Source organism: Micromonospora sp. LOL_015, assembly GCF_048060275.1.
Taxonomy (GTDB): Bacteria; Actinomycetota; Actinomycetes; order Mycobacteriales; family Micromonosporaceae; genus Micromonospora_E.
In genome coordinates this window covers 57,672-114,074 of the sequence record NZ_JBHMIO010000006.1, presented here as the reverse complement: position 1 = coordinate 114,074, position 56,403 = coordinate 57,672, and the positions used below count along the sequence as shown (strand labels likewise).

Annotated in this window: 53 protein-coding genes and 3 pseudogenes (2 of these 56 running past the window's edge); 39 read left to right on the top strand and 17 right to left on the bottom strand. The window is 71.8% G+C overall.

The window, feature by feature from the left end; translation table 11 throughout:
• From pcaF to ACFHWU_RS08485, 3 genes are all read left to right on the top strand, one after another.
• Positions 1-1,030, top strand: partial view of a 3-oxoadipyl-CoA thiolase gene (pcaF, locus tag ACFHWU_RS08495; protein ID WP_416552951.1) — the 3' portion only. The gene continues 176 nt to the left of window position 1, outside the view; only the last 1,030 of its 1,206 coding nucleotides appear in the window; its start codon lies off the left edge, out of view; it ends in the stop codon at positions 1,028-1,030.
• A 194-nt stretch (positions 1,031-1,224) separates the two neighbouring features.
• Complete coding sequence (locus ACFHWU_RS08490) at positions 1,225-2,046, top strand: SAM-dependent methyltransferase (RefSeq protein ID WP_416590234.1); 822 nt, start codon at positions 1,225-1,227, stop codon at positions 2,044-2,046.
• A 2-nt stretch (positions 2,047-2,048) separates the two neighbouring features.
• On the top strand, positions 2,049-4,211 hold the full coding sequence (locus ACFHWU_RS08485) for a putative bifunctional diguanylate cyclase/phosphodiesterase (RefSeq protein WP_416590233.1): 2,163 nt from the start codon (positions 2,049-2,051) through the stop codon (positions 4,209-4,211).
• On the opposite strand, the gene ACFHWU_RS08480 is transcribed toward ACFHWU_RS08485, so the two are convergent.
• Both ACFHWU_RS08480 and ACFHWU_RS08475 read right to left on the bottom strand, forming a co-directional pair.
• Positions 4,162-4,551 carry a DUF309 domain-containing protein gene (locus tag ACFHWU_RS08480; protein WP_416590232.1) on the bottom strand — a complete coding sequence of 130 codons (390 nt, stop codon included), beginning with the start codon at positions 4,549-4,551 and terminating at the stop codon, positions 4,162-4,164. The genes ACFHWU_RS08485 and ACFHWU_RS08480 overlap by 50 nt on opposite strands.
• A gap of 178 nt (positions 4,552-4,729) precedes the next feature.
• Positions 4,730-5,698 (bottom strand): hypothetical protein, encoded by a 969-nt coding sequence (locus ACFHWU_RS08475; protein ID WP_416590231.1) that lies wholly within the window; start codon positions 5,696-5,698, stop codon positions 4,730-4,732.
• A 139-nt stretch (positions 5,699-5,837) separates the two neighbouring features.
• Here ACFHWU_RS08475 and ACFHWU_RS08470 point away from each other — a divergent pair, with 139 nt between their 5' ends.
• A complete protein-coding gene (locus ACFHWU_RS08470; protein WP_416552941.1) occupies positions 5,838-6,020 on the top strand; it encodes a hypothetical protein in 183 nt (60 codons plus the stop codon).
• Positions 6,021-6,273: 253 nt separating this feature from the next.
• Positions 6,274-10,020 (top strand): SpoIIE family protein phosphatase, encoded by a 3,747-nt coding sequence (locus tag ACFHWU_RS08465; RefSeq protein WP_416590230.1) that lies wholly within the window; start codon positions 6,274-6,276, stop codon positions 10,018-10,020.
• Here the strand turns inward: ACFHWU_RS08465 and ACFHWU_RS08460 are convergent.
• Positions 9,977-10,363, bottom strand: coding sequence for an STAS domain-containing protein (locus ACFHWU_RS08460; RefSeq protein WP_416552937.1), 387 nt, complete (start codon positions 10,361-10,363; stop codon positions 9,977-9,979). The genes ACFHWU_RS08465 and ACFHWU_RS08460 overlap by 44 nt on opposite strands.
• Before the next feature lie 128 nt (positions 10,364-10,491).
• Here ACFHWU_RS08460 and map point away from each other — a divergent pair, with 128 nt between their 5' ends.
• Entirely contained in the window at positions 10,492-11,352 is an 861-nt protein-coding gene (gene map / locus ACFHWU_RS08455; RefSeq protein ID WP_416590229.1) for a type I methionyl aminopeptidase, read from the top strand.
• On the opposite strand, the gene ACFHWU_RS08450 is transcribed toward map, so the two are convergent.
• From ACFHWU_RS08450 to ACFHWU_RS08440, 3 genes are all read right to left on the bottom strand, one after another.
• Entirely contained in the window at positions 11,339-11,866 is a 528-nt protein-coding gene (locus ACFHWU_RS08450; protein ID WP_416590228.1) for a PadR family transcriptional regulator, read from the bottom strand. The genes map and ACFHWU_RS08450 overlap by 14 nt on opposite strands.
• Positions 11,867-11,964: 98 nt before the next feature.
• Positions 11,965-12,378 (bottom strand): ferritin-like domain-containing protein, encoded by a 414-nt coding sequence (locus ACFHWU_RS08445; RefSeq protein WP_416552933.1) that lies wholly within the window; start codon positions 12,376-12,378, stop codon positions 11,965-11,967.
• 33 nt (positions 12,379-12,411) lie between these two features.
• Complete coding sequence (locus tag ACFHWU_RS08440; RefSeq protein ID WP_416552931.1) at positions 12,412-13,023, bottom strand: hypothetical protein; 612 nt, start codon at positions 13,021-13,023, stop codon at positions 12,412-12,414.
• A 290-nt stretch (positions 13,024-13,313) separates the two neighbouring features.
• Here ACFHWU_RS08440 and rimP point away from each other — a divergent pair, with 290 nt between their 5' ends.
• The 16 genes and pseudogenes from rimP (at position 13,314) to dapB (ending at position 30,308) form a co-directional block, all read left to right on the top strand.
• On the top strand, positions 13,314-13,961 hold the full coding sequence (gene rimP, locus ACFHWU_RS08435; protein ID WP_416590227.1) for a ribosome maturation factor RimP: 648 nt from the start codon (positions 13,314-13,316) through the stop codon (positions 13,959-13,961).
• Positions 13,958-14,995: a transcription termination factor NusA gene (gene nusA / locus ACFHWU_RS08430; protein ID WP_278167954.1), complete on the top strand. Its 1,038-nt coding sequence runs from the start codon at positions 13,958-13,960 to the stop codon at positions 14,993-14,995. The genes rimP and nusA overlap by 4 nt, the downstream gene beginning before the upstream one ends.
• A gap of 9 nt (positions 14,996-15,004) precedes the next feature.
• Positions 15,005-15,337 (top strand): YlxR family protein, encoded by a 333-nt coding sequence (locus ACFHWU_RS08425; protein WP_416552925.1) that lies wholly within the window; start codon positions 15,005-15,007, stop codon positions 15,335-15,337.
• Positions 15,338-15,430: 93 nt separating this feature from the next.
• Positions 15,431-18,376: a translation initiation factor IF-2 gene (gene infB, locus ACFHWU_RS08420; protein ID WP_416568139.1), complete on the top strand. Its 2,946-nt coding sequence runs from the start codon at positions 15,431-15,433 to the stop codon at positions 18,374-18,376.
• Between the two features lie 128 nt (positions 18,377-18,504).
• Positions 18,505-18,798, top strand: coding sequence for a DUF503 domain-containing protein (locus ACFHWU_RS08415; protein WP_416552921.1), 294 nt, complete (start codon positions 18,505-18,507; stop codon positions 18,796-18,798).
• A 100-nt stretch (positions 18,799-18,898) separates the two neighbouring features.
• Positions 18,899-19,432, top strand: coding sequence for a 30S ribosome-binding factor RbfA (rbfA, locus tag ACFHWU_RS08410; RefSeq protein WP_416552919.1), 534 nt, complete (start codon positions 18,899-18,901; stop codon positions 19,430-19,432).
• The gene (locus ACFHWU_RS08405) at positions 19,429-20,463 is read left to right on the top strand and encodes a DHH family phosphoesterase (protein ID WP_416552917.1); all 1,035 of its coding nucleotides are present in this window, start codon (positions 19,429-19,431) and stop codon (positions 20,461-20,463) included. The genes rbfA and ACFHWU_RS08405 overlap by 4 nt, the downstream gene beginning before the upstream one ends.
• Before the next feature lie 120 nt (positions 20,464-20,583).
• Positions 20,584-20,991 carry a hypothetical protein gene (locus tag ACFHWU_RS08400; protein WP_416552915.1) on the top strand — a complete coding sequence of 136 codons (408 nt, stop codon included), beginning with the start codon at positions 20,584-20,586 and terminating at the stop codon, positions 20,989-20,991.
• Positions 20,988-21,206 carry a DUF6186 family protein gene (locus ACFHWU_RS08395; protein WP_416552913.1) on the top strand — a complete coding sequence of 73 codons (219 nt, stop codon included), beginning with the start codon at positions 20,988-20,990 and terminating at the stop codon, positions 21,204-21,206. The genes ACFHWU_RS08400 and ACFHWU_RS08395 overlap by 4 nt, the downstream gene beginning before the upstream one ends.
• A gap of 420 nt (positions 21,207-21,626) precedes the next feature.
• A pseudogene (locus ACFHWU_RS08390) lies at positions 21,627-23,009 on the top strand (MATE family efflux transporter).
• A 110-nt stretch (positions 23,010-23,119) separates the two neighbouring features.
• Positions 23,120-23,962 carry a tRNA pseudouridine(55) synthase TruB gene (gene truB, locus ACFHWU_RS08385; RefSeq protein WP_416553154.1) on the top strand — a complete coding sequence of 281 codons (843 nt, stop codon included), beginning with the start codon at positions 23,120-23,122 and terminating at the stop codon, positions 23,960-23,962.
• 62 nt (positions 23,963-24,024) lie between these two features.
• A complete protein-coding gene (locus ACFHWU_RS08380) occupies positions 24,025-24,987 on the top strand; it encodes a bifunctional riboflavin kinase/FAD synthetase (RefSeq protein WP_416552909.1) in 963 nt (320 codons plus the stop codon).
• 228 nt (positions 24,988-25,215) lie between these two features.
• Positions 25,216-25,485: a 30S ribosomal protein S15 gene (gene rpsO, locus ACFHWU_RS08375; protein WP_123600601.1), complete on the top strand. Its 270-nt coding sequence runs from the start codon at positions 25,216-25,218 to the stop codon at positions 25,483-25,485.
• Positions 25,486-25,725: 240 nt separating this feature from the next.
• Entirely contained in the window at positions 25,726-28,071 is a 2,346-nt protein-coding gene (locus tag ACFHWU_RS08370; RefSeq protein ID WP_416552906.1) for a polyribonucleotide nucleotidyltransferase, read from the top strand.
• Between the two features lie 11 nt (positions 28,072-28,082).
• Entirely contained in the window at positions 28,083-29,450 is a 1,368-nt protein-coding gene (locus ACFHWU_RS08365; RefSeq protein WP_416590226.1) for a M16 family metallopeptidase, read from the top strand.
• Between the two features lie 93 nt (positions 29,451-29,543).
• The gene (gene dapB, locus ACFHWU_RS08360; protein WP_416553152.1) at positions 29,544-30,308 is read left to right on the top strand and encodes a 4-hydroxy-tetrahydrodipicolinate reductase; all 765 of its coding nucleotides are present in this window, start codon (positions 29,544-29,546) and stop codon (positions 30,306-30,308) included.
• A gap of 51 nt (positions 30,309-30,359) precedes the next feature.
• Here dapB and ACFHWU_RS08355 read toward each other — a convergent pair whose 3' ends face one another.
• Positions 30,360-30,938, bottom strand: a complete 579-nt coding sequence (locus ACFHWU_RS08355) for a GNAT family N-acetyltransferase (protein WP_416590225.1) — start codon at positions 30,936-30,938, stop codon at positions 30,360-30,362.
• 31 nt (positions 30,939-30,969) lie between these two features.
• Between ACFHWU_RS08355 and ACFHWU_RS08350 the strand changes: the two genes are divergently transcribed.
• Positions 30,970-32,214, top strand: a complete 1,245-nt coding sequence (locus tag ACFHWU_RS08350; RefSeq protein WP_416552900.1) for a glycosyltransferase 87 family protein — start codon at positions 30,970-30,972, stop codon at positions 32,212-32,214.
• 63 nt (positions 32,215-32,277) lie between these two features.
• Here ACFHWU_RS08350 and ACFHWU_RS08345 read toward each other — a convergent pair whose 3' ends face one another.
• From ACFHWU_RS08345 to ACFHWU_RS08325, 5 genes are all read right to left on the bottom strand, one after another.
• Positions 32,278-32,925 carry a GNAT family N-acetyltransferase gene (locus ACFHWU_RS08345; protein WP_416590224.1) on the bottom strand — a complete coding sequence of 216 codons (648 nt, stop codon included), beginning with the start codon at positions 32,923-32,925 and terminating at the stop codon, positions 32,278-32,280.
• Entirely contained in the window at positions 32,922-33,686 is a 765-nt protein-coding gene (locus ACFHWU_RS08340; RefSeq protein WP_416590223.1) for a GOLPH3/VPS74 family protein, read from the bottom strand. Before ACFHWU_RS08340 ends, ACFHWU_RS08345 begins: the two co-directional genes overlap by 4 nt.
• On the bottom strand, positions 33,683-34,063 hold the full coding sequence (locus ACFHWU_RS08335) for a hypothetical protein (RefSeq protein ID WP_416590222.1): 381 nt from the start codon (positions 34,061-34,063) through the stop codon (positions 33,683-33,685). Before ACFHWU_RS08335 ends, ACFHWU_RS08340 begins: the two co-directional genes overlap by 4 nt.
• Before the next feature lie 316 nt (positions 34,064-34,379).
• The gene (locus ACFHWU_RS08330) at positions 34,380-34,856 is read right to left on the bottom strand and encodes a GNAT family N-acetyltransferase (RefSeq protein WP_416590221.1); all 477 of its coding nucleotides are present in this window, start codon (positions 34,854-34,856) and stop codon (positions 34,380-34,382) included.
• A gap of 50 nt (positions 34,857-34,906) precedes the next feature.
• Entirely contained in the window at positions 34,907-35,743 is an 837-nt protein-coding gene (locus ACFHWU_RS08325) for a hypothetical protein (protein ID WP_416590220.1), read from the bottom strand.
• Between ACFHWU_RS08325 and ACFHWU_RS08320 the strand changes: the two genes are divergently transcribed.
• The gene (locus ACFHWU_RS08320; protein WP_416590219.1) at positions 35,723-36,145 is read left to right on the top strand and encodes a hypothetical protein; all 423 of its coding nucleotides are present in this window, start codon (positions 35,723-35,725) and stop codon (positions 36,143-36,145) included. The genes ACFHWU_RS08325 and ACFHWU_RS08320 overlap by 21 nt on opposite strands.
• Positions 36,146-36,517: 372 nt before the next feature.
• On the opposite strand, the gene ACFHWU_RS08315 is transcribed toward ACFHWU_RS08320, so the two are convergent.
• Positions 36,518-37,093 carry a GNAT family N-acetyltransferase gene (locus ACFHWU_RS08315; RefSeq protein ID WP_416590218.1) on the bottom strand — a complete coding sequence of 192 codons (576 nt, stop codon included), beginning with the start codon at positions 37,091-37,093 and terminating at the stop codon, positions 36,518-36,520.
• 108 nt (positions 37,094-37,201) lie between these two features.
• On the opposite strand from ACFHWU_RS08315, the gene ACFHWU_RS08310 reads away from it, so the two are divergent.
• Positions 37,202-37,666 carry a MaoC family dehydratase gene (locus ACFHWU_RS08310; protein WP_416590217.1) on the top strand — a complete coding sequence of 155 codons (465 nt, stop codon included), beginning with the start codon at positions 37,202-37,204 and terminating at the stop codon, positions 37,664-37,666.
• Between the two features lie 6 nt (positions 37,667-37,672).
• Here ACFHWU_RS08310 and ACFHWU_RS08305 read toward each other — a convergent pair whose 3' ends face one another.
• On the bottom strand, positions 37,673-37,951 hold the full coding sequence (locus ACFHWU_RS08305; RefSeq protein WP_416552886.1) for a YggT family protein: 279 nt from the start codon (positions 37,949-37,951) through the stop codon (positions 37,673-37,675).
• A gap of 176 nt (positions 37,952-38,127) precedes the next feature.
• On the opposite strand from ACFHWU_RS08305, the gene ACFHWU_RS08300 reads away from it, so the two are divergent.
• The 9 genes from ACFHWU_RS08300 (at position 38,128) to ACFHWU_RS08260 (ending at position 47,088) form a co-directional block, all read left to right on the top strand.
• Positions 38,128-39,363: a winged helix-turn-helix domain-containing protein gene (locus tag ACFHWU_RS08300; RefSeq protein WP_416552884.1), complete on the top strand. Its 1,236-nt coding sequence runs from the start codon at positions 38,128-38,130 to the stop codon at positions 39,361-39,363.
• Positions 39,364-39,453: 90 nt separating this feature from the next.
• Positions 39,454-40,032, top strand: coding sequence for a DUF2752 domain-containing protein (locus ACFHWU_RS08295; RefSeq protein WP_416552882.1), 579 nt, complete (start codon positions 39,454-39,456; stop codon positions 40,030-40,032).
• Between the two features lie 86 nt (positions 40,033-40,118).
• Positions 40,119-40,874, top strand: a complete 756-nt coding sequence (gene thyX, locus ACFHWU_RS08290; protein WP_416552880.1) for an FAD-dependent thymidylate synthase — start codon at positions 40,119-40,121, stop codon at positions 40,872-40,874.
• Between the two features lie 60 nt (positions 40,875-40,934).
• Positions 40,935-41,858: a 4-hydroxy-tetrahydrodipicolinate synthase gene (gene dapA / locus ACFHWU_RS08285; RefSeq protein ID WP_416552878.1), complete on the top strand. Its 924-nt coding sequence runs from the start codon at positions 40,935-40,937 to the stop codon at positions 41,856-41,858.
• Complete coding sequence (locus tag ACFHWU_RS08280; protein WP_416552876.1) at positions 41,855-43,543, top strand: ribonuclease J; 1,689 nt, start codon at positions 41,855-41,857, stop codon at positions 43,541-43,543. The genes dapA and ACFHWU_RS08280 overlap by 4 nt, the downstream gene beginning before the upstream one ends.
• Positions 43,544-43,636: 93 nt before the next feature.
• Positions 43,637-44,554: a helix-turn-helix domain-containing protein gene (locus tag ACFHWU_RS08275; protein ID WP_416552874.1), complete on the top strand. Its 918-nt coding sequence runs from the start codon at positions 43,637-43,639 to the stop codon at positions 44,552-44,554.
• Positions 44,555-44,644: 90 nt separating this feature from the next.
• On the top strand, positions 44,645-44,842 hold the full coding sequence (locus tag ACFHWU_RS08270) for a DUF397 domain-containing protein (protein WP_416552872.1): 198 nt from the start codon (positions 44,645-44,647) through the stop codon (positions 44,840-44,842).
• Between the two features lie 176 nt (positions 44,843-45,018).
• Positions 45,019-46,581: a S1 family peptidase gene (locus ACFHWU_RS08265; protein ID WP_416552870.1), complete on the top strand. Its 1,563-nt coding sequence runs from the start codon at positions 45,019-45,021 to the stop codon at positions 46,579-46,581.
• Positions 46,582-46,713: 132 nt separating this feature from the next.
• Entirely contained in the window at positions 46,714-47,088 is a 375-nt protein-coding gene (locus tag ACFHWU_RS08260) for a DUF2784 domain-containing protein (protein WP_416568149.1), read from the top strand.
• Here the strand turns inward: ACFHWU_RS08260 and ACFHWU_RS08255 are convergent.
• The 3 genes from ACFHWU_RS08255 to ACFHWU_RS08245 are packed head-to-tail and all read right to left on the bottom strand — an operon-like array spanning position 47,045 to position 50,915.
• On the bottom strand, positions 47,045-48,616 hold the full coding sequence (locus ACFHWU_RS08255; protein ID WP_416552866.1) for a YbjN domain-containing protein: 1,572 nt from the start codon (positions 48,614-48,616) through the stop codon (positions 47,045-47,047). The genes ACFHWU_RS08260 and ACFHWU_RS08255 overlap by 44 nt on opposite strands.
• Positions 48,613-50,439, bottom strand: coding sequence for an HSP90 family protein (locus tag ACFHWU_RS08250; protein WP_416590216.1), 1,827 nt, complete (start codon positions 50,437-50,439; stop codon positions 48,613-48,615). Before ACFHWU_RS08250 ends, ACFHWU_RS08255 begins: the two co-directional genes overlap by 4 nt.
• Before the next feature lie 5 nt (positions 50,440-50,444).
• On the bottom strand, positions 50,445-50,915 hold the full coding sequence (locus ACFHWU_RS08245) for a YbjN domain-containing protein (RefSeq protein WP_416552862.1): 471 nt from the start codon (positions 50,913-50,915) through the stop codon (positions 50,445-50,447).
• Positions 50,916-51,150: 235 nt separating this feature from the next.
• Between ACFHWU_RS08245 and ACFHWU_RS08240 the strand changes: the two are divergent.
• From ACFHWU_RS08240 to ACFHWU_RS08220, 5 genes and pseudogenes are all read left to right on the top strand, one after another.
• Positions 51,151-51,879 (top strand): annotated as a pseudogene (locus ACFHWU_RS08240) (DNA translocase FtsK 4TM domain-containing protein); the annotation flags it as partial.
• Between the two features lie 93 nt (positions 51,880-51,972).
• A pseudogene (locus tag ACFHWU_RS08235) lies at positions 51,973-53,667 on the top strand (DNA translocase FtsK); the annotation flags it as partial.
• Positions 53,668-53,734: 67 nt separating this feature from the next.
• Entirely contained in the window at positions 53,735-55,267 is a 1,533-nt protein-coding gene (rimO, locus tag ACFHWU_RS08230; protein WP_416590215.1) for a 30S ribosomal protein S12 methylthiotransferase RimO, read from the top strand.
• Positions 55,268-55,271: 4 nt separating this feature from the next.
• Entirely contained in the window at positions 55,272-55,874 is a 603-nt protein-coding gene (gene pgsA, locus ACFHWU_RS08225) for a CDP-diacylglycerol--glycerol-3-phosphate 3-phosphatidyltransferase (protein WP_416590214.1), read from the top strand.
• A gap of 20 nt (positions 55,875-55,894) precedes the next feature.
• A protein-coding gene (locus tag ACFHWU_RS08220) for a CinA family protein (protein WP_416590287.1) crosses the window boundary here: on the top strand, positions 55,895-56,403 show its 5' portion. 49 nt of this gene lie beyond the right edge of the window; 509 of the gene's 558 nt are visible here — the first part of the coding sequence; the start codon lies at positions 55,895-55,897; its stop codon lies beyond the right edge, outside the window.

Genomic DNA, 56,403 nt, shown 5'->3' with positions numbered 1-56,403 from the left:
GGCCGGCGAGGACAACCGCAACGTGGCCCGGATGGCGGCGCTGCTGGCCGGCCTGCCGACCCGGACCAGCGGCACCACGGTGAACCGGCTCTGCGGTTCCGGGCTGGACGCGGTGGCGATCGCCGCCCGCTCGGTGGTCGCCGGCGAGGCGGACCTGGTCGTCGCCGGCGGGGTGGAGAGCATGAGCCGGGCGCCGTTCGTGCTGCCGAAGGCGGCCACGGCGTACGCGCGCACCGCGGAGATCCACGACACCACCATCGGCTGGCGGCTGGTCAACCCGCTGATGCGGGCCGGCTGGGGCACCGACTCGATGCCGGAGACAGCGGAGAACGTGGCCGCCGAGTACGGCGTGGACCGGGCCGCGCAGGACGCCTTCGCGCTGCGGTCCCAGCAGCGGGCCGCCCAGGCCCAGGCGAGCGGCCGGTTGGCGACCGAGATCGTGCCGATCGAGGTGCCGCAGGGCCGTAAGAGCACGCTGACCGTTTCGGTCGACGAACACCCCCGGCAGACGTCGCTGGAGAAGCTGGCCGCCCTGCCGACGCCGTTCCGCTCCGGCGGCACGGTGACCGCCGGCAACTCCTCCGGGGTCAACGATGGCGCGGTCGCGCTGCTGGTGGCCAGTGACGCGGCCGTCCGGCGGTGCGGTCTCACCCCGCTGGCCCGGGTGGCCGGCGCGGCCACCGCTGGCGTCGAGCCCCGGGTGATGGGCATCGGGCCGGTACCGGCCACCCGCCGGTTGCTCGGTCGACTGGGCGTCGATTTGTCCGAAGTGGACGTCGTGGAGCTCAACGAGGCGTTCGCCGCGCAGGCGGTGGCGGTGCTGCGGGAGCTGGGCCTGCCAACCGAGGCGGAGCACGTCAACCCGAACGGCGGGGCGATCGCCCTCGGGCACCCGCTCGGGGCCAGCGGGGCGCGGCTGGCGCTGACCGCCGCGCTGGAACTCGGGGTCCGCGACGCCGACCGGGCGCTGTGCACGATGTGCATCGGGGTCGGGCAGGGCATTTCGCTACTGCTCGAGTCGGCCAGCTGAGATAGTGCCGGTCTGCCGATCCGGTGGTCGGGTGTCGGGCCGGATTCGGGCAATGTCGTGAACCTGCCAACGGTGCACATTCCACCGTCGTGGCGTTAGCATGGGCCGGCGCCCGGTGCGGCCGGCTGGTGCCCGTGCCGACCCGCCCGTCACGCCAGGGCCGACGCGGACATCGCGAACGAGCTGGAGGCAGGATGGCGGAGCAGGCCAGTGGAGTCCCGGCCGGAGTAGACCTGAGCCGCCCCAGCGCCGCGCGGGTCTACGACTACTTCCTCGGCGGGGCCCACAACTTCGACGTGGACCGTCAACTCGCCGAGCAGATCGCCGCGATGACGCCGCACCTGGCGGAGACCATGCGGGCCGGCCGGGCGTTCCTGCGTCGGGCGGTCCGGACGCTGCTCGCCGACGGCGTCGACCAGTTCCTGGACATCGGCTCAGGAATTCCGACGGTGGGCAACGTTCACGAGGCGGCCCACGCGGTCAACCCGGCGGCCACCGTGGTCTACGTGGACATCGATCCGGTGGCCGTGGCACACAGTCGGAGCATTCTGGCTGAAGTCGGGCGGGCCGTGGTCCTGCAGGCCGATCTGCGTGCACCGGAGGCAATCTGTGCGCAGGCCGCCGCGACCGGCCTGATCGACTTCGCCCGACCGGTCGGCATCCTGCTCGCCGGGGTGGCGCACTTCGTGCCCGACGCCGACGACCCCCAGGGCATCCTTCGGCGGCTGCGGGCGACCGCGGCGGTCGGCAGCTACCTGGTCATCTCCCACGCAACCTACGAGGACCAGCCGCCGGAGGTACTGGCCGCGCAGCGGTTGTCGGCCAGGACCGACACCGAGATCACGTTGCGCTCGCGGGCGGAGGTGACCGCGATGTTCGGTGACTTCACCATCGTCGACCCGGGAGTCGTCCATCTGCCACTGTGGCGGCCGGACCCGGACGCCGAATTGGACGCACACCCGGAGCGGTTCGGTGCCTTCGGCGGCGTTGCCCGCCTGGACGCCGCCGCGGTCTGACCATGGCGACGTCCGAGACGGGCGATGGCGGTGCCGATCCCGAGGGTGTGCGCCGCTTCGCCCGGAACTGGGCGGCGGCCGCCGCCGGGCTCGGCTATCTGCCGCTGAGCTTTGCCGAGAGCGCCGACATCCTGCACGGGCACACGCTGCGGCTGGCCGCGGCGGTGCTGGCCGGGACGTTCGACGGCCAGGCCGGCCGGGATGTCGGGCGCTGGCTGGTGGAGGGCCACCTGACCGAACCGGCCGTGCTGGGCTGGACCGTCCAGGCCCTCGGCGAGGACTTTCTGCCGCTGGTGCTGCCGCAGCTGGCGACGTCGGCACCGGCCCGGGAACGGACCACCCACCTGCAGGGCGCGCTCGCCGAGGGGTACGCTCGGGCGCTGCGCAACCGGACCTTCGCGCAGCAGTCCATCATCCGGCAGGCGGCCTGGTCCGCCCGGGACGCTGCCGAGCAGGCGCTGCGGGACAGCGAGGTCCGGTTCCGGGCGGTATTCACCGGCGCGGCGATCGGCATCGGGCTGGCCGACCTCGACGGGCGGATCATCGATGTCAACCAGGCGTTCGCCGACATGCTCGGCTACACCATCGCGGAACTGCGGGAAATCAACGTCGGGCAGCTGTTCCACCCAGACGACGCGCCCGGCATGTACCAGTTCTACCTTGACCTCATTGAGGGCAAGCACGACCGCGCCCGGGTGGAGAAGCGCTACTACCGCAAGGACGGCGCACCGATCTGGACGGACCTCGCGGTGTCGCTGATCCGGCACGACGACGGCCGACCCCGGTTCACCGTCGCGATGGTCGAGGACATCACCGACCGGTACGAGCTGCAGGAGCGGCTGCGTTTCCAGGCCGAGCACGACCCGCTGACCAGGCTGCCGAACCGGGTGCTCTTCTTCGACCGGCTCGCTGAGGCGATGGCCGACCCGGGCGGGCAGGTCGGCGTGTGCTTCCTGGATCTCGACGGGTTCAAGTCGATCAACGACGGGCTCGGTCACGACGTCGGCGACCAGTTGCTCGCCGTGGTGGCGCGGCGGCTCGCCGACAGCGCTGCCGACTGCGGGCACCTGGTCGCCCGGATGGGCGGCGACGAGTTCGTGATCCTGGTGACCCGCTGCACCGGCACGTCGCAACTGGTCGACGTCGCCCAGGCCGCGCTGGCCGCGCTGGCCGCTCCGATCCAGGTCGACGGGCACCAGTTGACCGTGTCGGCGAGCATCGGGGTCGTCGCCTCGCCCACGGCCGGCACGACCCCCACCGAGGTGATGAAGGCCGCGGACACCACCCTGTACTGGGCCAAGGCCGACGGGCGAGGCCGGTGGGCGGTCTTCGACCCGGTACGGGGTGCGCGCGACGTCACCCGTTCGGCGCTCGCCGCCGCGTTACCGGCAGCGCTGGACAGCGGCGAGTTCGTCGTCGAATACCAGCCGATCACCCGGCTGTCCGACCGGACGGTCTCCGCCGTCGAGGCGCTGATCCGCTGGCAGCATCCGATTCTAGGTCGGCTCGGGCCGGACCGGTTCGTCGCTCTCGCCGAGGAGACCGGGCTGATCGTCCGGCTCGGCCGGTGGGTGCTGGAACAGGCGTGCCGGCAGGCCAGCCGGTGGCGGGCCGAGCACCCACAGGCGCCGATCGTGGTCAGCGTCAACATCTCTGCCCGCCAGGTCAGCGACCCGCAGCTCGTCGGGGAGGTGGCCGGGGTGCTCACCCGGACCGGTCTGCCACCGGAGCTGCTGCAGCTGGAGCTGACCGAGAGTGCGGTGATGGCCACCGGTGGTGAGCCGCTGCCGGCGCTGCGCCGGCTGGCCACGCTCGGTGTCCGGTTGGCCATCGACGACTTCGGCACCGGCTACTCCAACCTCGCCTACCTGCGGCGGATGCCGATCCACGTGCTCAAACTCGCCGGTCCCTTCGTGGAAGGGATGCGGGTCGCCGGTCCGGAGGGCGACCGCGACGAGCGGATCGTCGACGCGCTGGTCCGGCTGGCCCACGCGCTCAACCTGACAGTCACCGCCGAGGCGGTGGAGACCGGTGAACAGGCGGACCGGCTGGTGGCACTCGGCTGCGACCAGGCCCAGGGCTGGCATTTCGGCCGTCCGGTGCCAGCCGGGGAGATCACTGAGCGGCTGTCGCGTGGCCCGGATCGGCCCGTAGCCGGACAGTGAGGTCGACAGCCGCGTCGTGGGCGAGCCGGTCGGCCGTGTCCCGGCCGAACCGCACCAGATCCGGCACGGGTACGCCGTACGGCCGCTGCCCGGCGTACGGCGCGATCCGGTCTGCGGCCCTGGCCAGCAGCCGCGCCGCGCCGGCCAGGTTGCCCCGCCGCGCGTGGGTGAGCCCGACCGCCAACTGCGCCAGCCCGCGCCAGAACTCACGCTCCACCGGCGGTGCCGCCTTCCAGGCCGACTCCAGCACCTCGTGGGCGTGGAACGGCCGGCCAGCGTCGAGCAGCCGCTGCGCCTCGTCGAGCGCGTCGTGCGGCGTGAGTGCCAGGTCGTCGGGCATGGTCGGTACTCCCGACGCGCCCGGCGGCAACGGCCGACCCAGCTCGTCGCGCGGCCGGGAGTTGCGTGGCCGACCCGCTGGGTCACGGTCCCGCTCTGGACGGTGGTCACCTGGCGACAGACGAGCCATCGGTCAACAGTAGTGCGGGCGACCGGGCCGGCAGGTCAGCGGGTGCCGGTCAGCGGGTGTCGGCGACGGGCAGGTCGCCGAATCTGGCGCCGCCTTCGCGTACCAGGTCCGCTGGCAGCCGGCCACCCCAGCGCGGATCGAGGACGACGGCGAGGGACTCCTGGTTGGTCAACGCCGTCGGTAGCGGAGTGCTCCGGGCCGGGCCACTGCGGCATCGGGCCAGATCCAGCCGGATCAGGGTGCCGTCGGTTCGGTGGTACCGCACCGAGCGGCCACCGAGGCAAGTGTCGGAGACATCATCGAAGATCACCGTGCCGCCGTCGGCCAGTGGGTAGCAGATCCGGCCGGCGGCGCAGCTCGCCGCCAGCGCGTCGTCCGGCAACTGGTCGGCCGACACCGAGAACCGGATCAGCAGGGGGCCGTCTCCCCGGTCCAACTGGAGCTGCACGGCCACGCCAGCCGACCCGGCCGGGTTGCCCTTGGCGTACCCGCTGATTCGGCCGGCCGGCAGCAGCCGGGTGAGCAGTTCCAGCGCACCCTCTGCGGTGACCGGTGTGGTGTCGCCGATGGCGGCCGGCGGGATGTCGAGGCCCCACACGGCGACCGGACAGTTGGCCACCTCGGTGGGCGCGGCCGGCAGCGCGGTGACCGTGGCCGTGCCGCCGTTGACGTCACATCCGGACCGGACCGTCGGCTCGCCGGTGGCCGGCGGCACAGGTGCGATGCTCGTCGCCTCGGCCAATTTCGCGTCGGGGGTGACCGATCCGGCCGGTGCCGCCGGCTGACCGACGCCCGGCGCACCGACGTCGGGCGGTCCACCGCCCGGCACCGGCAGCCCGACCCCCACCACCGTCGGGGCCAGCAGTACGGCACCCGTCGCCAGGGCGGCGGCGGTACCGACGCTGGCCGCCCGTCGGTTGCGGCGGCGTCGCCGCCCCAGGCGCACCGACTCGGCGACGAGATCCCCGATCGGTGGGGCCGGCCGCGCGGCCAGCTCCTGTTCCAGCAGTCGCCTCATCTCACCTGCCACGGTGACCGCCCTCTCCGGTTCCGCTGGCTATGTCCGCCGGGCGTCGGTTCGGCGCCCGTACCCGGCATGACGTCCCGGCCAGGCGGTCCGGTGACAGACCGCGCCGGACCGCCTCCAGACATCGGCGGTGCGCACCACGGTGATGTTCTGCGCCTTCGACGGTCCGCCCCTGGTCGTCCGGTTGCACGGCGTCGGCACGGTGGTGCCCGTCGGACCGGCGCTTCGCCGCGCTGGCCGGTGCCTCGGTGACGCGCTTGGTCAACACGGGGTGCGAGCGGTAATCGTCGTCGACGTGCAGCGGGGTCAGTGACTCCTGCGGTACGGCGGACCGCCGAGGACCTCGCCGAGTACCGGGCGACCCGCAACGCGGCCAGCATCGACGATTTGTCCGCCCTCTCCCCACCGCCCAGTCGACCACACGTTACGTTCGTGCGGCGCCGGGGTAGGAGGCGACCCACGCCGCACGACCGGGCCCGCCCCGGCCGGCGGACGTTGCGGGACTCCGCAAATGGACGCGGTGGCGGCGGCCGGGTGACGGGTTCGATGAGCGAGGGTGGCCAGCGATGACAGAGGGTGAGCGGCCGGTCGGCTCCCCGACGGTGCCGGCTCCGCGACCGGCCGTCCCCGCCTTGCTCGCCGCCGCCCTCGACCGGGCCGGCGAGACCAACCGGCTGATCCGGGAGCGTGACTGGAGCCGCAGTCCACTCGGCGCGCTGGACAGTTGGCCGGCCAGTCTGTGCCAGGCGGTTGGCATGATGCTCTCGTCGCAGGCCCAGATCGTGCTCTACTGGGGGCCGCAGCTGCGTGCCTTCTACAACGACGCCTACCTGCCCACCATCGGCGCGAAGCATCCGGCCGCCCTGGGTGAACCCGCCGCCGAGCACTGGTCGGAGCTGTGGGATGTGCTGGAGCCGCTGTTCGCCGGGGTGATCGAGAGCGGGGCTGCCTACCGTGGCACCGACCATCCGTTCCTGCTCGAACGGCACGGCTTCCTCGAGCAGACCTACTTCGACGTCTCCTACGACCCGCTGTGGATCGAGGACGGCAGCGTAGGGGGTGTCTTCTGCATCGTCAGCGAGACCACCGGACGGGTGCTCGGCGAGCGTCGGATTCGTACCTTGGCCGGGCTGGGCAGCCGGTTGTCCGACCTGCAGAGCCAGACCGACCTGCGCCGTGGCGTGCTGGAGGTGCTCGACACCTGCCGCGGCGACATCCCGTTCGCCCTGCTCTACCTCGGATCGGACGCGGACTCCGCACGGCTCGCCGGCTGCACCGGCGTCGCGGCGCAGACCGTCACCGCGCCGACGCAGCCGAGCCCGGTCGACGCCCCGGCCGCGCTGCTGGACGCCTTGCACAGCGGTACCGCGCAGACCGCCCGGGCGGCGGACTTCGTCGCCGTACCACCGGACACGGCGGCGCCAGAGGTGCTCGTCCTGCCGATCAGCGCGGCGACCGAACCGGTCGGTGCCCTCGTCCTCGGCCGCAGCCGGCACCTGCCGTTCACCAGTGACTACCGCGACTTCATGGATCTGCTCACCACCCAGATCTCCAGTGCGGTGACCAGCCAGCGGGCCTATCTGCACGAGCGGGCCCGGGCCGCCGAACTCGCCGTGATCGACCAGGCCAAGACCGACTTCTTCGCCAACGTCAGTCACGAGTTCCGGACCCCGCTGACGTTGCTGCTCGGCCCGATCGAGGACCAACTCGCCGACGTGGACCTGCCGGTGCCACATCGCGAGCGGGCCGAGATGATGCACCGCAATGCCCTGCGCCTGCTCAAGCTGGTCAACACCGTGCTGGACTTCTCCCGGCTGGAATCCGGTCGGGCGCGGGCGGCGCTGCAGCCGGTCGACCTGGCCGACTTGACGAACCGGTTGGCCAGCACGTTCCGGTCGGCTGCCCAGCGGGCCGGGCTGGACCTGGTCGTGCATTGCCCACCGCTGCCCGGGACCGTGCAGGTGGACCCGGATCTGTGGGAGAAAATCGTCCTGAACCTGCTGTCCAACGCGGTGAAGTTCACCTTCGACGGCACCATCACCGTGCGGTTGCGGGCGCTCGACACGTCGGTCGAACTCACCGTCGCCGACACCGGGGTCGGTGTTCCCGCCGCTGACCTGCCGCACCTGTTCGAACGGTTTCACCGGGTGGCCGGCACCCGGGCCCGCAGCCACGAAGGCACCGGGATCGGGTTGGCGCTGGTCCGTGAACTCGTCCAACTGCACGGCGGGACCGTCGCGGTCCGCAGCGAACCCGGTCAGGGCAGTGTCTTCACCGTCGAGATCCCGGTCGGCACCGGGCCGAACCCGCCGGCCGGCCAGGACCCTGAATACCCAACCGGCCAGGACCCTGAATACCCAACCGGCCAGGACCCTGAACACCCGGCCGGGCGCGACGAGGCCGGCGACACCATACAGTTGTACCTGGCCGAGACGCAGCGGTGGAGCGTCGGGCCGGCGCGGGAGGTGATCGAGCAGCCACGGGTCGACCAGCCCGTCGGGCGGATCCTGGTGGCCGACGACAACGCCGACCTGCGGGACCACGTGATCCGGTTGCTGGCGCCGCACTGGCAGGTGGTCGCCGCGGCCGACGGTGCCGCAGCGCTGGCCCTCGCCACCCGTACCCCCTTCGATTTGATCCTGACCGACGTGATGATGCCGGAACTGGACGGTTTCGGCTTGGTCACGGCGTTGCGTGCGGACCGGCGGACCCGGCATGTGCCGATCGTCGTGCTCTCCGCCCGGGCCGGTCCCGAGGCCGCCGTGCAGGGCCTGTCCGCCGGTGCCGACGACTACCTGGTCAAGCCGTTCGCGGCGCAGGAACTCGTCGCCAGGGTGCGGGCCAACGTCGAACTGGGTCAGCTGCGCGGCCGGATCATTTACCAGCTGCGGGCGCTCGCCGACGCAGCCGTCGCGGTCAACACCGCGCAGACCACCAGCGAGGTGCTGCGGGTCGCGGTCGAGCACATCCAGCAGCTGGTCCGGGCTTCGAAGGTGGTCGCCACCGCCCCGGGTGCCCGCTACGAGGCGGACGGTGGCGGCCAGCCCTCCGCCGACCCGGCGACGGTCACCCCGTTCATCGGTGCCGGCGGGGAACGGCTGGGCGAGCTGTCGGTCTGGCCCTTCGCCGGCGCCGACCCGGACCCCGACGAGGCGGCGCTGGCGGAATTCGCCCGGATGGTCGGGCTGCGGCTGGGCAACGCCCGGCTGTACGAGGCGGAACACCGCATCGCCAGCACCCTGCAGCACAGCCTGCTGCCCCAGACGCTGCCCCGGGTGCCCGGCGCGCTGATCGCCAGCCGCTACCTGCCCGGCAACGCCGAGGCAGAGGTCAGCGGCGACTGGTACGACGTGGTGGAGGTCGGCGGTGGCCGGCTGGTTCTGGTGATCGGCGACGTGGTCGGCAAGGGTGTGAACGCGGCGGCCACTATGGGCCAGCTACGCAACGCGCTGCGGGCGTACCTTCTGGAGGGGTTCTCGCCAGGTGACGCCCTCACCCGGCTGAACCGGCTGGTCACGACGATGGGCCGGCGTTCCCTCGCTACCGTGGTCTGCCTGTGGTTCGAACCGTCGAGCGGTGTGCTGCGCTACGCCAGCGCCGGCCATCCGCCACCGGTGGTGGCCGCCGGGGCAACGGTAGGGCTGCTGCACGACCGGGCGCTCGGCCCACCGATCGGGGCGATCCGGGGCAGCCGCTACGACACGTCGACCGACCGGCTCGACGTCGGCAGCCGACTGATCTGCTACACGGACGGGCTGATCGAGGACCGCACCGTGGGCATCGACGGCGGTCTGGACCAGGTCCGGGCCGACGCCAGAGCCGGCGGTGACCACGTCGAGGAGCTCGCCGACCGGCTGCTGCGCCGGGTGGCCCGCCGGCCCCGCCGTGACGACGTCGCGGTGCTGGTGCTGGAGGCGACCGACCTGGACCGCCTCAGGATGCGGCTGCCGGCGCAGGCGCGGGCACTGGCGCTGCTGCGTCGACGGCTGGCGGACTTCTTTGCCGCGCACCGGATCGACGACACCGACCAGTTCGATCTGACCGTGGCGATCTCCGAGGCGGCAGCCAACGCGATCGAGCACCCGGTCACCCCCGCGCAGCCGGACATTTGGCTAGAGGTCGATATCGACGGGGACGACCTGGTCGCAAGCGTGCGGGACAGCGGCGGTTGGCGGGAGACCTCCGACACCGGGTTCCGCGGTCGGGGACTGGCGTTGATCGCCGCCCTGGCCGAACTGCGGATCGACCGGGACGGGCAGGGCAGCGAGGTCACGTTGCGCCGTCGACTGGCTCCCCGACCGGATCCGGACTGACCACCCGGGCCTGGCTGCCGTCCCGGATCGCCTCGGCGGCCAGCCACGGCTGCCCGCCGAGGCCGGAGATGTCCAGGACCCGGCGGACCTGCCGGGACGGCAGCACCGTCAGCGCCTGCGGGTAACGGTCGGTGAGCTGGAGCAGCGCGTGGATGGCCGCCGAATCGAAGAACGAGACCGTACGCAGATCGAGGGTCACCTTGCCGGCGTCCTGGTGGATCGCGGCGTGGTACATGTGCTCGGCGGTGGCCATGTCCACCTCGCCGCTGACCGTGACGGTCAGGTGGTCACCGTCCAGGTCACTGGTGGCGGAGAAGAGCTGCTCCGGACCCTGCTGATCCACGAAAGTAAAGATGGCACAACTGTGCGGCTCCAGCAAGATTCGGTGGTAAACGGTCGGTCGCTCAGCGTGTCCGCGGCGGCTCGGTCGCCGGCCGGTCGGGTCGACACCGACGGCGCTAGGCTGGACGCATGACCTCCGTCCGCGCTCCGCTGACCCCTGGAAAGATCTCCCCGTGGCGGCCGGTGCCGGCGCACATCACCCGGCCGGAGTACGTCGGTCGCAAGCAGCCCGCGCCCTGGCGCGGCTCGCACGTCCAGTCCCCGGACACCATCGAGCGGATGCGGGTGGCGGGTCGGCTCGCCGCCTGGGCCGTGCAGCTCGCCGGTGAGCACTGCAAACCGGGGGTCACCACCGACGAGATCGACGCGGTGGTGCACGACTTCCTCTGTGACAACGGTGCCTACCCGTCGACCCTGGGCTACAAGGGGTTCCCCAAATCCTGCTGCACCAGCCTCAACGAGGTCGTCTGCCACGGCATCCCCGACTCCACGGTGCTGGCCGACGGCGACATCGTCAACGTCGACGTGACCGCCTACATCGGCGGAGTGCACGGCGACACCGATGCGACCTTCTGCGTCGGGGAGGTCTCACAGGAGGCCCAGCTGCTGGTCGAGCGGACCCACGAGGCGATGATGCGGGGCATCCGGGCGGTGGCCCCGGGGCGGCAGATCAACGTGATCGGCCGGGTGATCGAGTCCTACGCCCGGCGGTTCGGCTACGGCGTGGTACGCGACTTCACCGGCCACGGCATCGGCGAGGCGTTCCACAGCGGGCTGTACGTTCCGCACTACGACAGTCCACGACCCACGGACGTGATGGAACCGGGGATGACGTTCACCGTCGAGCCGATGATCACGCTCGGCACGCACGAGTACGACATGTGGCGGGACGGCTGGACGGTGGTCACCAAGGACCGCCGGTGGACCGCCCAGTTCGAGCACACGATCGTGGTCACCGAGGACGGCTTCGAGATCCTTACCCTGCCCTGACCGGACCGGGGCCCAGCAGACTGGTCTCACAGTGGTCGAGCCAGCGGATCTCCGCCTCCGCCCGGAACAGCATCGCGTCGAGCACCAGCCGGCCGACGCGGTCGACGTCGGCCGACCTCGCTCTGGAACGGTTCAGCTCCCGTACCGCGTCCAGGGTTGCCGCCCGTTGCGCCGCGACCACCCCGCGGACGTCCGCCCCTGGCGTGCTCAGCGCAAGGGCAATCTTCACCGTCAGTTCGTCGCGGCCTTGGCCGACGCGGCCGACCGGGCTGCTGAACCAGGTGGTCAGCGCGTCCCGGCCGGCGGCGGTGATGGCGAACGGTCGCTGCCCGGCCGCGTTGCCCGCCAGCGCACGCACCAGCCCGTCGCGTCGCAGCCTGGCGAGCGTGGTGTACACCTGTCCGATGTTGAGCGACCACGCCCCACCGGTGGCCTCCTCGAAGGCTGCCCGGAGCTGGTACCCGTGCATCGGGCCCCGGTCGAGCAGCGCGAGCAGTCCGTGGCGGATCGGCATGCCAGCTGAGTATGCATACCGGGTAGATGGGCGGCAACCGGGATCATGAATCGCGGTTCCGGTCACGCTTGCGCCGGGATGGACTGGCCAGGTCGCGCTCAGCCGGGCCGGCCCGGCCAGGTCGGCACAGCCGGTGTGGCGCCGGCCGCCTGTCGCCAGCGGGTCGCGCGGACCGCGTACTCGATCAGGGCGGTGAGCGCCGCCTCGCGGTCCGCGCCCGAGGTGACCGGCAGTACCGCCCGCCAGACAGCTGCGGCCCGCTCCTCCACCTCGGCGGCCAGCCGCAGGGCGCTGGTCGCGTCGGTGACCGGGAACGGCAGTTGATAGGCCGGTTCGACCGGCGGCGCGGCGGCACCGACCCGCAGGATCAGCTGGTCGCGCCGGTCCCGGTGGGCGGCCTCGGCGTCGTGTGCCCGGGCAGCGGCGTCGCCGGCGAGATGGACCCCGAGCACGCCGTAGGCGAAGATCGCCGCGTACTCGGCGGTGAGTGCCTGCTCCCATCCGTCAGCCACGGTCGGCGCTCCTTCTGATCCGGTGGTCCACGTTTATCGGAGCACCTCGAGGTGGCAAGCGCGGGCCGCGGCGATCGAGCCCAGTAGCGCGGCCCGGTCGGCGGCGGCGGTGTGGCACGCCGCGACGGCCTCGGCTGCGGCGGCCTCCTCTGCGGACCGCAACGCGGTGAGCGCGGCGGCCCGGTCGACTGGCGAGGCCGAGGTGCCAGCTCCCGGTGTGGCCGTGCCCGGCGGTACGGCGGAGCCCGGGGCGCTGGGCTGGCCGCCCGGGCCGGCGGCGGGCGTCGTCGGGGTCGGTAGGGCGATCCCGGTCAGCCGGCTGAGCTCCTCGGCGTGCGTCCGGTGGGTGGCGACGACCGGGGCCAGCAGCGGGCCGAGCTCGGCTGGCGCGGTCATCGCGGCGTCGTACCGCGCCACCAGGTCCAGCGTGGCGGCGAGCAGTCCGGCCAGTGGATCCGGTTCCGGCTCGGGCTCCGGCTCACCGCCGAGCAGGCCGCACCCGGCCAGCCCGGCCGGGACGGCGACGGCGACCGCGGCACCGACGGCACCCCGGATCACTCCGCGTCGGCTGCAGGGGCCGGCCGCAGCGGTGGCCGGGTGCGCGGTCCTGCCGATCGCCCGCCGGCCTGGTTGGTTCGCGAACACCGGACCAGTCAACACCATCGGCGCCGCAGCCGGTCCGCGCCTCCCGGGGATCGGCCCGCGCGAGCCTATCCGGAAAGTTCTGCAGTAGCGACTCAGTGTGGTCGTCGCTGTCCGGGTGGCTACCCGTGCCGGCTTGCGGTCGGGTGTCCGGTTTCCCTCGGTGCGCCGGGGGGCCGATCGCCTCGGCCGCGCGTTACGCTCTGCCCAGTCGCGTCGGAGTAACATCCGACGGCGCTCCTGGTGTCGCCTCGAGCGGCCAACGAGGAAGATAACGGTGGAAGGGTGCGGAGATGACACAGCGTGACCGTGCCGGTGGCAGGTCACCCGGTTCCCGCGCCCGCCGGGCCGCCACCCCCCGGCCCCGTCCGGACGGCGCCCAACGGCCCCAGGTCGCAGCTGCGGCCCGGCGCGACCGGTTGCGGGCGATCGTCGAGCCGGTGGTCCGGGCGGCCGGCTTCGACCTGGAGGACGTCTCGGTCTCCCGGGTGGGTCGTCGACACCAGGTCCGGGTGATCGTCGACGCCGACGGCGGTGTCGGGCTCGACTCGGTGGCCGAGGTGTCCCGTGCGGTCTCGGCGGCCCTGGACGAGGCCGAGTCGGTGGCCGGTGCGGAGCTGATCGCCGGCGAATACCAGCTCGAGGTCAGCTCGCCCGGCGTGGACCGGCCGCTGCGGTTGCCCCGGCACTGGCGCCGCAACACCGGCCGGCTGGTGCGGGTGACCGCGGCCCAGCGCCAGGTGACCGGCCGGATCGTTACCGCCGACGACGAATCGGTGCAGTTGGACGTCGACGGTGGCGTCCAACGGTGGCCCTACGACGACCTCGGCCCCGGGCGGGTCCAGGTGGAGTTCAACCGCCTCGACGAGGTCGTCGACGATGACCCGGCGGATGTCGACGACCCGTCCGACGACGACGAAGTGGAGGACGAGGAGAGGTGAACATCGACCTCGCGGCGCTGCGCGCACTGGAGCGCGAGCGGGAGATCCCGTTCGACACGATTCTCGCGGCGATCGAGGCCGCGTTGCTGACCGCGTACCGGCACACCGAGGGTGCGCAGACCCATGCCCGGGTCGAGATCGACCGGCGCAGCGGGATGGCGCTGGTCTACGCCCAGGATCTCGACGCCGAGGGCGCGGTGCTGCGCGAGTGGGACGACACACCGCATGATTTCGGGCGGATTGCCGCGATGACCGCCAAACAGGTGATTCTGCAGCGGTTGCGGGAAGCGACCGACGAAGTTCACTTCGGGGAGTACGCCGGGCGCGACGGTGACCTCGTCACCGGAGTGATCCAGGCCCATGAGGCCCGTACCGAGAAGGGAATCGTCACCGTCGACCTGGGCAAGCTGGAAGCGGTGCTGCCGGCCGCAGAGCAGGTGCCGGGCGAGACCTACCCGCACGGCCAGCGGATCCGGTGCGTGGTGGTGCACGTTGCCAAGGGGTTCCGAGGGCCGCAGATCACCCTTTCCCGGTCCCACCCCAATCTGGTCAAGCGGCTGTTCGCGCTGGAGGTCCCAGAGATTGCCGACGGCACCGTGGAGATCGCGGCGATCGCCCGTGAAGCGGGCCACCGGACCAAGATCGCGGTACGGTCGACCGCTTCCGGGGTCAACGCCAAGGGCGCCTGCATCGGTCCGATGGGCCAGCGGGTGCGGGCGGTGATGAGCGAACTGCACGGCGAGAAGATCGACATCATCGACTGGTCCGACGACCCGGCCGCTTTCGTGGGCAACGCGCTGTCGCCGGCGAAGGCGTTGCGGGTCGAGGTGGTCGACGCGGCCACCCGTACCGCCCGGGTGACGGTGCCGGACTTCCAGCTCTCGCTGGCCATCGGCAGGGAAGGGCAGAATGCCCGGCTTGCTGCCCGACTGACCGGCTGGCGGATCGACATCCGGCCGGACACCGAGGCCGGTTCCGCCGGTCGGGATCCGGCCCCGGAACCGGGCGGCGCGGTCTCTGGCGCGTCGGGGTAGACTTTTCTCGTGGTACGACGTGCGTTGCCGGTGCGCACCTGTGTGGGCTGCCGACGACGTGCACCGGTTCACGAGCTGCTACGGGTTGTCGTAGTTGGAGGCGAGGACGTGTCGCGCCTGCGACCTGATCCGATCCGTGGTCTGCCGGGGCGGGGTGCGCACCTGCATCCCGATCCGGCATGTCTGGAGCTGGCGCAGCGGCGTCGCGCCTTCGGGCGGGCGCTGCGAGTGTCCGGTGTCGTCGACACCGGCGAGCTGGCCGAGTACATCAGCACGTCAACCGCTACGTCCGGTCATCCGGCCGGACGAGGGTCGCACAGCAAGGTAGGACGACCGACATGAGCACACGATGAAGTCCCAGCAATGAGCAGGCTTCTAGTGCACGAGTGAGGTCGCTGCGGGTGCTGCCCGCACGACCTCGGAGTGAGGAGTGCAGTGGCAGGCAAGGCCCGCGTACACGAGCTCGCCAAAGAGCTCGGGGTCGAAAGCAAGACCGTTCTCGCCAAGCTCAAGGAGATGGGCGAGTTCGTGAAATCCGCGTCGAGCACGGTGGAAGCACCCGTCGCCCGGCGCCTCCGTGGTGCGTTCGCGGCGGCGTCCCAGTCGTCGTCACCGACGGCACCGGCCCGACCGGCCGCGTCGCCGACGAACAGCACCGAGCCGAGAGTCTCCGCCAAGCCGGCGCCACCGCGCCGGCCGGCGGCGCCCTCGTCGATGCGCCCCAAGGGCCCGGTGCCCGGTCCGCCGCCGTCGGCGGCCCCGGTGGCCAAGCCAGCGAGTGCGCACGACATCGAGGTGGCCGCCGCCGAAGCGCGGGCGGCAGCGCTCAAGGCCGAGCAGGAGGCCAACGTCAAGGCCGCCCAGCAGGCGGCGAAGCAGCGGGACACCGGCCGGCGGGAGCCCCCGGCGGACGGCGGTCCCCGACCCAAGCCTGGGCCGGGGTCGGTGCCGCCGCGTCCGGGTAGCCCGGCAGCCGGTCGCTCGGCCGGTGGACGGCCGGCGACGCCCGGTGCGCCGTCGCCTGGGGCACCCGGTCGGCCGGGTGCCCGCCCGCCGGCGCGGGGCGGCAACAATCCGTTCGGCATCAGCCAGGGTGGCGGGCAACGACCCGCCGCCGGTGGCGGGCAGCGGCCCAACCCGGCGTCGATGCCACCGCGGCCGAGTCCGGCGTCGATGCCACCGCGGCCGAGCCCGGCCTCGATGCCGTCGCAACGCCCGGGTCGCCCGGGTGGTCCCGGCGGCGCCGGTCGCCCCGGTGGTCCCGGTGGCGGCGGTCGCGGCGGCGGTGGCGGCGGTTACCGTGGCGGCCCTGGCGGCGGCGGTGGCGGCGGTTACCGTGGCGGCGGCGGTGGCGGCGGTTACCGCGGCGGTCCCGGTGGCGGCGGCTTCCGTGGTGGTGCCCCTGCCGGTGGCGGCGGTCGGCCCGGTGGTGGCGGCCGTGGTCGTGGCGGCGGCACCGCGGGTGCCTTCGGCCGGCCGGGTGGGCGCCCGACCAGGGGCCGCAAGTCCAAGAAGCAGCGCAGACAGGAATTCGACAACCTCTCCGCGCCGACGATGAGCTCCGGCGCGCCGCGTGGCCAGGGCCAGGCGGTACGGCTGTCGCGTGGGGCGTCGCTGTCGGACTTCGCTGACAAGATCAACGCCAATCCGGGGTCGCTGGTCCAGGAGATGTTCAACCTGGGTGAGATGGTCACCGCCACCCAGTCCTGCTCGGACGAGACGTTGCAGTTGCTGGGTGAGCACCTCGGGTTCAACGTACAGATCGTCAGCCCGGAGGATGAGGACCGCGAACTGCTCGCGCAGTTCAACATCGACCTCGACGCCGAGGTGGACTCCGACCGGCTGGTCACTCGCCCGCCGGTGGTGACCGTGATGGGCCACGTCGACCACGGTAAGACCAAGCTGCTCGACGCGATCCGGCAGACCAACCTGGTCGAGGGCGAGGCCGGCGGCATCACCCAGCACATTGGTGCCTACCAGGTGCACGTGCCGCACGACGGGGTGGACCGCGCGTTGACCTTCATCGACACCCCGGGTCACGAGGCGTTCACCGCCATGCGTGCCCGTGGTGCGCAGGTCACGGACATCGTGGTGCTGGTGGTCGCGGCCGACGACGGAGTGATGCCGCAAACCATCGAGGCGCTGAATCACGCCAAGGCGGCCGACGTGCCGATCGTGGTCGCGGTCAACAAGATCGACAAGCCGGAGGCCAACCCGGACAAGGTTCGCCAGCAGTTGACCGAGTACGGTCTGGTCGCCGAGGAGTACGGCGGCGAGACCATGTTCGTCAACGTGGCGGCCAAGCCTGGCACCGGCATCGATCAGCTGCTGGAGGCGGTGCTGCTGACCGCCGACGCGGCGCTCGAGCTCACCGCTCCGGTCGACGGCCCGGCGCAGGGCATCGCGATCGAGGCGCACCTGGACAAGGGCCGGGGCGCGGTGGCGACCGTACTGGTGCAGAAGGGCACTCTGCGTACCGGCGACTCGATCGTGGCGGGCGGCGCGCACGGCCGGGTCCGGGCCATGCTCGACGAGAACGGCAAGCAGCTCGCCGAGGCGGGCCCGGCCCGACCGGTGCTGGTGCTCGGCCTCACCGCAGTGCCCAGCGCCGGCGACACCTTCCTCGCCGCGCAGGACGATCGGACGGTGCGGCAGATCGCCGAGCAGCGGCAGGCCCGACGGCGGGCGGCGAGCTTTGCCAACTCGCGCGGCCGGGCCACTCTGGAGACGCTCATGGAGCAGATCAAGGAGGGTGAGAAGACCTCGCTCAACCTGATCCTCAAGGGCGATGTCTCCGGCTCGGTCGAGGCGTTGGAGGACGCGCTGTTCAAGCTCGACATCCCGGACGAGGTCCAGCTGCGGATCCTGGACCGGGGTGTGGGTGCGATCACCGAGAGCAACGTGATGCTCGCGAGCGCGTCCGCCGAAGCGGCAACGATCATCGGCTTCAACGTCCGGGCCTCCAACAAGGTCCGGGAAATCGCCGACCGCGAAGGCGTGGAGATCCGGTACTACACCGTCATCTACCAGGCCATCGAGGAAATCGATGCGGCGCTCAAGGGCCTGCTCAAGCCGGAGTTCGAGGAGGTCGAGCTGGGCAGCGCGGAGATCCGCGACGTGTTCCGTTCGTCCAAGATCGGCAACATCGCCGGCTGTATGGTCCGGTCGGGCATCATCCGACGCAACGCCAAGGCCCGGTTGCTGCGCGACGGCGCGGTGGTGGCGGACAACGTCACCATCAGCTCGCTCAAGCGCTTCAAGGACGACGCGACTGAGGTCCGGGAGGGCTTCGAATGCGGTCTGACCCTGGGGAACTACAACAACATCCAGGTGGGCGACATCATCGAGACCTTCGAGATGCGGGAGAAGGCCCGTACCTGATCCGCGTAGCGTAAGGCTCGCAGCACGCCGACAGGCGGCCCACGACCGGTGTACCTCACCGGCTCGGGGCCGCCTGTCGGCGTCCAGTGCCGGCCTGGGCCGCCCGGCACGGCGTATCCTTCGGAACGATGTTCACCGGAACCGCGACCTTCGACATGCTCCTGCCGGGCGACTCCCAGTCGCTGAAGGCGAAACGCTCCTACGTGCGCCCGCTCGTCGCCGCGCTGCGCCGCTTCGAGGTCTCCGCCGCCGAGGTCGGCGCGCTCGACCGGCATGGTCGGGCGGAGATCGCGGTGGCCGTGGTAGCGGCCGACGCGGCGCACGTACGTGAAGTGCTGGACAACTGCGAACGGACGGTGGCCGGTCGGCCTGAGATCGAGCTGCTCTCCGTCCGGCGTCGGCTCTACGGTGCCGACGACTGATCTACGACACCGACCGGTCCGGCATGCGGGCGCACCGACCGGTCCGGCGTACGGCGCACAGGTAGGGTCGACACGTTGACCGGACACCGCGGAGGTAGAGATGACGGACCCGGCGCGGGTGCGCAGGCACGCGGAGCGCGTGCGCGAGCTGGTGGCTTCGGTGGTGCGTACCCAGATCAAGGACCCCAGACTCGGCATGATCACCATCACCGACGCGCGGATCACCGCTGATCTGCGCGACGCAACGGTCTTCTACACGGTCCTCGGTGACGCCGCCGCCCAGGCCGGCACCAAGGCAGCGTTGGACAGCGCGAACGGGCTGCTGCGCAGCACGGTCGGCAAGGCGCTCGGGCTGCGCCACTCACCGACGCTCACCTTCGTCCTCGACGACGTGCAGGAGCACGCCAAGCGCATCGACGATCTACTCGCCGCTGCCCGCAGCGCCGACGCCGAGGTGCAGCGGCTGGCAGCGAACGCGGAGTACGCCGGTGACGCCCAGCCGTACCGGGCCGAGTCGGACGACGACGAGGACGCAGCGGACGACGAGGACCCGGTGGAGGGGGCCCCGAAGGGCGCGGCGACCGCCGAGGCAGCCGGGTCCGGCCAGCCCCATTCGGACGGGCGACCTCGATGATCAGCGTTCCGTCCCCGGTCGGCCCGGCCGCCGGCCAGGCGGCCGGGCCGACCGGGGACGAGTGGGCGGCCGCGGTCGCCGCAGTCCGTGCGGTCCCGCCCGGCGGGAGGGTCCTGCTGCTGTGCCACGTCAATCCCGACGGTGACGCGCTCGGCAGCATGCTCGGCTTCGGGCTGGGCCTGACCCGGCTCGGCGGCTGCGCGGTGCAGGCCACGTTTCCCGGCGATCAGGAGCTGCCGCCGTCCCTGCGCGGAATGCCTGGCTCCCACCTGCTGGTCCAGCCGGACAAGGCGTGGGCCGATCCGGACCTGGCGCTCTGCTTCGACGTCGCGAGCGCGTCCCGGCTGGACACCCTCGCCGATCGGATGACGGCCCGGACGGCGATCGTGGTCGACCATCATGCCTCCAACACCCGGTTCGGCGGTATCCATCTCGTGGACCCGACCGCGGCGGCCACCTCGGTGGTGGTCGACCAGTTGCTCGGCCAGCTCGGCGTACCGCTGGACCGGGAAATCGCCGAGTGTCTCTACATCGCGCTGATCACCGACACCGGTTCGTTCCGGTTCGACATGACCACCCCGGCGGTGCACCAGTTCGCCGCCCGGTTGCTGGCCACCGGCGTCAGCCCGGCCGAGGTCTCCCGGCGGGTCTTCGACAGCCGACCCTTCGGGGCGGTCCAGCTCTTCGGTGCGGTGCTGCAACGTAGCGTCCTGGAGCTGGCGGCAGCCGGCGGCCAGGGTCTTGTCTGGACCCATGCGACCCTGGCCGATCTGCAACGTTACGACCAGCCGCCGTACGTGCTTGAGGCGTTGATCGATTCGGTCCGGTGCACGGTCGAGGCGGACGTGAGCTGCGTGCTCAAGCAGGTGAGCGAGACCGGCTGGGCGGTCTCGATGCGCAGCAAGGGCGGAGTCGACGTGAGTGCGGTGGCGGTGGCGCTCGGCGGTGGTGGGCATCGGCTCGCCGCCGGCTTCACCGGCGTCGGCAGCGCCGACGAGGTCATCGCCGCCATCCGCGCCCAGCTTGGCTGAGTGACCTCGACGCTGACCCGGGCGCGGGCCGATGTCCACGGGTGCCGGATCTCGCCAACCGAGCCTCGACCGCCCGCATAGACACTTCACTCGTCGTCACCGACCAGGGACAATCGAGTGATGGAGCAGTCGTCTGAGCTCACTGCGGAGGTGCCGCGGGCCTGGGACCGACCGGTCGTCTCGATCCCGGTCATTGCCGTGCTGTCGCTGGTGGGCGGGCAGTTGCCGTCGTTCTCGACGGCGGCGAACCTGTACGCCATCGGCACCGGCGGGGCGCTGATCTGGTTCGGTCTGTCGCACCGGGCGCCACGGCGGCCGACCCCGCGTCGACTCGGTGACGGTGCGGTGTGGTGGATCGTGCCGGTCGCGATTTTCACCGTCGTCGAGGGTGCCACGTTCGCGATGGGCTCGACCGACGACTTCCCGACCTTTTCCAAGCTGGCCGATCCGGTGCTGGACGGTCAGGTGGCCCGGTCGGCGGCGTACTTCGGCTGGCTGGCCGCGTTCTGGGTGCTGGTGCGGCGATGAGCGCCGTTCGGGCGTCGGTGATCGGCGGTTTCGTCGTCGCGCTGGCGCTGTTCGGGGTGCTGGAGCTGCTCGCCCGGCGGCCGGGCTCGCGGATTCCGACGTTCGGTGACGTCTGCGCGTACGTGATGCAGTACGAGGTGGGCAGGGTGCCGGTTGGTCGGATCGGGGTCTTTGGTTTCTGGTGGTGGGTCGGGTGGCACTTCTTCGCGCGGTGATCGACGTGGCCAAATATGATCCTCTCGCATTCTGGGAACAGTGCGCAGGATGTGGACCTGAACGATAACTTGGGTGTGGTGCGGGCCACACCTGCCCGCCGCTCGTCTGCCTGGTCACGGCCCCGGTGATCCCGGAAGTGTCGTCGTCGGCATCCGGTGTCAACCTGTGGGAAGGTCGTGGCGTCATGCCCAGCAAGCCCAAGCCCGAATCCGCCGACGAAGCGCGCGAGCAGGCCCGGCGGGCATTGCAGATGTCAATGGATACCCGCCAGTAACGTCTGTGGGGTCGCCGCCGGCCGCGCCGCCGCACGAAACCGCGCGGCCTGGGCCGGTGCCGTCGCCTCGGCGTGCGGTGATTCGCCTAGGTAAGTGACCCAGGCAATAGCACTCCTTACCAATCGGCTGTCAGGCTGTACCTCGATGGCCACCTCCCGCACGGCGCCCCCATCTCCACCGTCAGGCCTGGGGTCCGAACCAGGCCCGGGGTCCGAACCACAGTCGGCGTCCACCCGACGGATCGTGCGCCTGGCACTGCCCGCCTTTGTCGTGCTGGCGGCCGAGCCGATCTACGTCCTCGTCGACACCGCCGTCGTCGGCCGTCTCGGGCCGGTGGCCCTCGCCGCCGTCGCGGTGGGCGGCACCGTGATGTCGGTCGCCGCCTGGCTCGGCACCGTCGCGGCGTACGGCACCACCGGCCGCGCCGCCCGCCGTTACGGCGCCGGCGACCGGACCGCCGCCCTGGCCGAGGGAGTCCAGGCGTCCTGGCTCGGGGCTTTCGCCGGACTGCTGCTCGCCGTGGCGCTGCAGATCCTGGCCGGTCCGATCACCGCTGGGCTCGCCGGGTAGCACAGCCCGGTCGCCGACGCCGCCGAGCAGTGGCTGCGGATCGCTGCCTGGGGCGCGCCGGGTCTGCTGCTGGCCGCCGCTGGCAACGGCTGGATGCGCGGGGTGCAGGAAACCCGCCGTCCGGTGCGGTACGTGCTGACGGCCAATATCGTCTCCGCTGCGCTCTGCCCGGTGCTGGTATACCCGCTGGGTCTGGGGCTGACCGGATCGGCGGTGGCCAACGTCTTCGCGCAGACCCTGGGGGGTCTGCTCTTCGTCCGGGCGCTGGTGACGGCCGGGGCACCGCTGCGTCCCCGGCCGCGCCTCTTGCTGACCCACCTCACTGTCGGACGTGACCTGCTGATCCGAGGCGCCGCGTTCCAGGTGAGCTTCCTGTCCGCCACCGCGGTCGCGGCCCGGTACGGCACCATCCAGGTCGGTGCCCACCAGATCGCCATCCAGTTGTGGTTCTTCACCGCACTGGCGATGGACGCGCTGGCGATCGCCGGGCAGTCGCTGGTCGGCGCGGCGCTGGGCGCCGGAGACGCGGCGGGCGCCCGGCTGCTCGCCCGCCGGCTGGTGCTGTTCGGTGCCGTTGCCGGCGTCGGGTTCGCGGTGCTGTTCGCCATCGGTGCCCCGGTGATTCCCGGCTGGTTCAGCCCCGACCCCGGGGTGCACGACCAGGCGATGGTCATCTGGCCGTGGTTCGTGGCGCTGCAGCCGGTAGCCGGGGTGGTCTTCGCTCTCGACGGGGTCTTCATCGGGGCGGGTGATCTGCGTTACCTGCGTGACCTCACGATCGGTGGCGCGCTCGGCGGATTCCTGCCGGTCATCTGGGCCGGCTACCTGCTCGACCTCGGTCTGGCCGGTATCTGGGCCGGGCTGGCGGTGTTCATGCTGGTCCGGCTGGTCGGGCTGGTCCACCGGCTGAAGTCGCCGCGGTGGACGGTGCTCGGCGTGCCGGCCGGCCGGACCTGATCGCCGCGTCCGTCAGCGGGCCGGACCTGATCGCCACGGCGCATCGGGATCTGGCAGGCTTGGCAGTCGTGAGTACGCACGGACTGATCGTGGTCGACAAGCCGGCCGGGATGACCTCGCACGACGTCGTCGCCCGGATCCGGCGGCTGGCCGGCACCCGGCGGGTGGGCCACGGCGGCACCCTGGATCCGATGGCGACCGGCGTGCTGGTGGTTGCGGTGAACCGGGCCACCCGGCTGCTCACCTACGTGATCGGCGTCGGCAAGACCTACACGGCCACCATCCGGCTCGGCGTGTCGACGGTGACCGACGACGCCGAGGGGGAGGTCACCGACCGGTCGCCGGTGGACGGTGTCACCGAGGAGCGGATCCGGGCCGGCCTGGCCGCGCTGACCGGGGAGATCGACCAGGTGCCCAGCGCCGTGAGCGCAATCAAAATCAACGGGCAGCGGGCGTACCGGCGGGTCCGCTCCGGTGAGCAGGTCGAGCTGGCCGCCCGCCGGGTGACCATCTCCCGCCTCGACGCGGTCGCCGTCCACCCGCCGACCGACGGCAGCGTCGACGTCGACGTCGAGGTGGCCTGCTCGTCCGGCACGTACATCCGGGCCATCGCCCGGGACCTGGGAGCCGCGCTGGGCGTCGGTGGGCACCTCACCGCGCTGCGCCGGACCGCGGTCGGCGGGTTCACGGCGGCCGAAGCCGCCACCCTGGCCGAGCTTGAGCAGCGGGCACCGGAGGTGGTGCAGTTGCCCCTGGCGGCCGCCGCCGGTCGGCTCCTCACCAGCCGAGAGGTCGGCGCGGAGGAGGCCCGGGTGCTCGGCCACGGTGGCCCGATAACGCCGGTCGGCCGGCCCGGGCCGTACGCGGTCTACGCCCCGGACGGCGAACTGCTCGCGGTGGTGTCGGAACGCGACGGCCGGGCCCGCGCGGAGATCGTGCTCGCGCCGGCGTGACAGCATCGAACCCGGCCGGTCACCCGGTTGGGCAAACCTTGGCGGCACAGGCGGGAGGCATCATGCAGCGGTGGCGGGGAGTGGAGGCGGCCGGTGGCGGCTGGGGCCGCGCGGTGGTCACCATCGGGGTGTTCGACGGCATCCACCGCGGACATCAGGCAACCATCGGGTACGCCGTCAAGCGGGCCCGTGACCTCGGTATCCAGTCCGTGGTGGTGACCTTCGACCCGCATCCGGCGGAGGTGGTGCGGCCCGGTAGCCATCCGGCGGTACTCACCGGGCCGGCCCGCAAGGCCGAGCTGATCGAATCGCTCGGCGTGGACGTGCTCTGCGTGCTGCCGTTCACCGTCGAGTTCTCCCGGCTGACCGCCGAGCAGTTCGTTCACGACCTGCTGGTCGAGCACCTGCACGCCGCCGTGGTGGTGGTGGGGGAGAACTTCCGGTTCGGGCACCGGGCCACCGGCGACGTCGCGCTGCTGGCGCGGCTCGGCCGCCGGTTCGGGTTCGCCGTGGAGGACGCCAGCCTGATCACCGACAGTGGCACTGTCTTCTCGTCGACGTACATCCGAGCCTGTATCGACGCCGGGGACGTGACCGCCGCCGCCGCCGCACTCGGCCGGCCGCACCGCCTCGAAGGGGTGGTGGTCCGCGGCGACCGTCGCGGCCGGGAGATCGGCTTCCCCACCGCGAACCTGCTCACCCCGCGATACGCGGCGGTGCCGGCGGACGGCATCTACGCGGCCCGGCTGGTGCGCTCGGACGGCCCGGTCCGTCCGGACGGGCTCAGCGGAGGAGGCCCCGGACTGCCGGCTGCCGCCTCCATCGGCACCAACCCCACCTTCGCCGGCCGCGACCGCCGGGTGGAGGCGTACGTCCTCGACTTCGACCGGGACATCTACGGCGAGCAGGTGGCAATCGATTTCGTCGCCCGGCTGCGGGAGACCCGCCGGTTCGACGGGGTCGGTCCGTTGGTCGCCCAGATGAACGAGGACGTCGCCCAGGTCCGTACGGTGCTCGGCGCCTGACCCGAGCCGACGAGCGGGGCTGTGTCCCGGCCGACGAGCGGGGCGTGACTCGGCGTCGGCGACCCCGGTGGGCAGTGGCGATACGACGCACCGTGGCCTTGCCGGCCCCCGTGCCGACTGGCTGGTAGCCTGAAGGCAGCGTCGGACCACCGACGATTCGTCTCGTCTGCCTGCACGACGCCGCGGGTGCCGAGACGAGGGACGACCCCACACAGATTCAGGGAGACCATGGCGCTCGATCAGGAAGCCAAGCGCAAGATCCGCGAAGAGTACGCCACCGCCGACGCGGACACCGGTTCGCCCGAGGTCCAGGTCGCGGTGCTCACCAAGCGGATCGCCGACCTCACCGGGCACCTCAAGGTGCACAAGCAGGACCATCACAGCCGTCGTGGTCTGCTGCTGCTGGTCGGCCGGCGCCGCCGGCTGCTCAACTACCTGCAGAAGAAGGACATCAACCGCTACCGGTCGCTCATCGAGCGGCTCGGCCTGCGGCGGTGACGTAGCGGCGCGGCGGCGGTCGTCCGCGACCCCGCCGCGCCGCACCACCACCATTCGACACACCGGGCACCACGACCCCACCCGTCGAAGGGAGCCGGTCAACGTACCGGTCCTCGGTAGTGGCCCCCGGGCCAGCCGGCCACCACGCCGGCTCCCCCGGGCGCTTCGATCGATGACCGGCCGGTTGAGCAGCTCCCCGAGGTCGTGACCCCACGACGCGTAAAGGAGCGCGACATCACCATGACCGAGCAGCACAATCTCGGCACCCAACGCAGCACCGCCGTGATCGACAACGGAGCCTTCGGCACCCGCGAGGTCACCTTCTCCGCCGGGCGGTTGGCCCGCCAGGCCGCCGGCTCGGTGATCGCCCAGCTGGGCGACACCGTGGTGCTCTCCGCGACCACCGCCAGCAAGCAGCCGCGTGAGCACCTCGACTTCTTCCCGCTCACCGTCGACGTCGAGGAGCGGATGTACGCCGCCGGGCGGATCCCCGGATCGTTCTTCCGCCGCGAGGGCCGGCCCAGCGAGGAGGCGATCCTCACCTGCCGGCTGACCGACCGGCCGCTGCGCCCGACCTTCGCAAAGGGCCTGCGCAACGAGGTCCAGGTGGTGGCCACCGTGCTGGCGCTGGACCCGGCCCACCCGTACGACGTGATCGCGATCAACGCGGCGTCGATGTCCACCAAGCTGTCCGGCCTGCCGTTCTCCGGCCCGATCGGGGCGACCCGCGTCGCCCACGTCGATGGCGCGTGGGTGGCCTTCCCGACCCTGGACGAGCTGTCCCGGGCCACCTTCGACATGGTGGTCGCCGGCCGGGCCCTGCCGGACGGCGACGTGGCGATCATGATGGTCGAGGCCGAGGCCACTCCACACGCGGTCGGGCTGATCGCCGGTGGCGCCACCGCCCCCACCGAGGACGTGGTGGCCAGTGGGCTGGAGGCGGCCAAGCCGACCATTCGTGAGCTGTGCCGGGCGCAGAGCGAGCTGGCCGAGGTGGCGGCGAAGCCGATCGCCGACTTCCCGGTCTTCCTCGACTACGGTGACGACGTCTACGACGCGGTCGTGGCCGCCGGCCGCGACGAGGTCGCCGAGGCGTTGAAGATCGCCTCCAAGGCGGAGCGTGAGGACGCGCTGGACCGGGTCAAGGAAAAGGTTGCCGGCGAGCTCGGCGAGCAGTTCGAGGGCCGGGAGAAGGAAGTCGGTGCGGCCTTCCGGTCGTTGACCAAGTCCGAGGTCCGGTCCCGGGTGCTGCGCGAGCAGGTACGCATCGACGGCCGTGGCCCGCGGGACATTCGCCCGCTCACCGCCGAGGTCGGGGTGCTGCCCCGGGTGCACGGCTCGGCGCTGTTCGAGCGCGGCGAGACGCAGATCCTCGGGGTCAGCACACTCAACATGCTCCGGCTGGAGCAGACGCTGGACACCCTCTCCCCGGAGAAGTCCAAGCGCTACATGCACAACTACAACTTCCCGCCGTACTCCACCGGCGAGACCGGCCGGGTCGGTTCGCCGAAGCGGCGGGAGATCGGCCACGGCGCGCTCGCCGAGCGGGCCCTGGTGCCGGTGCTGCCGACCCGCGAGGAGTTCCCGTATGCGATCCGCCAGGTGTCCGAGGCGCTCGGCTCCAACGGTTCGACGAGCATGGGCTCGGTCTGCGCCTCCACGCTGTCGCTGCTGTCGGCCGGGGTGCCGCTGAAGGCTCCGGTGGCCGGGATCGCGATGGGCCTGATCTCCGACGAGGTCGACGGGCAGACCCGGTACGTCACGCTGACCGACATCCTCGGCGCCGAGGATGCGTTCGGTGACATGGACTTCAAGGTGGCCGGCACCCCCGAATTCGTCACCGCGCTGCAGTTGGACACCAAGCTCGACGGCATCCCGTCGGACGTACTCGCCGGCGCCCTGCAGCAGGCCCGCGAGGCCCGGATGACCATCCTTGAGGTCATGCGCCAAGCGATCGAGGGCCCGGCTGCGATGAGCGAGCACGCCCCCCGGGTGACCACGGTGAAGATTCCGGTCGACAAGATCGGTATGGTGATCGGTCCGAAGGGCCAGACCATCAACGCGATCCAGGACGAGACCGGCGCGGACATCTCGATCGAGGACGACGGCACCATCTACGTCGGCGCCACCAACGGGCCGGCTGCCGAAGCCGCAGTCGAGCGGATCAACGCGATCGCCAACCCGACGCTGCCGAAGGTCGGCGACAAGTTCCTCGGCACGGTCGTCAAGACCGCTGCGTTCGGCGCGTTCATCTCGCTGCTGCCCGGCCGCGACGGCCTGCTGCACATCTCCAAGGTGGGCGACGGCAAGCGGGTCGAGCGGGTCGAGGACCACCTCAACGTCGGCGACAAGGTCGAGGTGCAGATCGCCGACATCGACGCCCGCGGCAAGATCTACCTGGACAAGGTTCGTCCGGAGGGCGCCGAGGCCCCGGTTGCGTCCGACGGCGGCGAGCGTCCCGGTGGCCGTGACCGTGGCGACCGTGGGCCGCGCGACCGTGGTGACCGGGACCGCGGCGATCGGGGCCCCAGCCGGGGTGACGGTGGCGAGGGCGGCGAGCGCCGCCGACGTAACCGGCACAGCTGACGCCGGCCGAGATGGCCAGGACCGAACCGGTCACCGGCCGGGGTCCGTCCCGGCCGGTGACCCGGACACTCACCGCCGACCCGTTGGGCGGCACGGTACGCCGTACCGTGCTGCCCAACGGGCTGCGGGTGATCACCGAGGCGATTCCGGCGATGCGCAGCGTCTCCTTCGGCGTGTGGGTCGGGGTCGGCTCGCGCGACGAGACCCCGGCCCGATCCGGTGCCTCGCACTTCCTGGAACACCTGCTGTTCAAGGGGACGAAGCGGCGTACCGCGTGGGATATCTCCGCGCAGATCGAGGCCGTCGGTGGCGAGACCAACGCCTTTACCACCAAGGAGTACACCTGCTACTACGCGCGGGTGCTCGACGACGATCTGCCGCTGGCCGTCGATGTCGTCTGTGACCTGGTGGCCAACTCGGTGATCGATCCGGCCGATGTGGAGACCGAGCGTGGCGTGATCCTCGAGGAGATCGCCATGCACGACGACGAGCCCGACGACGAGGTCCACGACCTGCTCGCCGAGGCCGTCTTCGGTTCGCATCCGCTCGGCCGGCTGATCTCCGGCACCGAGGCGACGATCTCGAAGCTGACCCGCCGGCAGATCCACGACTTCTACCGGCGGCGCTACACGCCCGGCGCGATGGTGATCGCCGCCGCCGGCAACCTCGACCACCGGGCGGTGGTCCGCCAGGTACGGGCCGCGCTGCGGGGCAGCCCGTTGGACGCCGAACGGCCCGGTGCGCCGGCGCCGCTGCGCCCGGCCACCCCTGCGGTCCGCGCCCGTCGGCCCCAGGTGACACTGCGCCGCAAGGAGACCGAGCAGGCACATCTGGTGCTCGGCGGCCCGGGTATCAGTCGCGGCGACGACCGCCGGTTCGCGCTCGGGGTGTTGAACAACGTCCTCGGCGGTGGCATGTCCAGCCGGCTGTTTCAGGAGGTGCGGGAACGCCGAGGGCTCGCCTACTCGGTCTACTCGTACGCCAGCCAGTACGCCGACGGCGGGACGTTCGCCGTCTACGCCGGTTGTGCGCCGAGCCGGGTCGACGAGGTGCTGGAGCTGGTCCGGGCGGAGCTGGCGGCGGTCGTGGAGCACGGGCTGAGCTCTGACGAGCTGGCCCGGGGCAAGGGCATGAGCCGGGGCGGGTATGTGCTGGGCCTGGAGGATACCGGGTCGCGGATGGGTCGGCTGGCCAAGGGGGAGCTGCTCTACGGCGAGCAGTTGACCGTGGACCAGCTGCTGGGTCAGGTGGCGGCGGTGACCGCCGAACAGGTCGGCGCGGTCGCCGCCGAGCTGCTCACCCGGCCGATGTCCCTGGCGGTGATCGGCCCGGTGGAGTCCACGATGTTGGCCGGCGCGCAGTCTCCGCCGGTGGGGTAGGCGCTGGCCGGACCGCTCTCCCCGCCGGTGGGATAGGTTGTGCCGGTGAGCGAATACGGTACGAATGTGACAGCCTCCCCGGGCGGCTCCGAGGTGGCCGCCCGGCCGTCCGCCGAGCCCGTCCGGGTCGGTGTGCTGGGGGCGCGTGGCCGGATGGGCGTGCAGGTCTGCAGAGCGGTCGAGGGGGCCGACGGTCTCGCACTCGTCGCCACGATCGACGAGGGTGACCGGTTGTCCGACGCCTCGGACGCCGACGCCGAGGTGGTCGTCGACTTCACCAACCCCGACGCGGTGCTGGACAACCTGCGCTGGTGCATCGACCAGGGGATCAACGTGGTCGTCGGGACCAGCGGGTTCACCGATCAGCGCCTCGACCTGGTCCGCTCCTGGCTGTCCGACAAGCCCGAGGTCGGCGTGGTGATCGCCCCCAACTTCGGCATCGGCGCGGTGCTGATGATGCAGTTCGCGGCGAAGGCGGCACGGCACTTCGAGTCAGTCGAGATCATCGAGCAGCACCACCCGGCCAAGGTGGACGCGCCCAGCGGCACCGCCGGGCACACCGCGCGGGTGATCGCGGCGGCCCGGGCCGCCGCCGGGTCGGCCGCGATGCCGGACGCCACCACCGCCGAGGTGCCGGGCGCGCGGGGCGCGGACATCGACGGGATCCGGGTGCACTCGGTACGGGCAGCCGGCCTGGTCGCGCACCAGGAGGTGCTGTTCGGAACGGCGGGGGAGACCCTGACGATCCGGCACGACTCCTACGACCGGGCGTCGTTCATGCCCGGCGTCCTGCTGGCGGTACGGGCGGTGACGCGCCGCCCCGGCCTGACCGTCGGACTGGACAGCCTGCTCGACTGATTCCCTATTGGGTCCTGCTGCCGGTCCTGCCGGTTCCTGCGGCTGGCCGGGTTACTGCTCCTCGGCGGCCGGTGGGACCGCCACATGCAGCCGCAGCTGCAGCACCAGCATGTCGGCCACGTCCAACGCCCGCGTCGCTCCGTCCGGCTCCCAGCCGGCGGAGCCGAGGAACTTGCGGGTCGCCGGGTCCCGTTCGTACGCCCAGGCGAGCGCGGTGTCGAAACCGTCGGTGCGCCACAGGTCCACGGCGGCGGCGAGCAGTCGGCTGCCGTGTCCCCGCCGGCCCCAGCGCGGCTCGACCAGCAGGTCGGTGACGGCGGTGACCCGGTCACCGAGCGCCTCGGCCGGTTCCTCTGGAGCCAGGGCCTGCTCGTCGGCCGGGCCGGACGCGGTGAAGCCCACCAGATAGGATTGCTCGGCCTGCTCGACGGCGACCAGGACCCGGTGCCGCTGCGACGGCGGATCATTGATCGCCGCGTCCCACCGCTGCGCCAGCCAGTCCTCGTCCACCTCGTCGAGCACCTGCCGGGGCAGCAGTCGCCGGTAGGCGACCCGCCAGGTGGTCAACTGGATGCGGGCAATCTCACCAGCGTCGCCCGGTCGGGCAGGACGGACATATCCGAGCGCCATGAGTGGTCAGCGTACGGACAGGGGGGCGGCCATGCCGCAGCGGGCCGCCGAAGGCACCGGTCGGCGGGTGGCGATCGTCGCGGTCCTCGCGGTCGTCGTCGCCGCCTTCCTCGCCGTCGCCGCCGAACGGCACGGCTTCTTCGACCTCAAGGTCTACTACGGCGCGATGCACCACTGGCTGCGCGACGGTGGCGAACTCTACGACTACATGAAGCCGTTCAGCCAGTACGGGTTCACCTATCCGCCGTTCGCCGCGCTGGTGATGTCGCCGATGGCGGTCCTGCCGTGGCATCTGGCGATCGTGGTGGGCGTGACGCTCGCCGTGGTGACCAGCGCGCTGGTGCTGTGGTGGCTGGTCGACCCGATCTCCCGCCGCGAGGGCTGGACCCGCTGGTTCGCCTTCGCGGTCGCTGCCTGCCTGGTGGCCGCGTACGAGCCGATGCGTGAGACGGTGAACTTCGGCCAGGTCAACACGCTGTTGCTGGTCCTGGTCGCGGCCGACCTGCTGTGGCTGGTCGCGGCCGGGTCGCCGGTGCCGCCGCGCTGGCGCCGGTTCGCCGGCGTCGGAGTCGGCCTGGCTACGGCGATCAAGCTGACCCCGGGCATCTTCATCGTCTATCTGCTGGTCACCCGGCGGTGGCGGGCGGCGGTCACCGCCGCCGGTACGGCGACCGTGGCGACCCTGGTCGCGGCGGCGGTCGCGCCGGACGCGTCCCGGGAGTTCTGGACGCAGGCGCTGTGGAACACCGACCGGGTCGGTGCGCTGGACTTCGTCTCGAACCAGTCGCTGCGCGGCGTCGTCGCCCGGATCGATCCACTGCATCCGAGTACCGTCGCCTGGCTGGTGCTGGTGCTGGTCACGTTGATCTGGTGGGCGTGGCGGTGCCGCCGCGCGGTCGCCGCCGGTGACGAGGCGACCGGGCTGGCGTTGACCGGCGTGGTCGGCTGCCTGGTCAGCCCGGTCACCTGGGTGCATCATCTGGTGTGGTTGCTGCCGGCGCTGATTCTGCTGGTGGACAACGGGCTGGCCGCGTCGCGGGGCAGTCGGCGGCGCCGGGCGTTGCTCGGCTTCGCCGTGGTCGGCTATCTGCTGCTGATCAGCCGGCTGGTGTGGATCTGGCGCGAGTCCGACGCCGCCAACCCGGCCGGCTTCGTCGGCAGCAACGCGTACGTGTGGGTCAGCTTGGGGCTGCTGCTGTTCCTGCCGGTGCGCGAACTGGACCCGTCCGCCCGCTGGCCGGCACCGGCCGCCGGTCGACCGATCACATCGAGGTGAGGCTGGCGCACGTCAAGACGCGAATATGACGTGCGCCAGCGTCACCTCGATGTCGCGCGCGGGTCATCGTGCCGCGCCGCCGGTGGTTGGGCTGGTCGGATGCGGCTGCCGCCACATCGGCCACAGTGGCGGGCCGTTGTCGGGTAACGCCAGTGGGTGTCGGGTGGTGGGTCGGTAGCCGTGGCGTAGGTAGAGGTCGCGGGCGGCGGGGCTGGTGGCGACGAGGTAGCTGGCGATGCCGGCGGTATCGCAGATCCGGTGTCTTTGGCGTAGTAGCGCGCCGCCGATGCCATTGCGCTGCCGGTGCGGTGCCACCCCGAGGTACGCCAGGTAGGTGTGTGGTTGGCGCGGGGCGTGGGTGTGCAGCAGGGCGGCGAGTTGGAGGAACCGGTCGGCGTGGCGGCCGGTGATGCGTCGTAGCCGGGCGGTCTGCCGGTCGGTGGTGGTGTGGGCGATCGGGTACGGCAGCCACAGCGCCGCTGCGGCCAGATTGACGGTCGTGTACACGATGCCGGCGGTCATCGCGTGGGCCAGCAGACCGGGGCAGAGCCGCTGGTAGACGTCGCGCCGTCGCGCCCGGTCTCGGATCAGCCACCGGGCGTCCGGGGTGTCGACGAACGCGTCGACGAGCATCCGGGCCAGGCGCGGTATGTCGTCGACCCCGGCCCGCCGTATCCGCACGGTGCCGGCGGGGCCGGCGGTCGCGGTCACCGCCGGCCCTGTCGGCCGTGCCGGCTCCGTCGGCCGTGCTGACTGTGCCGGCTTCGTCCGTCGGCGGCGGCAAGATGCCGCACCAGCTGGTCGACCCCCGGTGGTACGGGGGTGAGCAGCTGCCGGAGCTGCCGGCGGGCGGTCAACGTGTCCGCGCCGAGGATGTGGCCGCCGAGTCCGGTCGCCAGGCAGAGTCGGGCCAACGTGCTGTCGTGCACGCTGAGGCGGGTGTGGCGGCGTACCCGCATCGACAGCCGCGCCCACGGCCAGGCCGCGACGTTCGTGTCGACCGGCGGGTAGACGGTGTCCCGACGCCACCACCAGCGGCGGACCGTACGCGGCCGGACCAGCCCGGCGACGGTGAGCCGGTCGGCGACCGTGCGGTACGCGTGCCCGGCGAGCCGGTCGATCCAGGTGGCCGGTGGGTGTGGCGCGTCGGTGTCGATCCAGCGCAGCACCGTCCGCCCCCACGGGTCGACGGCACCCGGCGCGGCCGTGCCGGTGACGACGCTGCCGGTCGCGGCGACCGTGACCGCGCCGACGAGGGCCAGGTCGGCGAGCATCGCGGCGGCCAGCCCACGCCCGACGACCCTGGTCGGCACGCACGGCTTGCCGGTGACGTCGTCGTGGGCGATGAGGAACAGTTCGTCGGCGAGCCGACCGGCGGGCGGCAACGGTACGGCCGGCTCCGCCAGCGCCGCCGGTGCCGCTGCGGGTGAGGTGGTGGACCAGTCGCGGGTGCAGGTGCGGTAGACGGTCACCGGCCGGCCCGCCTCGTCCAGGCCAGGAACCGGGTGAACATCTCCCCCGGCGTCGCCTCGGCCGGCAGGTCGGCGATCGCCTCGACCATCCGTTCGGCCGCGTACATGCTGCGGGAGATCGGGTCCAGGTTCGCGGTCAACTCGGCCCGCGCGTACTCACACGGCCAGTCGACGTGCGGCCCGCACCCCGAACAGGACCAGACCGGCCGTACGGGCACGTGCAGTACGTCGTCCAGCCCGGTCACCGGTGCTGTGCCCCGGCTTGGTTGCGCCACCGCCGCCCGCGTGGGTCCGACTGCGGCGGAGGCGGTGGTGCGGTGCCCCAGGTCCGGTCGATCGGGGCGGTGCAGTCCGGGCAGGTCAACGTCTGCCCGCACACCGGACACCACCGGTGCCGACACCGACACAACACGAACCCACCCACTACGCCAGCGAGAGAACCGGCCACGGCTGCAAACAAAATCCACAACGCTCCTCCAAGAGCAGACGCGAATTCGGTGTTTGATCGTGCGATCCGTTCACCCCGCGACGGCGTCGATGATGTGAGAGCGGGTCGCAGATTCAGTCGACCAGTATCGAAACGATCTGGGAATGCGCCCGAGCCGTGAATGCCGGGAATGATTGGAGTAGCGGGTGAACTACGTGAACTTCAAACGCGGCGATTTGCTCAACCGGGAGGATGATGAGTGATCGCTATCGGGAGGTGGCCCGCTCGACTGCCGGCTCGGAGACCGGAGACAACCACTTCATAAATGCCCTGTTGATCGCCGGATCGCGGCCAGCAACGTATGCATCAATTGGCTGATAACCGCGCTCGGCGAAAAACGTAAGCGCGTCGGTGTTGCGTACACCGGTTTCGAGGACTGCTCGCCGCGCACCCCACCTGGCCGCCTGATCTTCGAGGCAGGTCAACAGCGCGTGTCCGATCCCGAGGCCGCGTGCCTCGGGAAGGAGGAACGTCTTTTTTATCTCGACCGTGCCGGTGTCCCGCTCGTACCAGCGGCAACCACCACAGCCGACCGGACCGCCCGGCCCGTAGGCGACGAGGAAGATGCCGTTCGGAGCAGCGAACGCCGCCGGGTCAAGAGTCACCGGCTCAGCGAAGCCGTACCGGCCAACCTGCTCCTGGTAGAAGCTGCGCAGCAGGAGCGCCGCGTCCGGGTGCTGCACGCTGCGTTCGAGCAGAGCAAACCCGGCAGGGAGCGCGGTGTGACTGTTCCTCACATCCTCGATAATGCCGCATCGAACTCCGGAAGGAATTCAGCTACCGGTGCGGAGCGGGATCGACGGGCCAGCATCGGGCGGAGCCCTCGGAGGTAGCTTCGCCCGCGTGGCGACTGCACCAGCGGCAGCAGCCCCAGGCCGACCCGCATGACCGCCACGGCTTCCGGCGCGTCGCCGCGGAGGAGGTGCGCCCTGGCGAGGAACGTGAGGTGCAGCAGGCCGGACCGTGCATACGGAGGCGCACCACCGGCCCGGCGTGGAGTGATCATGGTGGTGACGGCACCCGTCAACAGGTTGATCCCCTCGTCGAGGAGCCGGCTGCGATTCGCGGTGGTCCGCTCCGCGAGGACGACCAGTCCCTGCCCGGTTTCGGCAGTGAGCTGCTCCGGACTCAGGTAGTAGAGGAACGACGCTTCCGCAGAATCCTGACCAGGGTCGAGCGCTTCGATAGCCCGATCGGCGGACCGACGAAACCTGGACAGGTCCCCGTCAGCTGCCGCAGCGGTGGCTTCTCGTCCCAACAACCGAGCCCGCAACCGCCGGTATGGGGAACGCCCCTCAGCGGCGGCAGCCTCCGCCAGCCGGACAGCGTGCGCGCCGTGGCCGGCGAAAGCCGACACGTAGCTCAGCATCCCGATGGCGTTGGCCGCCCGGTCGCTCGCACCGGACGCCCGACACACGCCGACGCTCAGCAGCAGATACCGCTCGGCAGAGCCGTAGCGACTGGAATCGAAGTGTAGCCAGCCCAGGAGCTGTGCCAGATCGGCGACGATGGCCAGCAGTCGCCGGCCGGTCGCCGCGTCATAGTTCGCGTGATTGACGAGATCAACCACGTTGCGCAGCTCTGCCGTGACGTATCGAAGACTCAACGTGCCGCCGCCTTGGCGGTCGTCGAGTTGGCGCAACGCCGCGACATGAGCTGCGATCAGGTCCACCTGCTCCGCGAGCACGTGCTCATGACCGGTCCGATTCCGCGCCGCGAGGACAGCTCCCCGGAGCTGGTCGAGGATCACAGCCGTCAGGTCAGCGCCAGACGCATCAGCGATCGGGCTGCTCGGCGCGGGTGTGGTGACGGCGAGTCGGCCGAGTTCACGCAGCAGATCGTCAAGATGCGCCATCGAGCCGAGGTCATCGACTGCCGACTGTTGCCGGGTCGCCGTGCCGCCTCGCCCTGGCCACAGTTGAGCTACGGAAACCGGGTAACCGAGCCGTTCGGAGAGCACAGCCGCAGCTAGGTCCGGAATGGGCTGCCGAGGGCAGAACCCACGTCGGACCCAGGCGTACCCAGCCGTCGGATCGAGCCGGAGTCGATCCCGCCCCTGACTGGAGAGCCTGGCATTGATCGCCGCCACAAACTGTCTTGGCCCCCACTCCGCATGCTGCAACAGCTCGACCAGCGTTGCCGACGCCCCGTCCACCAGAACCTCCGCGTGTCGGTGTCCCCACCGCAAGCTACCGAGTGAGTGGTACCGGCGGCTGTCCGCAAGCGACCCACTCGTCAAAGTTCACGAGATTCACGGATGGGACTGCGGTGGACCGGCCCGGCCGACCCCTGGCGGGCTCTCATGGCCCTCGTAGCACGGATGACGAACTCTTCCGATCGCCGGTCAACCGGCCAGGGTGAGGATCCGGTCGCCGGCGATCCGGGCCAGGTAGCGCACCTCGTCGAGCCCGACCGGGGTCTGCCCCGGTAAGCGGGGCACCTGGTAGACGCTGCGTTCCCCGTCCGGGCGCAACCCGGCCGCCTGGTAGAACCGCCGGGCCCGCTGGTTGCCGTCGAGCACCCACAGCCGCATCGTGCGCCAGCCCTGCCCGGTCATCCCGGCGATCGATGCGGTGAGCAGGAGCCGACCGACCCCGGTGCCCCAGTGGACGGGGTCGACGTACATGCTGACGATCTCGCCGTATGTCGGATCGAGTTGGTCCCGGTCCTGGTCGATCCGGTACGGGCCGAAGGTGCTGAACCCGATGATCTGTTCGCCCTCGGTGGCGACCAGGGTGCGGAACGGCTGCTCCGGGTCGGCGGTGCCGACGTCGCGGCGGCGCTGCGCCCAGGCGGCGACGTTGAGCCGGTCGAGCACGTCGGCGGGGATCAGGCCCGCGTAGCCGGCCTGCCACGCGCGCACGTGGATCCCGGCGATCGCGTCGGCGTCCTCCGGAGTCTCCTGCCTGACTTCTGGCATATGGGGAGTTCTATCCTGTTTCACAACCGACGTCCAGCAGCGCCGGCCGGGTGTCGGCTGGGCCCGGCCGACACCGCCACGCGTCCACCCGGTTGGGATACTGTCCAGATGAGGATCTTCGCCTCCGTCGACGACCTGGCCGGGGCCGTGGGCGAGTCGCTCGGGCCAGGGGACTGGTTCCCGGTCGACCAGGCCCGGGTCGACCAGTTCGCCGAGGCCACCGACGACCATCAGTGGATCCACACCGACCCGCACCGGGCGGTCGACGGACCGTACGGCGGCACGGTCGCCCACGGATTCCTGACTGTCTCCCTGATCCCGGCCCTGATGCGCCGGCTCTACCAGGTGGACGGGGTGCGGACGAGGATCAACTACGGGCTCGACCGGGTCCGGTTCCCGGCTCCGGTGCACACCGGGTCCGCCGTACGGGCCGAAGCCGTCATCGCCTCGGTCGAGCCGGTCGTCGGCGGTGTACAGACGGTCATGTCGGTGACCGTGACCGCCGACACCGGTGACCGGCCGGTCTGCGTCGCCGAGACGGTCAGCCGGCTGCTGGTGGCAGCGCAGCGCTGACCCCGGTCACGGCAGCAGGGCTCGGATCAGCACGATGGCGACGAAGACGACGATGAAGGAGAGGTCGATGGCGGTGCCGCCGACGCGTAACGGCGGCAGCACCCGCCGGACCGGGGCGAGCACCGGCTCGGTGACCGTGTGCAGAGCGGAGGTGGCGCGGGAGCGGAGCGAGTCGCGCGGGCTCGGCCCGGCCAGCACCGTGCTCCAATCGAGAACCGCGCGGGCGATGAGCAGCAGCTGGAAAACCAGCAGCAGCAGGCTCAGGAGTGCGAGCAGGGGACCCATCGAAGCAGACCTCCAGGACGACCGGTGAGCGTTCCACTATGCCTGGCGATCGTGTGTGGTCGCTGTGAATCGCCGGGCGGAGGACGGCCCGATCGGCCGAAGATCGGCCGCGCCCGGTAACCGGGTGAGCCGGCACCTCCCGTCGATGTCGTACCGGGGCGGTAGCTTGCCTGGCGATGCCCGTACCAGACAGTCTCTCGCTCGCCCAGGCCCGCCGGATCGCGCTGGCCGCCCAGGGCTTCACCGACCCCGCACCGGCCGGGGTGCCAACCCGTCGGCACCTGCGCCGGGTGCTGGACCGGGTCGGCCTGATCCAGATCGACTCGGTCAACGTCCTGCAGCGCGCCCACTACCTGCCGCTGTACAGCCGGCTCGGCCCGTACCCGACCGACCTGCTGGACCGGGCCGCCGGGCACGCCCCCCGGGAGCTGTTCGAGTACTGGGGCCACGAGGCGTCGCTGATCCCGGTCGACCTGCAGCCGGCGCTGCGCTGGCGGATGGCCCGCGCCCGCGACGACGCCTGGGGCGGCATCCGGCGGATCGCCGTCGAGCAGCCGGAGCTGGTCGACCGGGCGCTGGCCGAGGTCCGCGCGCGCGGCCCGGTCACCGCCGCGCAGATCGAGCAGGACACGACGCGGCCGAGCGGCAACTGGGGGTGGAACTGGTCGGCGGTGAAGACCGCCCTGGAGTACCTGTTCTGGGCCGGCGAGATCAGCTCCGCCGGGCGGACCAGCACCTTCGCCCGCCGCTACGACGTGCCGGAGCGGGTGCTGCCGCCCCGGGTCATCGCCGCGCCGACGCCGACCGAGGCGCAGGCGCACCGGCAGCTGGTCGAGGTCGCCGCCCGTTGCCTCGGCGTGGCCGCCGAGCCGGAGCTGCGTGACTACTTCCGGCTGTCGGCGGCGGCGGTCCGGCCGGTCGTCGCCGACCTGGTCGCCGACGGCGTTCTGCGCCCGGTCCGGGTGCAGGGCTGGTCACAGCCCGCCTACCTGCACCACCAGGCCCGGCTGCCGCGCTGGATCCGGGCCGCCACGCTGCTCAGCCCGTTCGATCCGGTGGTCTGGGAGCGGGTCCGCACCGAGCGGCTGTTCGGGCTGCGGTACCGGATCGAGATCTACGTGCCGGCCGCGCAGCGGGTGCACGGCTACTACGTACTGCCGTTCCTCGACGGCGACCGGCTGACCGCGCTGGTCGACCTCAAGGCGGATCGGGCCGCCGGGGTGCTGCGGGTGCCGGCCGCCTGGCCGGTGCCCGGTGCCAGCACCGACCCGGAGCAGACCACGACCGCCCTGGCCGACGAGCTGATCCGGTTGGCCGGCTGGCTCGGCCTGTCGCAGGTCGCGGCACCGACCGCCGGAGACCTGGCCGGGCCGCTCACCCGGGCACTGCACGGCGCCGTGGCAGCCGGTTGACCGGGAGTCCGCGCGGGCGTGGTCGTCGGCTGAGCCGGCGGGACCGGCCAGTGTACGGTGGGACGATCGGCATCAAGGGAGGCGTGACGGATGGCGGGTCCAGACGGCGTGGCGGTGCAGCGGCCCGTCGGCGACGGGCCGGCACCGACCGGCGACGCCGGTCCCTACCCGGACGCCCACTCCCACTATCACCAGCAGTACGCGTACCAGCCGCAGGCCCAACCGGACCGGTTCACCCGCCTGGTCAACCGGCTCTGGGCGCGGTCGCCGCGCTGGCTGGCCCCACTGGCGGTGCTCGGCTGCATCGGCGCGGCGGCCGGCTACACGGTGATCACCGACCCGACGACCAGCAGCGCGGAGGCGGCGCCCAGCTGCCTGCTGAAGCTGACCACCGGCCTGGATTGCCCGGGCTGCGGCGGGACCCGGGCGGTCTGGTACCTGCTCAACGGTGATCTCGGCGCTGCCGCCCGGCACCACCTGCTGGTGGTGTTCGCCGTCCCGTTCCTGCTCTACGTCTACCTGGCCTGGGTCGGCCAGCAGCTGTTCCGCTGGCGGCTGCCGCAGCTGTCGTTCAGCCCGACGACGGTCGGCTGGTCGCTGGGCGTCTGGCTGGCGTTCGCGGTGCTGCGCAACCTGCCGTGGGAGCCGTTCAGCTGGTTCTACGTCTGACCCAGGGCGGCCTGCCCTGCGGGCCGGCCCGGCCCGGTGGACGCCGTGTTTGCCCGTCGTGCCGGCCGGCAACTAGAGTCCGAGAAATGCCGGAAATCGTGTCGCCGCAGGTCACGCTGATCGCCTGGACCCAGTTCCAACCGCCCGCCGACGTCGACTGGTCGACCGACGCCGACGGCGGTCAGGCCTTGGCCGAGTTCGCCGGCCGCGCCTGCTACCAGTCGTGGCGCAAGCCCAACCCGGCGACCGCCACCAACGCCGGCTACCTGCGGCACATTCTGGACAGCGGTCACCTGTCGGTGCTGGAGCACGGCAGTGTCACGTTCTACCTGACCGGGATCTCCCGGTCGCTGACCCACGAGCTGATCCGGCACCGGCACTTCTCCTACTCTCAGCTGTCCCAGCGGTACGTGCCGGAGCGCGACGCCGCCATGGTCGAGCCGGCGGTGATCGCCGAGGATCCCGAGCTGCACCAGCAGTTCGTCGCCGCGGCCGAGGCGAGCGTGCGGGCCTACACCGAGCTGCTGGAGGGTCTCGAGAAGCGGTTTGTCGACGAACCCAACCCGACGCTGCGCCGTAAGCAGGCCCGGCAGGCGGCCCGGGCGGTGCTGCCGAACGCCACCGAGACCCGGATCGTGGTCACCGGCAACTACCGCGCGTGGCGGCACTTCATTGGGATGCGGGCCACCGAGCACGCCGACGTGGAGATCCGCGACCTGGCGGTGGAGTGCCTGCGGCAGTTGCAGCGGGTGGCGCCGAGCGTCTTCGCCGACTTCGAGATCAGCCAGCTTGCCGACGGCAGCGAGGTTGCCGCGAGCCCGTACACCCGGCAGGGGGAGTAGGCCGCCGGCCCGCACCACCAGCGCTGAGAACGCGGTGCGGCCGTCCGATAGGTTGTCCGTATGACGCAGCACCACCTAGCCGGTCCCGGGGCGGGGACACCGACCCCGTTCGGGCGACTCCTGACCGCCATGGTCACCCCGATGAACGACGACGGCTCGCTCGACCTCGACGGCGCCGCCCGGCTGGCCAGCTACCTGGTCGACGAGCAGGCCAACGACGCCCTGGTGATCAGTGGCACCACCGGCGAGTCGCCGACCACCACCGACGCTGAGAAGGAGCAACTGCTCCGGGTCGTCATCGACGCGGTCGGGGACCGGGCCCGGGTGGTCGCCGGTGTCGGCACCAACGACACCCGGCACACGGTCGAGCTGGCGGTCGCCGCCGAGAAGGTCGGCGCGCACGGGCTGCTGGTGGTCGCGCCCTACTACAACAAGCCGCCGCAGGCCGGGGTGGTCCGGCACTTCACCGAGGTCGCCGACGCGACCGGGCTGCCGATGATGGCGTACGACATCCCGCACCGCACCGGTATCGCGATGAGCAGTGAGACCCTGGCGCGGCTCGGCGAGCACGAGCGGATCGTCGCGGTCAAGGACGCCAAGGGTGACCTGGCCGCCACCTCCTGGGTGACCGGCCGCACCGACCTGGCGTTCTACTGCGGCGACGACGCGCTCACCCTGCCGACGCTGGCGATCGGCGGCGTCGGGCTGGTCGGCACCTCGACCCACCTGACCGGTGCGTTGACCAAGCAGATGATCGAGGCGTACGTCGCTGGCGAGCACGCCGCCGCGCTGGACCTGCACCGCCGGTTGCTGCCGCTGTTCACCGGCATCTTCCGCAGTCCCGGCACGATCCTGGTCAAGGCGGCGCTCGGGGTGCTCGACCTGCCCGCCGGTCCGGTGCGCTCACCACTTGTCGAGGCCACCGACGCCGAGCTGGACCAGCTGCGGGCCGACTGCGCCGACGCCGGACTGGAGCTGCCGTGAGCCAGGCACACGTGGAGTTGGACCTGCCGCCGCAGCTGCCACCGGGCGGGCTGCGGGTGATCCCGCTGGGCGGGCTCGGCGCGATCGGTCGCAACATGACGGTCTTCGAGTTCGACGGCAAGCTGCTGGTGGTGGACTGCGGGGTGCTCTTTCCGGATGTGGAGCAGCCCGGGGTCGACCTGATCCTGCCGGACTTCGCCCCGATCCTGGACCGGCTCGCCGACGTCCAGGCGATCGTGCTGACCCACGGCCACGAGGACCACATCGGCGCGGTGCCGTACCTGCTCGCCCACAAACCGGACATTCCGTTGGTGGGCTCCCAGTTCACCCTGGCGCTGGTCGAGGCGAAGCTGGCCGAGCGGCGGATCGAGCCCTACACGTTGACCGTACGCGAGGGTCAGCGGGAACGGATCGGGCCGTTCGAGTGCGAGTTCCTCGCGGTGAACCACTCGATCCCGGACGCACTCGCGGTGGCGATCCGCACCCCGGCCGGGCTGGTGCTGCACACCGGTGACTTCAAGATGGACCAGCTGCCGCTGGACGGGCGGATCACCGACCTGGCCGGCTTCGCCCGGCTCGGTGCCGAAGGCGTAGACCTGCTGCTGTCCGACTCGACCAACGCCGAGACCCCCGGCTTCGTCACCCCGGAACGCGACATCGGGCCGGTGCTCGACTCGATCTTCGGCAAGGCCACCGGCCGGATTATCGTGGCGAGCTTCGCCTCCCATGTGCACCGGGTGCAGCAGGTGATCGACTCGGCGTACGAGTACGACCGCAAGGTCGCGCTGATCGGCCGGTCGATGGTGCGCAACATGGGCATCGCCCGGGACCTCGGTCTGCTGCGGATCCCGGCCGGCCTGGTGGTCGGGCTGGACGAGGCGACGGCGCTGCCGCCGGACCGGATCGTGCTGATGTCCACCGGGTCGCAGGGCGAGCCGATGAGCGCGTTGGGCCGGATGGCAACCGGTGACCACCGGCACATCACCGTCGCGCCCGGCGACACCGTGGTGCTGGCCAGTTCGCTGGTGCCGGGCAACGAGACCTCGGTCTACCGGGTGATCAACCAGCTGGCCCGGGCCGGGGCGACCGTGATCCACAAGGAGACCGCCAAGGTGCACGTCTCCGGTCACGCGCCGGCGGGGGAGTTGCTCTACCTGCTCAACGTGGTGCGGCCGAGCAACCTGCTGCCGGTGCACGGTGAGTGGCGGCACCTGCGGGCGCACGCCCGGCTCGGCATCGAGTCCGGTCTCGACCCGCAGCGGGTGGTGCTCTGCGAGGACGGCGACGTCGTCGATCTGGTGGACGGGCACGCCACCCTGGTCGGGCACGTCAAGAGCCGGTACGTCTACGTTGACGGTCTCGCGGTCGGCGACGTCGGCGAGTCGCTGCTGACCGAGCGGCGGATCCTCGGCGACGGCGGGTTCATCGCGGCGACCGTGGTGGTCGACTCGGTGACCGGCAAGGTGGTCGGTGGGCCGACCGTGTCGGCGAAGGGCTTTTCCGAGGACCCGGAGGCGTTCAACGCGGTCGTCCCGTTGATCACCGAGGCGTTGGGTCGGGCCGCCGCCGACGGCATCACCGATCCACACCAGCTGCAGCAGGTGGTCCGCCGGGTCGTCGGCCGCTGGGTCAACGACGCGTACCGCCGCCGGCCGATGATCGTACCGACCGTGGTGGAGGTTTGAAGACGTCCTGAGGCCCGCCGGGGCTGACCGGGCGGCCGGCTGGCGGGCATACTGGTCGGACAGTTACCCACTGGTCGTGACGAGAAGGCTGGCGTGCCAGGCGATCCCGGCTCCGGCGAGTCCCCTGCGGCGGCGCGGCGCAGGCTCCGACTCGCACTGCGCCGCGCCCGGGAGTCGGCCGGGCTGACCCAGGGCAAGGTGGCGGAAGCCCTCGACTGGTCGGTCTCCAAGGTCAACCGAATCGAGAAGGGCAGCGTCTCGGTCTCGACCACCGATCTGCGGGCGTTGTTGGAGCTGTACGGCGTGGTGGACGCCGACCGGGCCGAGCGGCTGCTGCGCGACGCCCGTACCTCCCGGTTGCGGGGCTGGTGGGACGAGCCGCGCTACCGGGAGCACCTGACTCCGGCGATGCTGCAGCTGCTGCAGTTGGAGGGCGAGGCCAGCGCCATCCGGGTGTTCCAGCCGACGTTGATCCCGGGGCTGCTGCAGACCCGCGAGTACGGCGAGTTCGTGTTGAACTTCTGGCGTAGCGAGCTGCCGGAGGCCGACCGGGCACTGCGGCTCGAGGCCCGGCTGCGGCGCCGTGACCAGGTGCTGGACCGACCCGATCCGCCGGAGTTCCACCTGGTGCTGGACGAGTCGGTGCTGTGGCGCACGATCGGCGGGCCGCGGGTGATGGCTGGGCAGTTCGCCGCCCTGCTGCGGGTGGCGCGGCGACCGAACGTGCGGGTGCGGATCGTGCCGTTCGCCGACGCGGCGATCATGGCGATGCTGGCGCCGTTCACGCTGCTCGATTTCGGCGACGAGGAGAACGCGCTGCTCTACCGCGAGGGCATCCTGCTGGACGAGATCGTCCACGCTGCGCAGCGGATCGGCCGGCACCGCGACTACTTCGCGCACATCTGGGACTCGGCCCACGACGAGGCGACCTCAGCCCGGTTGATCACCGAGCGGACGGCGGCGTTGACCGCCGATCTGCCGGTCGCGGAGGCCCCGTCCGTCGGTGGGTGAGTTCCGGTCGCGTATCGGCCGGGTTAGCTGCAGCGTTACAACAGGCAAATGCCCAATAATCGGCATGAAGCCTGAATCGGAGAAAAAGCTATGATGCAGACATATCGCGGCTGGTGGCGGAGTAGCCGGTGCGACACCAACGCGTGCCTGGAAGCCACCGTGACCGCCTCCGGCGACGTGGCGCTGCGCGACTCGGCCGAGCCGGACGGGCCCTGGCTGGACGTCGACCGGCAGCAGTGGCGACGGTTCCTGCGCGGGGTCACCCGAGGTGACTTCGCCGGCCGGTAGGAGGCGGGTGGAGGCCGCCTCCCACCGACTCGGCCAAGGGTTCGTACGTGGCGCGGCCCCGGGCGGTTCACCAACCCGGCTGTGACATTCGGCATCCGTACGGGTCGATCCGGCGACCGACGTCCTCCGTACCACCTGCCGGCGGCTGTTCGACGCCAGCCGCAGAGGAGGTACGGATGCGACGCCGACGGATTGTCACCGCCGGACTCACCGCCGCCGCGGTCGGAGTGCTCGCCGCGGTGACCCTGCCGGCCGTTGCCGGCGACGACCCGACCGATGGCGCTAGCCGTGACGCCACCAGCCAGCCGGCCGCCGCGCACGACGACCTCGTCGACGCGCTGCGTCGCGACCTCGGCGGCAGCGCGGCGGACGCCCGGACCCGGCTGGCCACCGAACGCTGGGCCACCCGTACCGTCGACGTCCTGCGCGACGACCTCGACGCTGCTTACGCGGGCGCGTGGATCAGCCAGGACGGCGCCGACCTCGTCGTCGCGGTGACCGACCCCGCACAGCTGGACCGGGTCCGCGCCGCCGGTGCCGAGGCTCGCCTGGTGGCCCGCAGCCAGCAGCAGTTGACCGGCGTGAAGGAGAGCCTGGACCGGGTGGGCGATGCCGCCAGCCCCGACCTGGCCGGCTGGTACGTCGACCTGGCGGACAACACCGTGGTGCTGCTCGCCCGGCCCGGCGCGCAGTCTGCCGCCCGGGACTTCGCCGCCACCGCCGGGGTGCCGGCCGACGCGGTCCGGGTGGACGCCTCCGATGAGGCGCCGGTGCCGCTGTTTGACGTACGCGGCGGCGACCCGTACTTCATCGGTGCCGGTGGACGGTGCTCGGTCGGCTTCTCCGTGGTCGGCGGCTTCGTCACCGCCGGGCACTGCGGCCGGCCCGGCGACACCACCGCCGGGTTCAACCAGCAGGCGCAGGGCGTGTTCCAGACGTCGTCGTTCCCCGGCGACGACTGGGCGTTCGTCGCGGTCGGCGACGACTGGACGCCGCAGCCGGTGGTCAACGACTTCAACGGCAACAACCTGCCGGTCGCCGGTAGCGTGGAAGCGCCGGTAGGTGCCAGCATCTGCCGCTCCGGGTCCACCACTGGAACCCGGTGCGGTGTGATCCGGGCCAAGGACGTCACAGTCAACTATCCGGAGGGTGCGGTCAGCGGGCTGACCCGTACCGACGTCTGCGCCGAACCCGGCGACTCCGGCGGTGCCTGGCTCTCCGGTGACCAGGCGCAGGGCGTCACCTCGGGCGGCTCCGGCAACTGCCGCACCGGGGGCGTCACCTTCTTCCAGCCGCTGGCCGAGATCCTGCAGGTCAACAACCTGACCCTGGTCACCACCGAGGACGGTGCGGCCCCGCCGACCGGCGCGCCGACCGGCGTACCGACGGTCGCGCCGACCCAGCCGGCGGACCCGCCGCAGAGCCCGTGCGCCGACCACACGGTGCTGCGTGACGGCGAACTGACCCGGGCCGGTGGCCGGCAGATTCAGCCGGACGGACGGTTCTTCCGGGCCGGTGCCGGACGGCACAGCGCCTGCCTGCAGACGCCGGCCGGTGCGGCCTTCCGGCTTACGCTGCAACGCTTCACCGCCGACGGCTGGCGCACGGTCGCCCAAGGCGACCGCGCCGGCACCGCGGTGACCCGGTTGAACTTTTCCGGCCCCGCCGGTGCCTACCGATACCGGGTTGAGGCCGGTCAGGGCGTGGGTGGCTACTTCCTCGGGTTCTCGGTGAACTGACCCGCCACCTGCCGCGCCGTCCCCGGGGACCGCCCTCCCCGGGGACGGCGCACTCCCCGTCGCACCCGCTGAGTACGCCTACCCTGTCGACCGCTACCCGGCGCTCGTAGCCTGACCTACGGGGAGGTCACCATGGGCTACGAGCTGCTGACCGCCGTCATCCTGACGGCACACTTCGGGTTCCTCGCCTACCTGGCGGTCGGCGGGTTCCTGGCCTGGCGGTGGCCGCGGACGGTCTGGCTGCACGTGACCGCGGCGGGCTGGGGAGTGCTGGTGGTGGCGGCCAACCTGAGCTGCCCGCTCACCGTGGCCGAACACTGGTCCCGCCGCCGGGCCGGCCAGGTCGGCTTCGACGAGGGGTTCGTCGAGCGCTACCTGACCGGGGTGATCTACCCCGACCAGTACGCCTGGGCGGCCCGGCTGGTGCTGGCCACGGTCGTCGTGGCCAGCTGGGCCGGGGTGCTCAGGGCAGTTCGGCGACGGCGTCGGCGAACTGCGCCCCGGTGATCACCGCCGCGTTCACCAGCGCGGCGAGCTGCGCCCCGCTGACCCCGTAGGCCAGGTCGGTGCTGACGTCGCCGGCCAGAATCAGCTCGCCGGACCCGGTGTCGTGCACGTAGACCTTCGGCAGCAGCCGGTCGTGGTTCCACGAGTTGCAGAACCGGTACGCCTCGGCCAGTCGGTCTGCCGGCAGCCGCCGGTCGGCCAACACCCGGCTGTGCAGCACCCGCTGCTGCTCGCCGAGCCGCTCAAAGTGGATCACCGCGTGGCCCCACTTGCCGCCGACCACCCCGTTGTCGTCGACGAAGTACCGGTCGCCGCGTTCGTTGAGCGCCGCCGTGATGCCTTCCAGGGTCAACGGCGAAACCACGTCCTGGGTGCCGCCCGCCGGCGGTACCCCGATCTCGCCGCCGGTGGTCGGCTGATCGGCCGGCAGCTCGACGGCGTCGGTCAGCGGCTCGGCGGCCAGCCAGCCGGCGATCCGGCGCGACTGGTGGTCGGTGCCGTTGCGGGTGTCGAACCGGCCCGCCAGCTCGGTGGCGGCGGCGGCCAGCTGCGAACCGAGCGTGGCCACCGGCAGGTCGGCGGCCGGCCGGTCGCCGTACTCCGGCCGGTGGATCGTCTCGTCGCCGTGGCCGGCGGCGGCCGCGAGCCGGCAGACCAGGGCACCGGCGGCGGCGAACTCCATCGCCGAGGCGTCGTCGTACGGCCGGTCGAACCATTCCAGATGCTCGGTGAGGATCGCCAGGCCACGCTGGTGCTGACCGACCGACGCGCAGAACCGCAGGTGTTCGGCCAGGTACGGGAAGGCGTCGCGTTCGTGCCGGTGCCGCCGGTACGCCCGCACGTGCGCCTGCGCCGCGTCGGCGTACCGGCCCAGCCGCAGGTACGGCATGATCACCGTGACCAGTGCCTTCTCCGGCTGCTCGGTGCAGCCGACCGCACCGCTGAGCACCGGTTCGACGATCGCCAGCGCCGCCTCCCACTCACCCCAGCCGGCGAGCAGCTCGGCCTGGCGGGACGGGTCGCAGCCGGCGCAGTCGCTGTTCTCGTCTCGTGGGGCCGTGCGCCACCGGTCCAGCCACTGCCGGGCCTGAGCCTCGTCGCCGACGTGGTCGGCGATCTTGCAGCGCAGGTTGTACACCGCCTGCAGGCTCTGCCCGCTGGCGGTGAATCGGCGTTCCATGTCGTCCAGCGCGGCCCGGGTCTGCGCCAGACCCACCCGGGGCGTGCCGCGCAGCGTGGCGACCGCCCACTTGTGGTACCAGCGCAGCAGTTCGGCGTCCCACGGCTCGAACAGTTCCGGATAACGGTCGAAAGTGCTCAGGCACCAGCCGAACGCCGGCAGCATCCGCCAGCGTTCGGTGTGGTGGTTGTACGTCTCGATCAGCGCCATCCGCGCGTCGAAGCCGATCCGTGCCTGCCCGGCCGCGTCGGCGTGCGCGGCGATCCGTTCCAGCTCGGCGATCTTGCCGTCGCCGTCGGGCAGGTCGGTGGCCTCGTCCAGCGCCTGGACCAGCTCCTTGGCGGTCACGGTGTCTCCTCGGTGGGGGTGCCCGGCCCGGCGGCCGGGTCGGTGAAGGCTTGGTCCAGCAGGGCCAGGAAGGACCGGTTGAGCGCGGCGCTGTCCACCGCCCGCAACGGATGGTGACCGGCGAGCAGCGCCTGACCGTACAGCGCCTCGACGGCGTTGCGTAGCGCCGCTCCCGCCGGTTGCCCGGCGAGCCGGCGGATCAGCGGGTGCCGCCAGTTGAAGACCAGCTCCGGGCGGTGGTCGACGTCGACTTCGGCGAACGCGGACAGCACCTCCGACCACAGTTCGTCGGAGCCGGCCACCGCACGGCGCACACTGTCCTGCTCGCGGGCGGCCTGGCCAAGGACGTACAGGGCCGGCACCGTGACCGGGTCGAACTGCCGCAACTGCGGTACGCAGTCCAGTTCGGCCAGCACCGTGCGGGCGGTGGCCAGGAAGGTCTCCGCCACCGCCAACTGCCCCGGCGAGAGGGTCTCCAACCGGGCGGCCAGCTCACCGGGGTCCAGCCGGCGGGTGCGGATCGCCGGGTCCAGCCGGGGCAGGCGCTGCAGGATCTCCGCGTCGTAGGCGTAGCCGGCGTTGACGATCGGCGTACCGGCGGCGGACGCGATCGCGGCCAGTGACCGGAACTCGTCGACCGTCTCCACGTACCGGACCATCGCCAGATGCTGGCGGAACAGCCGCAGCGGCATCATCCCCCGGCTGGTCTCGAACGGCAGCCACGAGTCGACCAGCCGCAGCATCTCGTCGTCGCGGACGGCGAGCGCCTTGACCCCGAGGTGGTGCACCCGCAGGAACGCGGCGAGCCGTTCCGGCTGGCTGACCGACAGCTCCAGCAGCCAGCTGCGGATCTGCTCGCCGAGCCCGTCGCGGACTGCGCCGAGCAGGTCGTCCTCGTAGAGCGCCTCGCGGCTGGCGGTGGGGCGCAGCACGGAGGTGTCGACCACGCACCGGACGAAGAACGCCCACTCGGGCAGCAGTTTGCTGGCGTCGTCGCTGAGCAGCATCCGTTTCAGGTAGACCCGGTGCCCGCCCTGGCTGACCGTTGACGCCGACGGCAGCACGAAGCCGACACCGACCAGCCCGGCTTCCGGTACCCGCAGGTCGATCACGTCCATCGGTCGGGCACCGAGCAGCGTCGCACCGTAGTCCAGCAGCGCCTCCCGGCGGGCCGCCGGGTCGGTGTGGACCACTTCCCACGGGGCCTGCGGCTCGGTCAGCCGGACCGGCTCGCCTCCGGGCGGGCAGAACAGCACCGGGACGTCCAGCAGCCGGGCGTAGTCGCGGACCAGGTCACGGACCTGGTCGGCGGCCAGCCAGTGCCCGGCGTCGGCGCGGGGACGCAGCGTGACGGTGGTGCCGGCCGGTTCGCATGCGGCGTCGTCGACCTCGGTGGTGTAGCGCCCGTCGGCGTACCCAATCCAGCGCACCGCCGGTCCGCCCCGGGCCGACCGGGTCACCACCTCGACGGTGTCGGCGACCATGAAGCACGACAGCAGGCCGATGCCGAACTGGCCGAGGAAGTCCTGCCGGGCGAAGCCCAGGTCGTCTCGTTTGGAGGTACGCCCGACGCTGGCCAGAAAGGTGTGCACCTGCGGTTCGGTCAGGCCGATGCCATCGTCGTGCACCCGCAGGCCACCGTCGGCGGTGGGCTCGATCCGGACGGTACCGCCGGCCCAGCCGGGCTCGGCCTCGCGCCGGGCGGTGATCGCGTCGGTGGCGTTCTGCACCAGCTCCCGGGCGAACACCCGAGGGCTGGCGTACAGGTGGTGGCTGAGCAGGTCGACGATGCCGCGCAGGTCGACCTGAAAACGGTGTTCCATCCGGATCAGTCCGCCAATTCGGTGACGGCGTCGCTGACCTGGCAACCGGTGGCGATCCCGCAGTCGAGCAGGTGATCGAGCTGCGGGGCGCTGACGCCACGTTCCAACGCGGTGATCAGCTCACCGCAGACCCGGGCGGTGCCGTCGTCGTCGACGTGGACGAAGGTCTTGGGCCACAGCCGGTCGTGGTTCCACTCGTTGCAGAAGGCGTACAGCGCGGGCACGTCGTCCACGGTGAACAGGGTCGACGCGATGGTCCGTACCCGCAGCACCTCGCCGTTGGGCCCGAGCGGAGAGAACACGATCAGGTTGTCGTTCCACCGGCCGACCAGGTCGCCGTCGGAGTCGGCCTGAAAGTGGTAACCACGGGCGGTGAGAGTCTCGGCGATCATCGCGGTGGTCAGCGGCCGCAGCACCTGCATCGCACCACCGCCGGAGGGCGCGTCGGGCAGGTGGTCTGGGTCCGGCGGGGGCATGCGGTGGTCCTTTCGGTACGGCACGTCGGACGGCGGGCCTCGCGCTCCGGTCGGGAGCCGGCGCGCGGACGGCCGGCGATGTCCGGACGGGGGTCCGGCGACGGACGGCGTCGTCGTGGCCCGGGGGACAATAGGGGCCGTTCGGAATGGTGGCACAGCCGCGCCGCCCTGCGCGGTTCGGACACGACCCGGAAAAGCGAGGGTTTGTATGCCGGCGGGGTTACCGTGGGACTCTATGGCCGGCCGAACCTCCCAGGCGAATCGGCGGCGTGGCGGGTCGACCAGCCGCGGCGCCGCGACCGGTCGTGCCCGGACCCCGGCCCGCAAGCGCCCGACGGCCCGGCGGCGCCCGGCCCGCAACTCGCCGGCGGTCCTGGTCGGTCGCGCGGTCGGCGCCACCTGGATGGGGCTGGCACACGGCGTCGGCTGGGCGGTGCGTACCGCCGGCCGTCAGGCGGCCACTGCGCGCGAGTTGAGCCCGGAGCACCGGCGTGACGGTGCCGGGCTGTTCGTACTCGGCCTGGCCATCCTCACCTCGATGGCGATCTGGTTCGGCGCGGCCGGTCCGTTCGGGGTCCGCGTCGCGGACATGATGCGGCTGTTCGTCGGCGCGATCGCGGTCGCCGTGCCGTTGCTGCTGCTGATCGGCGCGGTCCGGCTGATGCGTGACCCACCGGAGGAGCCGGAACCCCGGGGCCGCGGGCTGGTCGGCTGGTCGGCGATGCTGGTCGCCACGGCGGGGCTGCTGCACATCGGCCAACGCCCCGACGACGACCTGAAGCGTGACTACGCCGGCGGGCTGATCGGGCTCGGCGTCGGCACGGTACTGGAGCGCACGGTCAGCTACTGGGTCGGCGTACCGCTGCTGATCCTGCTGCTGATCTTCGGTCTGCTGGTCGTCACCGCCACTCCGATCAACCGGATCCCGGAGCGGCTCGGGCTGCTCGCCGGGGTGGTGACCGGGCGGGGGCCGGAGTCTGGTTCGACCTCGGCCGACGCCGGTGACGACGACACCGCTGGCGGCGACACCGCTGGCGACGAGCGGACCCGCCGCCGACCGCCGCGCCGCCGGCAGGCCAGCCGGACGGCCGACGCCCTGCCGGCACCGTCGGCCGGTGACGACGGTGCCCCGGCAGAGCCGTTCGATCTGCAGGAGACGATGGAGCTGCCGCGCCGGCCGGCGGCGAAGGTGCCGACCACCCGCACCCCGCCGGAGCCGCCGGAGCATTCCCTGACCCCGACCCGCGCCGAGCAGCTGGCAATCACCGGGCTGTCCGGGGATTATCGCCTGCCGCCGGCCAAACTGCTGCGGACCGGGCCACCGGCGAAGACCCGCAGCAAGGCCAACGATGAGGTGATCGCCGCGCTGCAGGGGGTGTTCGAGCAGTTCGACGTCGACGCGGCGGTCACCGGGTTCACCCGTGGCCCGACGGTGACCCGCTACGAGGTGGAGCTCGGCCACGGGGTCAAGGTGGAGCGGATCACCCAGCTCTCCCGCAACATCGCGTACGCGGTGAAGTCACCGGACGTGCGGATCCTCAGCCCGATCCCGGGCAAGAGCGCGGTCGGCGTGGAGATCCCGAACACCGACCGGGAGGACGTGTCGCTCGGTGACGTGCTGCGCTCCCGGGCCGCCAGCGCCGACCACCACCCGATGTTGGTGGCGCTCGGCAAGGACATCGAGGGCGGCTTCGTGGTGGCCAACCTGGCGAAGATGCCGCATATCCTGATCGCCGGGGCGACCGGCGCCGGCAAGTCGTCCTGCCTGAACTCGCTGCTCATCTCGATCCTCAGCCGGGCCACCCCGGACGAGGTACGGCTGCTGCTGATCGACCCCAAACGGGTCGAGATGACCGGGTACGAAGGCATCCCGCACCTGGTCACTCCGATCGTGACCAACCCCAAGAAGGCGGCCGAGTCGCTGGAGTGGGTGGTACGCGAGATGGACATGCGCTACGACGACCTGGCCGCGAACGGCGTCCGGCACATCGACGACTACAACCGCAAGGTACGGGCCGGGGAGATCACCGCTCCCCCCGGCAGCGAGCGGGAGATCCGGCCGTACCCGTACCTGCTGGTGATCGTCGACGAGCTGGCCGACCTGATGATGGTCGCCCCCCGGGACGTGGAGGACTCGGTCGTCCGGATCACCCAGCTCGCCCGGGCCGCCGGCATCCACCTGGTGCTGGCCACCCAGCGGCCGTCGGTGGACGTGGTGACCGGCCTCATCAAGGCGAACGTGCCGTCCCGGCTGGCCTTCGCCACGTCGTCGCTGTCCGACTCGCGGGTCATCCTGGACCAGCCGGGCGCCGAGAAGCTGATTGGCCGGGGCGACGGCCTGTTCCTGCCGATGGGGGCGTCGAAACCGCTGCGCATCCAGGGTGCCTGGGTCAGTGAGAAGGAGATCGACGAGATCGTCGCCTTCTGCAAGAAGCAGCGCGAGCCGGAGTTCCGCCCCGACGTGCTCACCACCGCCCAGGAGAACAAGAAGAAAATTGACGAGGACGTCGGCGACGACCTCGACCTGCTGGTCCAGGCGATCGAGCTGGTGGTGACCTCGCAGTTCGGGTCGACCTCGATGCTGCAGCGCAAACTGCGGGTCGGGTTCGCCAAAGCGGGCCGGTTGATGGATCTGATGGAGACCCGGGGCATCGTCGGGCCGTCCGAGGGTTCCAAGGCCCGCGACGTCCTGGTCAAGCCGGACGAGCTGGAGGACGCGCTGGCGAGTCTGCGGGCCGTCGAGGCGAGCTGACCGCACTGGTACGGTCGGCTGACCGATCTGATCGTCCGGCACCGCGCCGCCCGGCCGCCGTACGTTAATGGCCCGGTACCCTCGTCAGGTGTCTGCTTTTCCCCCGCCTCCCGCCCAACCGCCCGGCCGGCGCGTCGCCCTGCTCACCCTGGGGTGTGCCCGCAACGAGGTCGACTCGGAGGAGTTGGCCGCCCGGCTGGACGCCGACGGCTGGCAGGTGACCACCGACGCCGACGGTGCCGACGTGGTGCTCGTCAACACCTGCGGCTTCGTCGAGAAGGCCAAGCAGGACTCGGTGCAGACGCTGCTCGACGCCGCGGACGGTGGGGCCAAGGTGGTGGCCGCCGGCTGCATGGCCGAACGGTACGGCCGGGAACTCGCCGAGCACCTGCCGGAGGCGCAGGCCGTCCTCGGCTTCGACGACTACCCGGATATCGCCGGCCGGCTGCGGGCGGTGCTGGCCGGCGAGCAGCTGCCCGCACACGCGCCCCGGGACCGCCGCACGATGCTGCCGTTGACCCCGGTTTCCCGGCAACGCTCCGGTGTCGTCGTGCCCGGTCACGCGACGGTCGACGAGCACACCCCCGCGCACCTTCGCGCGGTCCTGCGGCGTCGGCTGGCCAGCGGCCCGGTGGCGTCGCTGAAACTGGCCAGCGGCTGTGACCGCCGGTGCGCCTTCTGCGCCATCCCAGCGTTCCGGGGGGCGTTCGTCTCCCGCATTCCCGAGGAGCTGCTGGCCGAGGCCGAGTGGCTGGCCGGCACCGGCGTTCGGGAACTCGTGCTGGTGAGCGAGAACTCGACCTCGTACGGCAAGGATCTGGGCGATCCGCGGCTGTTGGAGAAGCTGCTGCCACAGCTGGCCGCCGTCGACGGCATCGTCCGGGTGCGGGTCAGCTACCTGCAGCCGGCAGAGACCCGTCCGGGCCTGATCGAGACGATCGCCACCACGGCCGGCGTGGCACCGTACTTCGACCTGTCCTTCCAACACGCCAGTGAGCCGGTACTGCGCCGGATGCGGCGCTTCGGCTCCACCGGGCGGTTCCTCGACCTGCTGGCCTCGGCCCGGTCACTGGCGCCGCAGGCCGGCGCGCGAAGCAACTTCATCGTCGGGTTCCCCGGCGAGACCCGATCGGACGTCGACGAACTGGTCCGGTTCCTGTCGGCGGCCCGGTTGGACGCAATCGGGGTGTTCGACTACAGCGACGAGGACGGCACCGAGGCCGCTGGACTACCCGACAAGGTACGGGCCGCCACGGTGAAGCGGCGCTACGACCGGATCTGTGCGCTGGCCGACGAGTTGTGCGCGCAGCGGGCCGAGGAACGGGTCGGCACGTCGGTGGAGGTGCTGGTCGACAGCGTCGACGACGGGCTGGTGGAGGGTCGGGCCGCGCACCAGGCGCCGGAAGTGGACGGGTCGACGACGCTGGTGGCCGGCGCTGCCGCCGCCACCGGAGCCGGGGTCGACCTCGCCATGCTGCGCCCCGGCGACCTGGTCCGGGCGACGGTGACCGGGACCGAAGGGGTCGACCTGGTGGCAGTGCCGAGTGACGTGCTCTCGTCCGGTACGGCCGACCGGCCGCTCTCCACCGCGGTCAGGTGAGCTGATGACCGAGCCGGGCGCCTCCGCCGGTCCGCGTACCGCCGTCGCCGCAGTGCCGGTGGTCAACGCGGCCAACGCGCTCACCGGGCTACGCATGGTGCTGGTGCCGGTCTTCGTGGTCTTCGTGGTTCTCTCCGGGATGACCCATCCGGGCTGGCGGACCGCCGCCTGCCTGACGTTCGTCGTCGCGTCGGCGACCGACCTGATCGACGGCTGGATCGCCCGCCGGTACGCCTTGGTGACGTCGTTCGGCAAGGTCGCGGACCCGATCGCCGACAAGGCGCTGACCGGCACCGCGCTGGTACTGCTGTCCTGGTACGACCTGGTGCCCTGGTGGGTGACCGGGCTGATCCTGGTGCGTGAGTGGGGGGTCACGCTGATCCGGTTCTGGGTGCTGCGGCACGGGGTGATCGCGGCGAGCCGGGGCGGCAAGGCGAAGACGGCGCTGCAGATCACGGCGATCGTCTGGTACCTGCTACCGCTGCCATCGGTGCTTGCCGCGGTCGCTCCGTGGATCATGGCGGCTGCGCTGCTGGTCACCGTGGCGACCGGGCTGGACTACCTGGTCCGCGCGTTGCGGCTGCGCCGTACCGGGCCGGGCCGGTGACTTCGGCCGAGTCGGACCGGATGCCTCCGGCCGGCGCACCAGCGGGCGGGCGGCCGGCGCCGGACGGCGGCGATCTCGGCCTCGGGCGGTCGGCCAGCGGTAGCCCGGCGGCGGCGGTCGTGCACGCCCTGGCCGAGCGGGGCGAGACGCTGGCGGTCGTCGAGTCGCTCACTGGTGGCTTGCTGGCGTCCGCCCTGGTCGAGGTTGCCGGGGCGAGCCTGGTCTTCCGCGGCGGGCTGGTCGTGTACGCCACCGACCTGAAGCGCACCCTGGCCGGCGTGCCGGAGCGGTTGCTCGCCGACCGCGGACCGGTCGACCCGGACGTCGCGGTCGCCATGGCCCGGGGTGCCCGCATCCGGTGCGCCGCCGAGTGGGCGCTGGCGACCACCGGGGTGGCCGGCCCACAGCCGCAGGGCGGCAAGCCGGTCGGGCGGGTCTACGTCGCCCTGGCCGGTCCGGCTGGCGTGCACCAGGTCCGGCGGTTGGACCTCGGTGGTGGTCGAGATGCGGTACGCAGGTCGAGCGTGAC

Bases quoted from the DNA above. Each gene is read 5' to 3' on its own strand.
- ACFHWU_RS08475 (WP_416590231.1), bottom strand. From the start codon at position 5,698: ATGAGGCGACTGCTGGAACAGGAGCTGGCCGCGCGGCCGGCCCCACCG.
- ACFHWU_RS08370 (WP_416552906.1), top strand. From the start codon at position 25,726: ATGACCGAGCAGCACAATCTCGGCACCCAACGCAGCACCGCCGTGATC.
- ACFHWU_RS08250 (WP_416590216.1), bottom strand. From the start codon at position 50,439: ATGGAACACCGTTTTCAGGTCGACCTGCGCGGCATCGTCGACCTGCTC.
- ACFHWU_RS08300 (WP_416552884.1), top strand. From the start codon at position 38,128: ATGCCCGTACCAGACAGTCTCTCGCTCGCCCAGGCCCGCCGGATCGCG.
- ACFHWU_RS08465 (WP_416590230.1), top strand. From the start codon at position 6,274: ATGACAGAGGGTGAGCGGCCGGTCGGCTCCCCGACGGTGCCGGCTCCG.
- ACFHWU_RS08295 (WP_416552882.1), top strand. From the start codon at position 39,454: ATGGCGGGTCCAGACGGCGTGGCGGTGCAGCGGCCCGTCGGCGACGGG.
- ACFHWU_RS08480 (WP_416590232.1), bottom strand. From the start codon at position 4,551: ATGCCCGACGACCTGGCACTCACGCCGCACGACGCGCTCGACGAGGCG.
- ACFHWU_RS08260 (WP_416568149.1), top strand. From the start codon at position 46,714: ATGGGCTACGAGCTGCTGACCGCCGTCATCCTGACGGCACACTTCGGG.
- ACFHWU_RS08245 (WP_416552862.1), bottom strand. From the start codon at position 50,915: ATGCCCCCGCCGGACCCAGACCACCTGCCCGACGCGCCCTCCGGCGGT.
- thyX (WP_416552880.1), top strand. From the start codon at position 40,119: ATGCCGGAAATCGTGTCGCCGCAGGTCACGCTGATCGCCTGGACCCAG.
- rpsO (WP_123600601.1), top strand. From the start codon at position 25,216: ATGGCGCTCGATCAGGAAGCCAAGCGCAAGATCCGCGAAGAGTACGCC.
- ACFHWU_RS08380 (WP_416552909.1), top strand. From the start codon at position 24,025: ATGCAGCGGTGGCGGGGAGTGGAGGCGGCCGGTGGCGGCTGGGGCCGC.
- ACFHWU_RS08415 (WP_416552921.1), top strand. From the start codon at position 18,505: ATGTTCACCGGAACCGCGACCTTCGACATGCTCCTGCCGGGCGACTCC.
- ACFHWU_RS08365 (WP_416590226.1), top strand. From the start codon at position 28,083: ATGGCCAGGACCGAACCGGTCACCGGCCGGGGTCCGTCCCGGCCGGTG.
- ACFHWU_RS08450 (WP_416590228.1), bottom strand. From the start codon at position 11,866: ATGCCGATCCGCCACGGACTGCTCGCGCTGCTCGACCGGGGCCCGATG.
- ACFHWU_RS08270 (WP_416552872.1), top strand. From the start codon at position 44,645: ATGATGCAGACATATCGCGGCTGGTGGCGGAGTAGCCGGTGCGACACC.
- ACFHWU_RS08395 (WP_416552913.1), top strand. From the start codon at position 20,988: ATGAGCGCCGTTCGGGCGTCGGTGATCGGCGGTTTCGTCGTCGCGCTG.
- ACFHWU_RS08400 (WP_416552915.1), top strand. From the start codon at position 20,584: ATGGAGCAGTCGTCTGAGCTCACTGCGGAGGTGCCGCGGGCCTGGGAC.
- ACFHWU_RS08350 (WP_416552900.1), top strand. From the start codon at position 30,970: ATGCCGCAGCGGGCCGCCGAAGGCACCGGTCGGCGGGTGGCGATCGTC.
- ACFHWU_RS08485 (WP_416590233.1), top strand. From the start codon at position 2,049: ATGGCGACGTCCGAGACGGGCGATGGCGGTGCCGATCCCGAGGGTGTG.
- rbfA (WP_416552919.1), top strand. From the start codon at position 18,899: ATGACGGACCCGGCGCGGGTGCGCAGGCACGCGGAGCGCGTGCGCGAG.
- rimP (WP_416590227.1), top strand. From the start codon at position 13,314: ATGACACAGCGTGACCGTGCCGGTGGCAGGTCACCCGGTTCCCGCGCC.
- ACFHWU_RS08265 (WP_416552870.1), top strand. From the start codon at position 45,019: ATGCGACGCCGACGGATTGTCACCGCCGGACTCACCGCCGCCGCGGTC.
- truB (WP_416553154.1), top strand. From the start codon at position 23,120: ATGACCTCGCACGACGTCGTCGCCCGGATCCGGCGGCTGGCCGGCACC.
- ACFHWU_RS08315 (WP_416590218.1), bottom strand. From the start codon at position 37,093: ATGCCAGAAGTCAGGCAGGAGACTCCGGAGGACGCCGACGCGATCGCC.
- ACFHWU_RS08305 (WP_416552886.1), bottom strand. From the start codon at position 37,951: ATGGGTCCCCTGCTCGCACTCCTGAGCCTGCTGCTGCTGGTTTTCCAG.
- dapA (WP_416552878.1), top strand. From the start codon at position 40,935: ATGACGCAGCACCACCTAGCCGGTCCCGGGGCGGGGACACCGACCCCG.
- ACFHWU_RS08490 (WP_416590234.1), top strand. From the start codon at position 1,225: ATGGCGGAGCAGGCCAGTGGAGTCCCGGCCGGAGTAGACCTGAGCCGC.
- ACFHWU_RS08355 (WP_416590225.1), bottom strand. From the start codon at position 30,938: ATGGCGCTCGGATATGTCCGTCCTGCCCGACCGGGCGACGCTGGTGAG.
- ACFHWU_RS08310 (WP_416590217.1), top strand. From the start codon at position 37,202: ATGAGGATCTTCGCCTCCGTCGACGACCTGGCCGGGGCCGTGGGCGAG.
- ACFHWU_RS08405 (WP_416552917.1), top strand. From the start codon at position 19,429: ATGATCAGCGTTCCGTCCCCGGTCGGCCCGGCCGCCGGCCAGGCGGCC.
- pgsA (WP_416590214.1), top strand. From the start codon at position 55,272: ATGACCGAGCCGGGCGCCTCCGCCGGTCCGCGTACCGCCGTCGCCGCA.
- rimO (WP_416590215.1), top strand. From the start codon at position 53,735: ATGGCCCGGTACCCTCGTCAGGTGTCTGCTTTTCCCCCGCCTCCCGCC.
- map (WP_416590229.1), top strand. From the start codon at position 10,492: ATGACCTCCGTCCGCGCTCCGCTGACCCCTGGAAAGATCTCCCCGTGG.